Source organism: Mycobacterium asiaticum (assembly GCF_001673315.1).
GTDB lineage: Bacteria > Actinomycetota > Actinomycetes > Mycobacteriales > Mycobacteriaceae > Mycobacterium > Mycobacterium asiaticum_B.
In genome coordinates, this window is record NZ_LZLQ01000015.1 from 230,687 (window position 1) to 288,357 (window position 57,671).

47 protein-coding genes (2 of these 47 running past the window's edge) are annotated in these 57,671 nt (G+C 65.1%); 25 read left to right on the forward strand and 22 right to left on the reverse strand.

The window, feature by feature from the left end:
- Together A5636_RS02365 and A5636_RS02370 are read right to left on the reverse strand one after the other, a co-directional pair.
- Positions 1–1,263: the start of a non-ribosomal peptide synthetase gene (locus A5636_RS02365; protein WP_065157071.1), read on the reverse strand. Its footprint begins 3,711 nt before the window's first position; only the first 1,263 of its 4,974 coding nucleotides appear in the window; its start codon is at positions 1,261–1,263; the stop codon falls past the left edge of the window.
- Between the two features lie 20 nt (positions 1,264–1,283).
- Complete coding sequence (locus A5636_RS02370) at positions 1,284–2,243, reverse strand: methionyl-tRNA formyltransferase (protein ID WP_065157072.1); 960 nt, start codon at positions 2,241–2,243, stop codon at positions 1,284–1,286.
- 310 nt (positions 2,244–2,553) lie between these two features.
- On the opposite strand from A5636_RS02370, the gene A5636_RS02375 reads away from it, so the two are divergent.
- From A5636_RS02375 to nbtC, 4 genes are all read left to right on the forward strand, one after another.
- Positions 2,554–3,084 (forward strand): GNAT family N-acetyltransferase, encoded by a 531-nt coding sequence (locus tag A5636_RS02375; RefSeq protein WP_253900460.1) that lies wholly within the window; start codon positions 2,554–2,556, stop codon positions 3,082–3,084.
- Between the two features lie 122 nt (positions 3,085–3,206).
- On the forward strand, positions 3,207–3,962 hold the full coding sequence (locus tag A5636_RS02380) for a thioesterase II family protein (protein WP_065157074.1): 756 nt from the start codon (positions 3,207–3,209) through the stop codon (positions 3,960–3,962).
- Positions 3,959–5,245 (forward strand): polyketide synthase, encoded by a 1,287-nt coding sequence (locus tag A5636_RS02385; protein WP_301336665.1) that lies wholly within the window; start codon positions 3,959–3,961, stop codon positions 5,243–5,245. Before A5636_RS02380 ends, A5636_RS02385 begins: the two co-directional genes overlap by 4 nt.
- Positions 5,246–5,263: 18 nt before the next feature.
- Entirely contained in the window at positions 5,264–8,314 is a 3,051-nt protein-coding gene (gene nbtC, locus A5636_RS02390) for a nocobactin polyketide synthase NbtC (protein WP_065157076.1), read from the forward strand.
- A gap of 12 nt (positions 8,315–8,326) precedes the next feature.
- On the opposite strand, the gene A5636_RS02395 is transcribed toward nbtC, so the two are convergent.
- A complete protein-coding gene (locus tag A5636_RS02395) occupies positions 8,327–8,542 on the reverse strand; it encodes an MbtH family protein (RefSeq protein ID WP_065157077.1) in 216 nt (71 codons plus the stop codon).
- Positions 8,523–9,809 carry an NADPH-dependent L-lysine N(6)-monooxygenase MbtG gene (gene mbtG / locus A5636_RS02400; RefSeq protein WP_065157186.1) on the reverse strand — a complete coding sequence of 429 codons (1,287 nt, stop codon included), beginning with the start codon at positions 9,807–9,809 and terminating at the stop codon, positions 8,523–8,525. The genes A5636_RS02395 and mbtG overlap by 20 nt, the downstream gene beginning before the upstream one ends.
- 188 nt (positions 9,810–9,997) lie before the next feature.
- On the opposite strand from mbtG, the gene A5636_RS02405 reads away from it, so the two are divergent.
- From A5636_RS02405 to A5636_RS02420, 4 genes are all read left to right on the forward strand, one after another.
- Positions 9,998–11,626 (forward strand): (2,3-dihydroxybenzoyl)adenylate synthase, encoded by a 1,629-nt coding sequence (locus tag A5636_RS02405; RefSeq protein ID WP_065157078.1) that lies wholly within the window; start codon positions 9,998–10,000, stop codon positions 11,624–11,626.
- A 133-nt stretch (positions 11,627–11,759) separates the two neighbouring features.
- Positions 11,760–12,191, forward strand: coding sequence for a hypothetical protein (locus A5636_RS02410; protein ID WP_081287545.1), 432 nt, complete (start codon positions 11,760–11,762; stop codon positions 12,189–12,191).
- Between the two features lie 4 nt (positions 12,192–12,195).
- Positions 12,196–12,639 (forward strand): MmpS family transport accessory protein, encoded by a 444-nt coding sequence (locus tag A5636_RS02415; protein ID WP_155763505.1) that lies wholly within the window; start codon positions 12,196–12,198, stop codon positions 12,637–12,639.
- Positions 12,636–15,467, forward strand: a complete 2,832-nt coding sequence (locus tag A5636_RS02420) for an RND family transporter (protein ID WP_065157079.1) — start codon at positions 12,636–12,638, stop codon at positions 15,465–15,467. Before A5636_RS02415 ends, A5636_RS02420 begins: the two co-directional genes overlap by 4 nt.
- A gap of 10 nt (positions 15,468–15,477) precedes the next feature.
- Here the strand turns inward: A5636_RS02420 and A5636_RS02425 are convergent, their stop codons facing one another.
- The gene (locus A5636_RS02425; protein WP_437339790.1) at positions 15,478–16,836 is read right to left on the reverse strand and encodes a salicylate synthase; all 1,359 of its coding nucleotides are present in this window, start codon (positions 16,834–16,836) and stop codon (positions 15,478–15,480) included.
- 280 nt (positions 16,837–17,116) lie between these two features.
- Between A5636_RS02425 and A5636_RS02430 the strand changes: the two genes are divergently transcribed.
- Together A5636_RS02430 and A5636_RS02435 are read left to right on the forward strand one after the other, a co-directional pair.
- Entirely contained in the window at positions 17,117–17,326 is a 210-nt protein-coding gene (locus tag A5636_RS02430; protein ID WP_065157081.1) for a hypothetical protein, read from the forward strand.
- A 295-nt stretch (positions 17,327–17,621) separates the two neighbouring features.
- Complete coding sequence (locus tag A5636_RS02435; protein ID WP_065157082.1) at positions 17,622–18,854, forward strand: sodium-dependent bicarbonate transport family permease; 1,233 nt, start codon at positions 17,622–17,624, stop codon at positions 18,852–18,854.
- Positions 18,855–18,862: 8 nt separating this feature from the next.
- On the opposite strand, the gene hemW is transcribed toward A5636_RS02435, so the two are convergent.
- Positions 18,863–20,035, reverse strand: a complete 1,173-nt coding sequence (hemW, locus tag A5636_RS02440; RefSeq protein WP_065157083.1) for a radical SAM family heme chaperone HemW — start codon at positions 20,033–20,035, stop codon at positions 18,863–18,865.
- 151 nt (positions 20,036–20,186) lie between these two features.
- On the opposite strand from hemW, the gene A5636_RS27695 reads away from it, so the two are divergent.
- From A5636_RS27695 to A5636_RS02460, 5 genes are all read left to right on the forward strand, one after another.
- Complete coding sequence (locus tag A5636_RS27695) at positions 20,187–20,288, forward strand: Ms4527A family Cys-rich leader peptide (protein WP_367592375.1); 102 nt, start codon at positions 20,187–20,189, stop codon at positions 20,286–20,288.
- A 112-nt stretch (positions 20,289–20,400) separates the two neighbouring features.
- Positions 20,401–22,071 (forward strand): nitrite/sulfite reductase, encoded by a 1,671-nt coding sequence (locus tag A5636_RS02445; RefSeq protein ID WP_065157084.1) that lies wholly within the window; start codon positions 20,401–20,403, stop codon positions 22,069–22,071.
- Positions 22,068–22,808, forward strand: coding sequence for a phosphoadenylyl-sulfate reductase (locus tag A5636_RS02450; RefSeq protein WP_065157085.1), 741 nt, complete (start codon positions 22,068–22,070; stop codon positions 22,806–22,808). The genes A5636_RS02445 and A5636_RS02450 overlap by 4 nt, the downstream gene beginning before the upstream one ends.
- Before the next feature lie 13 nt (positions 22,809–22,821).
- Entirely contained in the window at positions 22,822–23,571 is a 750-nt protein-coding gene (locus A5636_RS02455; protein ID WP_065157086.1) for a sirohydrochlorin chelatase, read from the forward strand.
- Between the two features lie 60 nt (positions 23,572–23,631).
- On the forward strand, positions 23,632–23,865 hold the full coding sequence (locus A5636_RS02460) for a DUF6480 family protein (protein WP_065157087.1): 234 nt from the start codon (positions 23,632–23,634) through the stop codon (positions 23,863–23,865).
- A 3-nt stretch (positions 23,866–23,868) separates the two neighbouring features.
- Here A5636_RS02460 and A5636_RS02465 read toward each other — a convergent pair whose 3' ends face one another.
- The 5 genes from A5636_RS02465 to A5636_RS02485 all read right to left on the reverse strand — a co-directional run bounded on the left by A5636_RS02465 (position 23,869) and on the right by A5636_RS02485 (position 28,236).
- Positions 23,869–24,951, reverse strand: coding sequence for a sulfate/molybdate ABC transporter ATP-binding protein (locus tag A5636_RS02465; protein ID WP_065157088.1), 1,083 nt, complete (start codon positions 24,949–24,951; stop codon positions 23,869–23,871).
- A gap of 19 nt (positions 24,952–24,970) precedes the next feature.
- Positions 24,971–25,783, reverse strand: a complete 813-nt coding sequence (gene cysW / locus A5636_RS02470; RefSeq protein WP_065157089.1) for a sulfate ABC transporter permease subunit CysW — start codon at positions 25,781–25,783, stop codon at positions 24,971–24,973.
- Positions 25,780–26,625: a sulfate ABC transporter permease subunit CysT gene (gene cysT / locus A5636_RS02475; protein ID WP_065157090.1), complete on the reverse strand. Its 846-nt coding sequence runs from the start codon at positions 26,623–26,625 to the stop codon at positions 25,780–25,782. The genes cysW and cysT overlap by 4 nt, the downstream gene beginning before the upstream one ends.
- Positions 26,622–27,677: a sulfate ABC transporter substrate-binding protein gene (locus tag A5636_RS02480; RefSeq protein ID WP_155763508.1), complete on the reverse strand. Its 1,056-nt coding sequence runs from the start codon at positions 27,675–27,677 to the stop codon at positions 26,622–26,624. Before A5636_RS02480 ends, cysT begins: the two co-directional genes overlap by 4 nt.
- Positions 27,678–28,044: 367 nt before the next feature.
- The gene (locus A5636_RS02485; RefSeq protein WP_065157190.1) at positions 28,045–28,236 is read right to left on the reverse strand and encodes a hypothetical protein; all 192 of its coding nucleotides are present in this window, start codon (positions 28,234–28,236) and stop codon (positions 28,045–28,047) included.
- Between the two features lie 132 nt (positions 28,237–28,368).
- On the opposite strand from A5636_RS02485, the gene A5636_RS02490 reads away from it, so the two are divergent.
- Positions 28,369–30,426 carry a glycoside hydrolase family 15 protein gene (locus A5636_RS02490; RefSeq protein WP_065157091.1) on the forward strand — a complete coding sequence of 686 codons (2,058 nt, stop codon included), beginning with the start codon at positions 28,369–28,371 and terminating at the stop codon, positions 30,424–30,426.
- A 2-nt stretch (positions 30,427–30,428) separates the two neighbouring features.
- Here A5636_RS02490 and A5636_RS02495 read toward each other — a convergent pair whose 3' ends face one another.
- Together A5636_RS02495 and lepA are read right to left on the reverse strand one after the other, a co-directional pair.
- Positions 30,429–31,193: a sensor domain-containing protein gene (locus A5636_RS02495; protein WP_065157092.1), complete on the reverse strand. Its 765-nt coding sequence runs from the start codon at positions 31,191–31,193 to the stop codon at positions 30,429–30,431.
- A 2-nt stretch (positions 31,194–31,195) separates the two neighbouring features.
- Positions 31,196–33,106 carry a translation elongation factor 4 gene (gene lepA, locus A5636_RS02500; protein WP_065157093.1) on the reverse strand — a complete coding sequence of 637 codons (1,911 nt, stop codon included), beginning with the start codon at positions 33,104–33,106 and terminating at the stop codon, positions 31,196–31,198.
- Between the two features lie 57 nt (positions 33,107–33,163).
- Here lepA and A5636_RS02505 point away from each other — a divergent pair, with 57 nt between their 5' ends.
- The gene (locus tag A5636_RS02505; protein ID WP_065157094.1) at positions 33,164–33,775 is read left to right on the forward strand and encodes a type II toxin-antitoxin system PemK/MazF family toxin; all 612 of its coding nucleotides are present in this window, start codon (positions 33,164–33,166) and stop codon (positions 33,773–33,775) included.
- Positions 33,776–33,880: 105 nt separating this feature from the next.
- Here the strand turns inward: A5636_RS02505 and A5636_RS02510 are convergent, their stop codons facing one another.
- On the reverse strand, positions 33,881–34,309 hold the full coding sequence (locus tag A5636_RS02510; protein WP_065157095.1) for a CBS domain-containing protein: 429 nt from the start codon (positions 34,307–34,309) through the stop codon (positions 33,881–33,883).
- A 120-nt stretch (positions 34,310–34,429) separates the two neighbouring features.
- Here A5636_RS02510 and A5636_RS02515 point away from each other — a divergent pair, with 120 nt between their 5' ends.
- Both A5636_RS02515 and A5636_RS02520 read left to right on the forward strand, forming a co-directional pair.
- Positions 34,430–35,272, forward strand: coding sequence for a ribonuclease Z (locus tag A5636_RS02515; RefSeq protein WP_065157096.1), 843 nt, complete (start codon positions 34,430–34,432; stop codon positions 35,270–35,272).
- A gap of 176 nt (positions 35,273–35,448) precedes the next feature.
- The gene (locus A5636_RS02520) at positions 35,449–35,820 is read left to right on the forward strand and encodes a PE family protein (protein WP_065157097.1); all 372 of its coding nucleotides are present in this window, start codon (positions 35,449–35,451) and stop codon (positions 35,818–35,820) included.
- 80 nt (positions 35,821–35,900) lie between these two features.
- Here the strand turns inward: A5636_RS02520 and A5636_RS02525 are convergent, their stop codons facing one another.
- From A5636_RS02525 to A5636_RS02540, 4 genes are all read right to left on the reverse strand, one after another.
- Positions 35,901–36,251: a hypothetical protein gene (locus A5636_RS02525; RefSeq protein ID WP_065157098.1), complete on the reverse strand. Its 351-nt coding sequence runs from the start codon at positions 36,249–36,251 to the stop codon at positions 35,901–35,903.
- Positions 36,252–36,498: 247 nt separating this feature from the next.
- Complete coding sequence (locus A5636_RS02530) at positions 36,499–37,338, reverse strand: transglutaminase family protein (RefSeq protein ID WP_065157099.1); 840 nt, start codon at positions 37,336–37,338, stop codon at positions 36,499–36,501.
- The gene (locus tag A5636_RS02535) at positions 37,338–38,324 is read right to left on the reverse strand and encodes an alpha-E domain-containing protein (RefSeq protein ID WP_065157100.1); all 987 of its coding nucleotides are present in this window, start codon (positions 38,322–38,324) and stop codon (positions 37,338–37,340) included. Before A5636_RS02535 ends, A5636_RS02530 begins: the two co-directional genes overlap by 1 nt.
- Complete coding sequence (locus tag A5636_RS02540) at positions 38,324–40,024, reverse strand: circularly permuted type 2 ATP-grasp protein (protein WP_065157101.1); 1,701 nt, start codon at positions 40,022–40,024, stop codon at positions 38,324–38,326. The genes A5636_RS02535 and A5636_RS02540 overlap by 1 nt, the downstream gene beginning before the upstream one ends.
- Positions 40,025–40,168: 144 nt before the next feature.
- Between A5636_RS02540 and rpsT the strand changes: the two genes are divergently transcribed.
- Positions 40,169–40,429 carry a 30S ribosomal protein S20 gene (gene rpsT, locus A5636_RS02545; RefSeq protein WP_065157102.1) on the forward strand — a complete coding sequence of 87 codons (261 nt, stop codon included), beginning with the start codon at positions 40,169–40,171 and terminating at the stop codon, positions 40,427–40,429.
- A 1-nt stretch (position 40,430) separates the two neighbouring features.
- Here rpsT and holA read toward each other — a convergent pair whose 3' ends face one another.
- Genes holA through A5636_RS02560 form a run of 3 tightly spaced genes read right to left on the reverse strand, consistent with a single transcriptional unit; the run spans position 40,431 to position 43,900 of the window.
- Positions 40,431–41,396: a DNA polymerase III subunit delta gene (gene holA / locus A5636_RS02550; RefSeq protein ID WP_155763532.1), complete on the reverse strand. Its 966-nt coding sequence runs from the start codon at positions 41,394–41,396 to the stop codon at positions 40,431–40,433.
- Between the two features lie 30 nt (positions 41,397–41,426).
- Positions 41,427–42,968 (reverse strand): ComEC/Rec2 family competence protein, encoded by a 1,542-nt coding sequence (locus A5636_RS02555; protein ID WP_065157191.1) that lies wholly within the window; start codon positions 42,966–42,968, stop codon positions 41,427–41,429.
- A gap of 23 nt (positions 42,969–42,991) precedes the next feature.
- Positions 42,992–43,900 carry a ComEA family DNA-binding protein gene (locus tag A5636_RS02560; RefSeq protein WP_065157104.1) on the reverse strand — a complete coding sequence of 303 codons (909 nt, stop codon included), beginning with the start codon at positions 43,898–43,900 and terminating at the stop codon, positions 42,992–42,994.
- 141 nt (positions 43,901–44,041) lie between these two features.
- Between A5636_RS02560 and A5636_RS02565 the strand changes: the two genes are divergently transcribed.
- From A5636_RS02565 to A5636_RS02585, 5 genes are all read left to right on the forward strand, one after another.
- Entirely contained in the window at positions 44,042–44,821 is a 780-nt protein-coding gene (locus A5636_RS02565; RefSeq protein WP_065157105.1) for an SDR family NAD(P)-dependent oxidoreductase, read from the forward strand.
- Between the two features lie 38 nt (positions 44,822–44,859).
- On the forward strand, positions 44,860–45,270 hold the full coding sequence (locus A5636_RS02570; RefSeq protein WP_065157106.1) for a phage holin family protein: 411 nt from the start codon (positions 44,860–44,862) through the stop codon (positions 45,268–45,270).
- On the forward strand, positions 45,257–45,526 hold the full coding sequence (locus A5636_RS02575) for a DUF3618 domain-containing protein (protein WP_065157107.1): 270 nt from the start codon (positions 45,257–45,259) through the stop codon (positions 45,524–45,526). The genes A5636_RS02570 and A5636_RS02575 overlap by 14 nt, the downstream gene beginning before the upstream one ends.
- 109 nt (positions 45,527–45,635) lie before the next feature.
- Positions 45,636–46,793 (forward strand): acyl-CoA dehydrogenase family protein, encoded by a 1,158-nt coding sequence (locus A5636_RS02580; RefSeq protein WP_065157108.1) that lies wholly within the window; start codon positions 45,636–45,638, stop codon positions 46,791–46,793.
- A gap of 7 nt (positions 46,794–46,800) precedes the next feature.
- The gene (locus A5636_RS02585; RefSeq protein ID WP_065157109.1) at positions 46,801–47,916 is read left to right on the forward strand and encodes an acyl-CoA dehydrogenase family protein; all 1,116 of its coding nucleotides are present in this window, start codon (positions 46,801–46,803) and stop codon (positions 47,914–47,916) included.
- Positions 47,917–47,985: 69 nt separating this feature from the next.
- Here A5636_RS02585 and A5636_RS02590 read toward each other — a convergent pair whose 3' ends face one another.
- Positions 47,986–57,671 carry the 3' portion of a type I polyketide synthase gene (locus A5636_RS02590; protein WP_065157110.1) on the reverse strand. Its footprint extends 1,393 nt past the window's final position, so 9,686 of the gene's 11,079 nt are visible here — the last part of the coding sequence; its start codon lies beyond the right edge, outside the window; the stop codon is at positions 47,986–47,988.

Sequence of the window (57,671 nt, forward strand, 5' to 3'; positions counted from 1 at the left end):
AGCCAGGGCCAGCGGTACCGGCGCGGTGACAGCACCGAGGTCGAGTTGACGCGTGGTCACACCGTTCAATCGCAGTCCCGTCGCGGTCTTGCGCATGCTGAAGCCCAGCCGGACCAGATGATCCATTCCATCGCGTCCCGAACTCCGCTCCGGATTCACTTCGCGCACCACGCGATCGAGGCCGACGGACTGCCGAGCGAAGGCCTGCAGGCATGTCTCGCGCACGCTGTCGACCAGCGAAGTGAATGTGTCCTCCGAGCGCACGCGGATGCGCAACAACAGTGTGTTGCCGAAATAACCGATGGCTCGTACGGCGACGCCGCGACGTTCGGTTACCGGAATCGAGACCAGAAAGTCGGCTGCGCCGGCGTAGCGACGGATCAGCGCGCCGTAAGCCGCCAGCAGCACCATGAAAGGGGTGGCTGATCGGTTACGGGCAAAGGTTTCGAGCCGGGCGGAAATCTCGGCGGGCACCGCGCTGGCGCGGCGTTGCGCATTCTTGGACGGGTTTGCGACCGACGACCCCGGCAGCTCCAGCGGATCCGGCAGCGGCGACAAACTTTCGCGCCAGTAGTCGATGTCCGCGCTTTGAGCGTCGCGGCCCTCGGTGGCTGCCCGGCCCAGTACCTCGACCGCAACATATTGCGGGGCCGCGGGATTCATTGTGCCGCCGTTATAGGCAGTCTCCAGCTCTTCGAAGAACACCGCCCACGAATCGTCATCCCAGCAGATGTGGTGCACCACCAACAGCAACACGAATTCGGCGGCACCGGTTCGCAACAGCCTGACCCGCATCGGCAACTCGCTGGTCAGATCGAACGGCCGACCGAACTCTTGGTGAGCCGTCGTCTCGACCTGCTGATTGAGTTCACCCGGCCCGAGTTTGGTCAGATCATCGACCTGCCAAGGAATTTCGACACTTTCTTGGAACGTCTGATACGGCTCGCCTTCGGCGTCTAGCCCGTAGGTGGAGCGCAGCACAGTATGGCGCGCGATGACGTCGCTTAGGGCGTTGCGCAATCGCTCCGGATCCAAAGCACCGGTCAGTCGGTATGCCACAGAGATATTCAATGTCGTGTCGGCGGTGTCCATCGCCTGCACGAACCACATCCGACGCTGACCGCTGGACAGGCCGTAGCGCTCACCCGCTTTCAGGACGGGCTCATCAGCCGCAGGAACCTTTACAGCGGCGCCGCTCTCGGCGATGCGTCTGCGCAGCAGCTCACGCCGCCGTTCCTGCACGGTCTTGGCATCGGATGCCATCGTCGGTTTCACTGTCTCCCTCACACCGCCTGCGGTCCGGAACCGCTGTGTGCGGTGATATAGCCACCGCGCGCAAAAAACTTCTCCCCGCTGTGCTCGACACCATCACGGGTTCGCACCAAAGTGATTATCAGCGCGTGGTTTCGGCCGCGGAACGCTTCAGGCCCGGACACCACCGCGCCGCCACCTTCCTGCACGATCACCCGGCCCGGCGTGCCACCGTATCGGGCTTGGGAGAGCCGGGCCTCGAGTACTTCTATCCGTTCACCGCGGTAATAGGCGAAGGGGCGGGGGTACGGATCGGACAACGCACGCACGAACCGCTCGAGATCGGCCGCCGGCCAACTCCAGTCGATCAGACTGTCCCGCTCCGAACGCTTGTGGTAGTACGTCCGTTCGTTCTTGTTCTGCGGACGCCAGACCGCAGTACCGGATTCGAGTGCCTCCAGCGCTTCTGCGAGCGCTCCGGGAATCAGATCCATGCCGCGGACCACCAACTCGGTCCCGGTGTCGGTGGGGCCGATGGGCAGCGCGTGCTGAACCAGGATGTCACCGGTGTCCAGCCCGTCGTCCATGCGGTGCACGGTCAGGCCGAATTCGTTCTCGCCGCTGATCAGCGCCCACAGCACCGGAGAGAACCCGGTGAACTTGGGCAGCAACGAATCGTGCAGGTTCAGGGTGCCGTGCGGCGGCAGGTCGTACAGTTCGGCGGGCATCCAGGTGTACCAACTGTTGACCACGATGACATCGGGTTCGGCGCGCCGGACCAGGTCTATGGTCTCGGCGTCGACCCGGTCGGTGAGATGCACCGGGATCCCGTGTCGTCGCGCAAGTTCTTCCACCGACGCCGAGAAGATCGCTTTGTAAGCGTGCTCACTGGCTGGGTGTGTGACGGCGAGTACGACGTCGTGATCGAGGTTGATCAGGGCCTGCAGGGTCTTGTGCCCCCAGGTCTGAAATCCGAACGATACGACCCGCATCACACATCCCCCTCCATCGGTTCCTCGCTCTCCGCACGCAATGCACGACGGTTTCCTAGCCAGCCCAACCGCGCCAGCAGATTATGTTAGCCTTCGCTAAGTTGCCGACTTCGTTCGGCCGCCGCCATCGCTGGCCCCGTCAATGCACTAGGGAGCACTAGAGCGCACTGAGGCGCACTAGGGCCCGCATATTTGAGTCTGCGATGTGCGCCACCAAACCAATGCGCGGTCGCGTCGATGGCGGAACGATACGCCCGTGCGCGAAGCAATGCAGGTGGACAGACCCGACCTCGCCGGGAGGTGCGTCGTATTGGAACACCCAGAATTCAGCGGGCTCTTCTCGTTGCGTTCATTGGACATCGACCGCGACCTCGATCTGCTGCACCTCTGGATGAACGACTCCGAGGTCGCCAAGTACTGGCAGAAACCGTGGTCCCCGCGCCGGATTGAGTGCTACCTGCGCGAACAGCAGCTCAGCAGCCACTCGTGTCCATACCTGGGCGAGCTGAACGGAGAACCCATGAGCTACTGGGAGCTCTACCGCGCCGACCTCGACCCACTTTCGCAGTACTACGAGGCGCGCGCGCACGACGCCGGGATCCACATGCTGCTCGGTCCATCGAAATACCGCGGGCAGCGGATAGCGGCGGACTTGTTGCGAGTTATCTCCGCCTGGCAGCTGGAGGCCGACCCGCTCGCCACCCGGGTGATCGGAGAACCGGACGCCTCCAACGTTCGCCTGATTCGGGTAGCCGAACTCGCGGGTTTCCGCCGAGTCACGGACCTGGACCTGCCGCATAAACGGGCGGCCTTGCTGGTGCGTGAGCGGGACCACGGGTAAAGCCACAGCACCGATCATCGGTAGCCCGGCGTTATGTTAGCCTTCGCTAAGTTCATGCGCCTGCGGCCTTCGCGGCGAATCATGCGGGCCGGCACAACGGGGTTCACGAGAGGTGGGATCGCATGCCGCGCACACTTGGCTGGATCAGGCAGTTCCACCAACCGGATTCGTCCGAGCGCCCCACCTTGCTGGTCTTTCCCCACGCCGGCGCCGGTGCGTCGGCCTACCGCACCTTCTCCAAGGTCCTGACTAACGATTTCAATGTCGTGATCTTCCAATACCCGGGCCGTCAGGACCGTGCGGCCGAACCCCCACTGCCCACGCTCGCCGAGATCGCAGCGGGGGCCTTCGAAGAATTCTCGGCATCTGAACACAACCGCGGCCCCGTCCTCGCGTTCGGACACAGCATGGGCGGCTGGGCTGCTTTCGAGTTCGTTCGGATCGCCGAAGCTCACGGGATCGAGGTGCGCCAGCTGGTCGTCTCTGCGGCGGTAGCTCCGGCCAACGCGATCACCAAACCCTCACATCCCACCGAGGACGAGGAGATCCTCAACCACTTGACCGCCCTGGAAGGCACCAACTCCGCCGTCTTCGGCAACCGCGACCTGATGAGACTGGCACTCCCCGTGATCAAAGCCGACTATGGCGCATGCGATGCGTATTCGTGCACCGACGACGTGAAAGTCTCCGCTCCGATCCACGCACTCGGCGGTGACCAGGACCCGATCGTCACGCTCGCAGACCTCTACGGATGGGGCAAGCACACCGACAGTGTCGAAGTCACCCTGTTCGAGGGCGGCCACTTCTTCCTCAACGATCACCTCGATGACGTGGCCGAGCTGCTGGCCTCTTGTCTACAACGCGAGCAGACCCGGTGACCGACCCCGTCGTTATCTCTGGGATGGCAGTCGAAGCGCCGGGCGGCCTCGACACCCCTGCCGCCTTGTGGGAAGCGTTGTGTGATTCCCGCGAACTGATCTCCCCGTTTCCGCGGGATCGGGGATGGCCCGTCGAGGACCTCTTGGCGGTGTCCGAGACAGACGGTTGGGGAAAGATCTGCGACGCAGGCGGTTTCATGGAAAGCGCCATGACCTTCGACCCGCCGTTCTTCGGCATCACCCATCGCGAAGCTCTGGTGATGCATCCCCAGCAACGGGTCGCGATGCGGGTGGCCTGGAAGGCGCTGGAGAACGCCGGCATCAACCCGGCCACCCTCGAAGGGGAATTCGGCGGGTGCTTCGTCGGAATGTCGATGACCGAGTACGGCACCCGCACCGCGGTGGCTGATGGTTACACCGGTCACCGCACCGTCGGCATGGGCCAGCTGGGCGGTGCCGGCCGAATCTCGCACTGCCTCGGCCTGACCGGCCCGTCGATGTGCATCGACTCGGCTTGCGGTTCGTCTCTGACCGCCCTGCAATTGGCGGCGAACTCGGTGGCGATGGACGAATGCGAGTGGGCACTCGCTGGTGCCGTGTGTGTACTGGGCTCACCGGCAGCATTTTTCGAGTTCGGCAAGCTTCACGCGTTATCCGACGACGGCCACTGCCGGGCATACTCCGACGACGTCAGCGGCACCGTCTGGGGAGAAGGCGCGGGAATGGTTGTGCTGGAACGGGAATCGCGGGCACGTCAACTGGGACACCGCATTTACGGCCGCATCCTGGCCGTCCGCACCAATCACAACGGCAAAGGAAAACCGATCCTGGTGCCCCGGGTGCGCGCGCAGGAACAGGTGGTGCAGAAGACGCTTGACGCAGCCGGAATCGACCCAGCCGACGTCGGCATGATCGAAGGGCACGGCACCGCGACCCTAGCCGGCGACCCGGTGGAACTGCTCGCGCTGTTCAAGACATACGGTGCGGCAGGATCCCAGGCGCTGCTGGGATCGATCAAGTCGAACGCCGGGCATGCACAGGCCGCGGCGGGGATTTTGGGATTGATCAAGGTGCTGCTCGCCGGGCAGCACGGTTACATTCCGCCAACCTTGTTCGCAGACAACCCCACTACCAAGCTCGACTGGGATCTAGTGGGCATCCGGTTGGCCAGCGAGGTACATGAATGGCAGCCCAAAGACGGTGTCCGGTACGGCGCCGCGTCATCCTTCGGCGCCGGTGGCGCCAACGCGCACGCGATCGTCGCGATGCCCGCGAGTGCTTGAGTCCCCGAGAGTGAGAACGTGACGCCTCTTACGTACCGACTCCCGAACGGGTCGATTCCGGTCCTGCTCACGGCCGAGGCCGCCGACCTGCTGCCACGGGAAGCCTCAGCTGTGCTTGCCTACGCCACAGCGCATTCCGACGTATCACCGCAGGCGATCGCCGACATGCTGTTCCGTACCCGGATAGCCCGCAAGTACCGGGCCGTGGCCACCGTTTCGGATCGGGATGAGCTGCTGAGCGCGCTGCAGGCGGTTGCCGAAGATCGCGGCCACCCCCAGGTTGTTCGCTGTGGGACCGCCGCCACCAGTCGCAGCGTCGGATTCGTGTTTCCGGGGCAGGGCAGTCAACGTCCTGGCATGGGTCGGTTGTTCTATGAGTCGGTGCCGGCGTTTCGCGCCGAGGCCGATCGCTGCGCGGCGGCGTTCGCGGCCTACGCGGGACAGTCACCGCTGGATTACCTTCTCGACGAGACCCTTCCGGTCGACGACGACGCCGCCACCGTACAGCCGGCCTTGTTCACCCAGATGGCGGGTCTGGCCGCAATGTGGCAATCCTTCGGCGTGGCACCGCAGACCACAATCGGGCACAGCCAAGGCGAAATCGCCGCCGCCTACTTGTCCGGATTGACCACCCTGGACGACGCGGTCCGAATCGTCGCCATCCGCTCCCGCGCTGCCGACGAGTTCGCCTCGCACACCTATGCGATGGCGGTGATTGCCGCAGACCGGGAGACGTGTGAGGACCTGCTCGCCCGCAGCTCCGGCTGGGTGCAGCTTTCGGTAGTCAATTCGCCTAACCTGCACGGGATTTCGGGCGACCGGGATGCAGTGCAGTGCATCGTGGACACCTGCGCCGAGCGGGACGTGTTCGCACGAATGATCGGCGTCCGTTACCCCGCACACACCAGCTTGATCAACGAGCTCAACGACAAGCTACGCAGCGCCGCCCAGCGCGAACTGGAGAATCCGAAGTTTCTCGACTCCGAGATCGACTGCGTCGGCACCACTCTCGGCGGCGCCATCACGCCGGATGTGGCGGTAGACCAGTACTGGTTCTGGAACCTGCGCAACACCGTTCGTTTCGACAAAGCGATCGCGGCGGCGTCGGCCTTGGGCGTCGATGCCTTTGTCGAACTGGCCGAACATCCCACCTTGCAGCTGGCCATCCAAGAAAACCTCGCCGACGTCGACCTTGAGCATCCTGCCTTGGTGCTCGGCACTTCCCTGCGCGCGGCCGGTGATCTCGACGACTTCACCGGCAATCTGCTGCAACTGGCGTTGCATGATCTGGATTTCGCATGGGAGGCGCTGGGTACCGAATTCGACGGCCCAGCGCCGTTGCCGCTGCTCGACTTTCCGAACACGGTCTGGAACGAGGTCAAGCTGTGGATGCCTTACGAGCACGGCGCTGTCGCTGTCGCAGCGCCGAAGCCAGCCCCTGCCCCTACCCCTGCAGCAACCACCACACGCCCGCGTCTGCTCGCCGAGGAATGGGTTCGGTTGTCCCGACGCTCGCTGGTGCCGCCGCGAACTATCGGCATCATCGACCACACCGGTGAGTGCAGTGATCTCGCCGATGCGCTCTGCGCGGCCGCCGGCGACGTCGGCGCCACCGCGCGCCGGGTCAACGCCGAGACCGCCACGACGGTAGGCGGCTTAGACACTCTCGTCTTGCTTCTCCCGCAATCGCCGCTACGCGATGCCGCCACGGCGGCGGCACAGGTCGCGACATTCTTCGCCAATCGCGCGTGGTGGCCGGGTGTCGATGCCGCAATCACCGATTTCTGGCTGGTCACGGTGGCTGGCGAGACGGTAATCGCCGACGATCCCCCGCCGGACCTGGTACCTGCCGCGGTCAGCGCCGGCTTTCGCAGTGTCGGAGCCAAGTACCCGGGGACGAGGTTCCGTCACCTTGATTTGCCGGCCGGAACTGCGGAGTCCGCACCTGCCGCGACAGCGCTGGTGGCGGCTTTGCATACGGCCCACGAGTCGGAACTCGCGCTGCGTGGCGGTGCCCTCTACGCCAAGCGCGTGAGCGAAAAGCAGCCTCCCACAACAGACTCCAACGCCGCACCGGCCGAACATGTCCTGATCATCGGCGGCACAGGCAAGCTCGGACTCGAAATCTGCGAGCATTATGCCCGTCGCGGCGCGGGGCGAATCAGTTTGGTCAACAGGTCGGGCGAGACCGCCGCAACCGCCGACTGCCTGCAGCGCATCCGGGCGGTCACGCCCACCGATATTCGCGTCATCGCCTGCGATGTGACTGACCCGGGCGCCGTGGCGCAACTCGCGCAGGAGGGCACAGCCGCGGACTTGGTTATTCATGCCGCCGTGGAGTACTCGGGTATCGAACTGGAAGACATCACGGTTGACAAGGTTGACCAGGCGTTGCAAGCCAAGGTGGTCGGTATCACCCGGGTGTTGGACAGCTTTCCCCTGGCCGACAACTGCCGGGTCGTGTTCTGCTCCTCGGTGTCGGCCACCGTCGGGGGCCGCGGGTTGGCTCTCTACGCAGCAGGCAACCGCATGCTCGACGCGCTGGCACACCAGCTCAGATCCACCGGTGTGGACTGTATTTCGGTGCAGTGGGGCCATTGGGCAGTCCATCTGGATCAGTCCGGGTTGACAATGCTGTCAGGCCTCGGGGTAGTGCCGATGCATCCTGCCGACGCCCTTGAGGTGGGCATGGGACGGTTCAGCGAGAACGTGATCGTTACGGCGTTCGACCTCGACCGCGCCCGCTCTGTGCTGGAGACCTGCGGTCGTCATTCCTTGTTGTCGCAACTGGATTCGACTTCCCCGTACGCCGGCAAGCCAGCACCCCAGCCGCCCAACGTGGAAAATGATCTCGCGAGCCGGTTCGTAACATTGTTGGCTCAAGCCATCGGAGTCGAGAGCGCCGAGGCGATCGATACCGGCGTGCCGATGGTCGCGATGGGTCTTGACTCGTTGCAGGCGTTGGAGTTTCGCCGTCGGGTCAAGCTTGAGTTCGACCACGAGCTGGACGTTGCTGATCTGCTGGGCGGGGCATCCGTCGATGACGTGCTGGCCAAGCTGGCGAGCTAGTCGAGCGCGAAGCTAGCCGACGTTCATCGCCTCCCGCAGACTTTTCGGCCGCAGATCGGTCCAGTTCTGCTCGATATACCCGAGGCAGTTCGCGCGGGTGTCCTCGCCGAAGACAACTTGCCAGCCCGCCGGCACCGCGGTCAATGCCGGCCAGAGGCTGTGCTGCGCTTCGTCATTGACCAGAACGATGAACGTGCCATCTTCGCGGTCAAACGGATTGATACTCACCGCTTCTCCCCCGCGGACTGCCGTGAACGGCGGGCTCGGCACCGAGAACCCGATCAGACATCAAACCCAGACAGCTCAGGTTCGGGAATCCCGGGCCTTCATTGAGGCCGGACAGGTTGGGCAACACCAGTTTCGGGGTGACCCCGTCAACCGCCAGGTCGTGACCGATCGACTCCTCGAGCCGCTCACTGGTCAGCGGCCCGCCCAACCCCAACTCGAGTGAGTCCAAGGCATCCTGGCTCAGCAATGGTAGGAACCACAGCGGGTCTGCCCCGGATCCGTCGATCACCAGGTCGAAATCGTGCACGCTTTCCAGGAGCTCACCGCACTGATCTCTGTGCAGGGTGATCCAGATTCGTTCATGGCTGTCAACAACATTCGCGACGCGCCCGCGCAGATGCTTGATTCTCTCGTCAGCAAGGAGCAGATCCTGCACCCGCGAGGAGAACACGCCGCGGTCGGTACGGGCAATGCAATCGCGCCGTTCGGCCAGCGTCAGGGTTCGCCAGTGCGTGGGGTCGGAGAACAGTGAATTCTCGAAGTATCCCTCACCCCGGGTAAATAACGTTGCCTGCGGCGAGATCGCCGTGATGGTCGAAACACGATGATGAAACAGCTCGTTGAGCATCGATGCTGCGGTCTCGCCCCCACCGATCACCGCGACCTTCTCGGCGACGATCCGGTCGTGCGATGACGTGCGCTCCCAGAACTGCGAGATCGACAACATCCGCGGGTCGCCGGAAAGGATCGACCGCTGGGGCTGACCCGGCCCGGTGATCATCACCGTGTCCGCGGACAACTGCGAGTCGCGGGTGTGCAACTTCCAGTACGGACCGGTCACCGACATCTGAATCAGTTCGCCACGAACAACTTTCAAGCTGACCATGTCGGCAACCCAGCGCAGGTACCGAGCCCAGGTGTCGTGCGTCGGCGCTGGCCTCCCCCGGTCGACCCAGCCGACGAATTGGTCCGTCGCGACCAGGTATGACTGCCAGCTCCAGCGCATCATCCGCTCGTCGAGTTCGGCGTTGCGCCCCGGCACCAGTGCCGACCGATAAGGGAAGCCGACGTCTTTTTCAGGACTGGTACCCAGCCGCTGCCGACCGTCGGTCCAGCCACCGCCGGCTATCCAGTTGGCCGCGACGGAAGATCGCTCGATAGCGAAGACGTCCGGGGTTTCCTCGCCCATCTCGCGCAGCACCGCCGCCTTCGCGGCCACTGCCACCGCCTTTGCGCCTGCGCCAACGATCGCGAGGGTCTCACTCATCGCGCGGCACCTGCCGACCGCCACACGACCGGTTCGCAACACGGACGCAACCACTCCGCCAGCAAGCCGGCGAACGATGCGTCGCGCACGACCCCCACCTCCGTCTGCTTAGCTCAGGCTGTCCTAACTTTTCTGTACGCTACCCTATATTCGCGGGGCACACACGCTCGCCCCGAGGGAGCTATCGAGTGCCTGTTACCTCTGGCCCGTCGGGGGCGTCGCCGACTGGGTTCGTGCCTTTTCCCGCAGACCGGGCAACCGCATACCGTGCGGCCGGCTATTGGTCGGGCCGCCCCCTGGACTCGATCCTGCGGACGGCCGCCGCGCGCTGGCCCGATCGCATCGCCGTGGTGGATGCCGGCAACACCCTCAGCTACGCCGAACTGGATCGGCTGGCAGACCTCGCGGCCGGCGGGTTCGCCGCCCTGCCAATCTCGCCCGGTGACCGCGTGCTGCTGCAATTGCCGAACTCCTGCCGGTTCGCCGTCGCGCTGTTCGGCCTGCTGCGCGCCGGTGCCATCCCGGTCATGTGCCTACCGGGGCACCGGCTGGCGGAACTTACCCATTTCGCGCAGGTCAGCGCCGCGGTGGGGCTGATCGTCGCCGATACGGCCGCCGGCTTCGACTACCGCCCGATGGCTGAGCACCTCGCTGCGGCGCAACCGAACCTGCGGCACGTCATCGTCGACGGCGCCCCCGGTCCGTTCCTGGCATGGACGGACCTGCCCAGCAACACTCCCCCGCAACTCGAGGTCGACACCGCCGGCCCCGCACTGCTGCTGGTCTCCGGCGGCACCACGGGTCTGCCGAAGTTGATTCCGCGCACCCACGACGACTACGTCTACAACGCCACCGCCAGCGCGCAACTGTGCCGGCTCACCGACGCCGACGTGTACCTGGTGGCGCTACCGGCAGCGCACAACTTTCCCCTGGCGTGCCCAGGCATCCTGGGCGCACTGAGTGTCGGCGCCACCGTCGTGTTCAGCGATGACCCGAGCCCGGAGGCGGCGTTCGCCACCATTGAGCGGCACGGCGTTACCGTCACCGCATTGGTGCCGGCGTTGGCCAAGCTGTGGGCCCAAGCCTGCGACTGGGAACCGGTGACGCCAAAGTCATTACGGCTGTTACAGGTTGGCGGTTCCAAGCTGGAGCCCGGGGATGCGCGCAACGTCCGTGAAGCGCTGACGCCGGGTCTGCAACAGGTGTTCGGTATGGCCGAGGGGTTGCTGAACTTCACCCGACTCGACGATCCGCCGGACCTGCTCGATCATACCCAGGGCCGCCCGTTGAGCCCGGCGGACGAAGTGCGGATCGTCGACACCGAGGGGGTGCCGGTCGGGCCGGGCGGTGAAGGCGAACTTCTGGCGCGCGGGCCCTACACCCTCAACGGCTACTTTCACGCCGCCCGCGAGAACGAGCGCAGCTTCGATCCCGACGGTTTTTACCGCAGCGGGGACCTGGTACACCTGCGCGCCGACGGGTATCTGGTGGTCACCGGGCGGGTCAAGGACGTCATCTGCCGGTGCGGTGAAACCATCAGTGCCCAGGACATCGAAGAGCAGTTGTTGACCCATCCGTCGATCTGGTCAGTGGCGGCCGTGCCGCTCCCCGACCCCGATTTGGGCGAACGCGTCTGTGCAGCAGTTGTTTTCAGTGGACCGCCGGTCACTCTTGCGGAGCTGAACGCCTATCTGGACGAGCAGGGCGTGGCCACCCACGCCCGGCTCGACCAGTTGGTCACACTACCGAAACTGCCCGTGACGCCGATCGGCAAGATCGACAAGAAGGCTATCGCCGCACAGCTTGCCGCGCAGTAATCTCCCGCGCGCCGGGTGTCCACCACAACTACGTCAAACTCTGCTCGATGTGACTTGAGATACCTTATTGAGATCTCGCAATAGCAGACGGTAGTGTTCTCTAAATTCAACGACCGAGCGGAAGAACTGGGCGGTGACAGATTTAGGTTTGTACGGCGGTTTGACGCTGTTGTCCCTGGCCCTGGTGTTGGTGCTGGCTTTCTGTGCTGCGGTCTACGTCCGACGGCTCAGCACGCGTCCGACCACCGCGGTGGGTGAACAACTGGGCAGCGCGAACGCGGTATTGCGTAAATTGCGCCACCGCGAACCGATGTCGGAGCAGGAGTGGGACTACGCGAAACAGGTCGTCGCCGATCGCGGATCGGTGCTGGCACTGTCGATACCAGGCACCCTCTTCATGCTGGGCTGCTTCTTCGTGTTCGGCAGCCTTGAACACCTGCACGGCGCGACGCCCTCGGAGCGGACATTCCTCGGTGTCATTCCCATGCTGACCTCCACCAGCCTGGCCCTTCGCCTGCTCGGCGGCGTACGGCTGAAACGACGCCTCAAGAAAGTAAAGAGGTGATCCCATGAGCCCTCGTTTCACTGTGCGAACCGTCCTGGCGCGGGTCTGGATGCCGTTGGTCGCCGTCATTGCGGTGGGAGTCGGTGTGCTGGGCATGTGGAAGGTGCATCAGATGTCGGCGCCCGCCCCGGTCATCACGGTCAACGGACCGCAGGCCCCTGAGCAGTCCACCACCAAACAGCTCACCTACGAGGTGTTCGGCTCGACCGGGGACGGCGGAAAATTGGTGTACGTAGACATCGACGGGCATCCGCATCAGTTCGATTTTTCGACATTGCCGTGGTCGCACACCGAAACGACCACGCTCACCGTGGTTTCGGGCAGTGTCTCGGCGCACACTCGCGGCGGCCAGGTCGGCTGCCGAATACTGGTCAACGGCGTAGTACGCGATGAGCAGTCCACCATCCACGAGAATGCGGATGTCATCTGCCGGGTGAAATCGGCATGAGTGAGCATCGGGCGAAGCGGCCCTTCATTCCGAGAGCTGTTCGCGCACTGGCGATACCGATCATTGTCTTCTGGGCTTTGGTCGCCATCACAACGAACACGTTCATGCCCCAAGTCGAAAAAGTCGCCGAGGAACTCGCGGGACCGATGGTCCCGCACTACGCGCCTTCCCAGCGGTCGATGCTGCGAATCGGGGAGAAGTTCCGCGAGTCAACCTCGACCAGCCTGACGATGGTCGTGTTCGAAGCCAACCGGCCACTGGGTGACCAGGACCACCGTTACTACGACGATTTGATGCGCCGGCTCAAACGGGACACCAAGCACGTCCAGTACGTGATGGACCTGTGGGGAAAGCCGATCACGTCGGCCGGGGCCCAAAGCGTCGACGGCAAGGCCACTTACGTACTGCTGCGCCTCGCCGGGGACATCGGCCAGATACAGGCGAACGAGTCCGTCGACGCAGTCCGGGACATCGTCAAGAAGGACGAGCCCCCGCCTGGGCTCAAGGTTTACGTCAGCGGCGCCGCGCCGCTCGCATCCGACACCCTGACCATCGCCAACGCGAGCCTGAACAACGTCACCATAGTGACCATCTTCCTGATCATTGCGATGCTGCTATTGGTCTACCGGTCCCTCGGCACGCTGCTGGTGCCACTGGCCGGGGTGTTGATCGAAATGCTTGTCGCGAAGGGAATCGTTGCGACCCTTGGACATTTGGGATACATCGAGCTGTCGTCATTCGCCGTCAACATCGTGATCGCCCTGACCCTGGGCGCGGGGACGGATTACGGCATCTTCCTGATGGGCCGCTATCACGAGGCTCGACTGGCCGGTGAAAGCAGAGAGGACGCGTTCTACACCGCGTATCGCGGTGTAGCGCCGATCATTATCGGCTCCGGCCTCACCATCGCGGGAGCATGCTACTGCTTGACGCTGGCCCGGCTCAACTACTTCCACACCATGGGGCCCGCCGTGGCCATCACCATGCTCTTCACCATCGCGGCCGCGCTGACCCTCGGCCCGGCGCTGTTGACGGTAGGCAGCCTGTTCGGGATGTTCGACCCGAAGAAAAAGGTCAAGGCACGTCTGTATCGCCGGATCGGCGCAAGCGTGGTGCGGTGGCCGGTGCCGATCCTGGCGGCGAGTGCTGCCGTGGTCATGATCGGGGCGGTCTTCGTGCCGACCTATCAGATGAATTACGACGACCGCGCCTACCAGCCGGCCGACGCGCCCGCCAACCAGGGCTTCGCCGCGGCGGACCGGCACTTCTCCAAGAGCAAGCTGTTCTCGGAGATGCTGATGGTCGAAACCGACCACGACATGCGGAATTCCGCAGATTTCATCTCGCTGGACCGAGTGGCGAAGGCGCTCATTCGACTGCACGGCGTCGCGATGGTGCAGAGCATCACCAGACCCTTGGGCAGGGCATTGGAGCATGCCACCCTGCCCTATCTGTTCACCACGCAAGGAAGCGGGAACGGCCAGCAACTTCCGTTCAACAGGGAGCAGAACGCCAACACCGACCAGCAGGCAAAGATTCAGGCGAACACCGTCGAGGTGCTCGATCGGTTGATCAACCTTTTCCAGCACATGTCCGACGAGATGCACCAGACCGTGCTCACGATGGAGGACATGCAACGGGTCACCATGGAGTTGGACGAGGAACTCTCCAATCTCGACGATTTCTTCCGGCCGCTCCGCAGCTACTTCTATTGGGAGCGACACTGTTTCGACATCCCGGTGTGCTGGGCATTCAGGTCGTTGTTCGACGCGCTCGACGGCATCGACAAAATGGCCGCCGATATCAAGGACGCGGTCGGCTCTCTCGAAGTCATCGACCGGCTGCTCCCGCAGATGATCACGCAGATGAAGATCATGCGGGACGACACCATGGCGTTACAGGCACTGCTGGTCAACACCTACGGTTCAGCCGATCTGCAGTCCATCCAGACCGACCAGACCTTTGACGACATGATCAACGTCGGCCTCGACTTCGATCGGTCCCGCAGCGACGACTTCTTCTACATCCCCAGAGAGGGTTTCGAGAACGAGGACGTCAAAGTCGGTATGACGCTGATGATGTCACCGGACGGCAAGGCGGCACGGTTCATCGTCACTCATGAAGGTGACGCCATGGGGCCCGAAGGCGTGGAACATGTCGAAGCATTCCCCGAAGCGATCACCACGGCGTTGAAGGAAACATCGCTGGCGGGCGCGCGGGTCTATATCGGCGGCTCGGGGTCCAATGACAAGGACATCAAGGAATACGCGGCATCGGATCTGCTCATCGCAGCCATAGCCGCCTTCGTGCTCATCTTCTTGATCATGATGTTCCTCACACGAAGTCTGGTGGCCGCCTTGGTAATTCCGGGTACGGTGGCGTTCTCCTACGCTGGGGCGTTCGGGCTGTCCATACTCGTGTGGCAACACCTCATCGGCCTGCACCTGCACTGGTTGGTGCTGCCGCTGACATTCATCATCCTGGTCGCGGTGGGATCGGACTACAACCTGTTGTTGATCGCCCGGGTGAAGGAGGAGATCCACGCCGGCTTGAATACCGGCCTGATCCGCGCGCTCGGCAGTACCGGCGGCGTGGTGACGTCTGCGGGTCTGGTATTCGCGTTCACCATGCTGGCCATGCTGACCAGCGATCTCCGCACGATCGGCCAGGTGGGTTCGACGGTATGTATCGGCCTGCTACTCGACACGTTGATCGTGCGTTCGTTCGTGGTGCCGTGCGTCATGCGGATACTTGGTCCGTGGTTCTGGTGGCCGACGTTCGTACGGGCACGTCCGCTTCGGCCACGGTCGCCGGCGCCGGTACCTTGAGCCGTCCCGCCTAGGCGTCCGGTCGCCGCTCGATCAGATAGGGCGCCAGGGTCGACAGCTTCTCGCAGGTTTCCTCGAATTCCCGCTCAGGATCGGAGGCTTCGATGATTCCGGCACCCGCCCGCAGCCAGGTTCGCCCGTCACGTTCGTAGGCTGCGCGCAGGGTCAGCGCCGCGTCCAGCCCACCGTCGGCGGAGAACATCACCACGGCGCCGGAATAAAGTCCGCGCGGACCCTCGTCGAGGCGCAGGATCGCGTCTACCCCGTCTGCTTTCGGGATTCCCGACGCAGTGACCGCCGGGAAGAGTGCCTCCAACGCGTCCATCCGATCACTGGCCGGATCCAACCGGCCGGTGATGGTCGAACCGAGATGTTGCACACTGCCACGCTCACGCACCGCCATGAAGTCGGTGACGGCCGCCGTCCCGGGTTCGGCGATCTCGGCGATCTCCTGCAGCGAGGTACGGACCGAAATAGCGTGCTCGACAATCTCTTTGGAGTTCGACTCCAGATCGTCTCGCGCTTGGCGGTCATGCAACGGGCCACGGCCCAGCGCGCGGGTGCCGGCTAGCGGTTCGGTGACCACCAAGCCGTCCGGCTGTACAGCGGTGACCAGTTCCGGACTGTAACCCAGTGCCCGAATACCGCCGAGCCGCAAGAGGAATGACCGCACCGGCGTGTTGTGGCGACGGCCCAGTCGGTAGGTGGACGGAAAGTCCAGCGCGAAGGGCACTTCGACAGAGCGGGACAGGATCACCTTGTGGTAGTCGCCGTTGACGATCTCGCCGACGGCGACGGCGACCCGACGGCGGTACTCGGACGGGTCGACGGACAAGTCCAGCAGACGCGACGGCGGCACCTCGCGCACTCCAGCACTGAGCAGCCGCTCGAGTGCCTGTCGCTCGCGCGTCCCCGCTCCGGAAAGGCAGACCCCGTCCTGGGTGATCACGATGCAGGTGCGCGGCCAGAAGACGCGCGCCAGCGGGGTATGCGGCGCCAACTTCTGCTGCAGTCCATACCGGTACACGCCGAATTCGAATGCCACCCAGCCGAACGCCCGGTCGGTCTCCAGTAGCAAGCGGTCAACGGCCTCGCCCAGGACGGCCGCGGGCCGCCCCGACCACTGCTGGCGCAGGGTGACTCCATCGCGGATGACCCGCAGTTCGTCGCTGTCCAGTTCGACCATTGCCTGCACGCCCAGGGCCAGCAGCCATTCCCCGTCGTGCTCGTAGAGCAGATATTCCTCGCCTGTCGGCTCGACCAGCACAGCTGCCAGTTCGGCGGCCAGATCACTCGGGTCGGCCCCGGCGGGCAGAGGCACGTTCAGCGACGCAGTGCTGACAGAACTCGTCCCGACGCCGGCCTCCATCACAGAAGTAAATGTAGCCTAACCTACTCCCGAGCGCTCGCCCCCCTCGCCGTTCCCGCGCCCGCGACGACACCGCAGGTGGATCTCACACCGGCCGCCTGAGCAGACCCACTGGGTGAACAGTCGGACGCCAGGACTCTCGGTCCACCGCTAGTTCCAAACGTTTCCAAAGCTTTCACCCGCCGGCCTCCTACCCGACGAGCCCGGATCCCCGCCCACTTTTACGATCCGAGCTACCAAGCACGCAACACGAGACAGCAGAGCAATGGGGGGGTCAGCCATGTTCGTCATCCGGACGACCGACGGTGAGGAAATCAAGGGTGAGTCTGAGAACCTGATGATCAACCATGAGACCGGTGTGCTCACCGTCCGCACAGTCGACGGCTTCGAAGAAATCACCACGCACTACTCGCCGGCCGGGTGGCGCTCTGTTACGCACCGGAAAAAGGACATCGGTGCCCAGACATCTCGCCTCTCCTCAGTTCGCTGACGCGATGCTTTTGTCCCAGCGAACTAACAGCTAATTGGTACTTAATACATACTGTTCGCGGCCAAAACGCTATAGCCAGCGCCGTTATGGATCTCACCCGTTACGTCGGCGTTTCGTTGCCCGAACGAGCCCGAAAACCAACCCGAAATTGCGCCTTCCGCAGCATTTCTGAGTGGCAGCTCGACAAAACCTCAAGTTAGATTCTCAGCGTTATCTGGGATGTTCGTGCTCGCCTGGAATGCCTTGGCGGTCAGGACTTCCTGCAAGTCGCCGCATGACGCTCGGGAGGTACTAGATGCTGCACGAGTTCTGGGAAAATTTCACGCACAACCTGTTCAAGCCGCTGCTGCTGTTCTTCTACTTCGGATTCCTGATCCCAATCTTGAAGGTGCGCTTCGAATTTCCGTATGTGATCTACCAGGGTTTGACCATGTACCTGCTGCTGGCGATCGGTTGGCACGGGGGTGAGGAACTCGCCAAAATCGAACCGTCGAGCGTCGGCGTCATCGTCGGCTTCATGGTGATGGGATTCGTGTTGAACTTCCTCATCGGAGCCGTCGCGTACTACCTCCTTCGCTATACGACCAGGATGCGACGAGTCGACAGGGCCACGGTCGCCGGGTATTACGGGTCGGATTCAGCTGGAACATTTGCCACCTGCGTAGCCGTACTCACCAGCATCGGCATCGCCTTCAACGCCTACATGCCGGTCATGCTGGCCGTCATGGAGGTTCCGGGCTGCCTGGTGGCGCTCTACCTGGTGGCGCGGCTACGACACCGCGGCATGGACGAAGCCGGGAACATGCCCGACGAGCCCGGTTACCGCGTCCGGGTCGGTATCGGACCCGGCACGGTCGCGAGGCCCCCGGATGGCCGCAGCGTCGAAAGTCGACACCGCGAGATCGAGCAGGAACTCGAATTATCGCTGGAGAAGCGGGAACACGACGACCGGGATTGCGACGACGGGGGCCGGGATGCGGCCAAGAAGTCGAGGCTGTTCTCGCGGGAACTGCTACAGGAGGTCTTCCTCAACCCCGGGCTGTGCCTGCTCGTAGGTGGGATCATCATCGGCCTCGTCAGTGGACTGCAGGGCGAGAAGGTGGTCCATGACGACGACGCCTTCTTCGTCACGGCCTTCCAGGGTGTTCTGGCGCTGTTCCTGCTCGAAATGGGCATGACGGCATCCCGCAAGCTGCGGGACCTGCGATCGGCGGGGCGCGGATTCATCTTCTTCGGTCTGTTGGCGCCTAATCTGTTTGCGACATTGGGAATTTTCGTGGCGCACGGCTATGCGGCCCTCACCCACGCCGACTTCAAACCAGGAACCTATGTGCTGTTCGCGGTGCTCTGCGGCGCAGCGTCTTACATCGCCGTGCCAGCCGTGCATCGACTTGCCATCCCCGAAGCCAGCCCGACGTTGCCGTTGGCAGCATCACTGGGGCTGACGTTCTCCTACAACGTGACCATCGGCATTCCGCTCTACATTGAAATTGCGCGCGTCATCGGGCAATGGTTTCAGGCGAACTGAAACCCCTTCTAGTCCAACAGCATCCGCACGACCGCATCGGCGAGCAATCTACCGCGGTCGGTCAGGATCAGCACGTCGTCCTGCGCAATCAGCAAACCGTCCGCCACGGCCACGTCCGCGCGCTCGCGCTCGGCGGGGTGCAGCCGGCTCATCGGTAGCCCGTGGCGCAGCCGGATCTGCAGCATCACCTCTTCGGTGTGCAGTGCTTCGGCGCCGAGTTGCTCGAAGCCGGATACCGGTAGGGCCGCGCCAGCCAACAGTTCCGCATACGCGTTGGGGTGCTTGACATTCCACCAGCGAGTCGCGCCGATGTAGCCGTGCGCTCCGGGTCCGGCGCCCCACCATTGGCCACCCGCCCAGTAGCCGAGATTGTGGCGGCATTCACCGCCGGGCCGCGCCCAGTTGGACACCTCGTACCAGGTCAGGCCGGCCGCCTGCAGGCGCTCGTCGACCAGCTCGTAGCGGCGGGCCAGCACATCGTTGTCGGGTGCGGCCAGCTCACCGCGACGGACCCGCCCGGCCAATGCGGTGCCCTCCTCGACCACCAGCGCGTACGCAGACACATGGTCGACGCCCGTCTCGATCGCCGTATCCACCGACCGCAGCAGATCGTCATCGGACTCGCCGGGGGTGCCATAGATGAGATCCAGGCTGACGTGCTCGAAACCCAACTCGAGTGCCTCGCGAGCCGCCGACGCCGACCGGTTCGGGGTGTGCACCCGGTCCAGCACCCCGAGCAGCTGCGGCACCACCGACTGCATGCCGAGCGACACACGCGTATAGCCGGCCGACCGGATCTCCTCGAAAAATTCCGGCCAGGTGGACTCCGGGTTGGCTTCGGTCGTGATCTCGGCGTCAGGCGCCAACGGGAAATGCTCCCGCACCATGTCGAGCAACGTGGTCAGCCGCGCCCCACCCAGCAGTGACGGCGTTCCGCCGCCGACGAACACGGTGTCCAAGGACGGTCCATCCAGCCGGGCGCTGGCCAGCTCGAGTTCGGTGCGCAGTGCCTGCAGCCAGCCGTCCGGATTGACCCCGCCCAGCTCCGCGGGGGTGTATGTGTTGAAGTCGCAGTAGCCGCAGCGTGTGATGCAGAACGGCACGTGCACGTAGAGCCCGAGCGGTTGACCGGGCGTTGGCCGCATCGCCGGCAGATCTACTGCGGCCTGAACAGGAACCATGGCCAAATCTTGGCACGACAGCCCCGCGAGAGCAGTTTTGCCAGGTTATTCCCGGTTTTGTTTGCCCGAGTACCCAGCTTGCCTGGGTACTTTTAATCAGCGTGAGACGAAATTTTACCTGGTAGCGTCGTTGCGCCCGATCCATGGCAGAATGGCACCCGTGACCGCCGCCAATTCGAACCTGCGCGTAGCGCTGGTGGCGCGGCGGCATATCGACCTCAAGCGCGTTTGCAGCTGTTGCTGTCTGCCTTGATGTCGTAGACCCAGCCCACCCGTTCCACCTGCTGGCTGCCGGATCTGCGCCGCCGGAATCAACGGTGTGCTGCGCGCGTTCCAGTCGGCATGTTCGCGAAGGAGATCCCCGAATGACCACAGCACGTCCCGCCAAGGCACCTCGCAATGAGGGTCAGTGGGCGCTGGGCAATCGCGAGCCGCTCAACGGCAACGAAGAGATGAAGCAGGCCGGAGCGCCGCTCGAGGTGCGGGAACGCATCGAGAACATCTACGCCAAGAACGGTTTCGACAGCATCGAGAAGGGCGACCTGCGCGGGCGCTTCCGCTGGTGGGGTCTGTACACCCAGCGCGAGCAGGGTTACGACGGCTCATTCACCGGTGACGACAACATGGACATGCTCGAAGCCCGGTACTTCATGATGCGGGTGCGCTGCGACGGTGGCGCCATCACGACCGCCGCGCTGCGCACCCTGGGCGAGATCTCCACCGAATTCGCCCGCGACACGGCCGACATCTCTGACCGCGAGAACGTCCAGTACCACTGGATCGAGGTGGAGAACGTTCCCGAGATATGGCGGCGCCTGGAGGCGGTCGGCCTTCAGACCGCTGAGGCCTGCGGTGACTGCCCCCGCGTGATCCTGGGCTCCCCGCTGGCCGGCGAGTCGCTCGACGAGGTGCTCGACCCGACCTGGGCGATCGACGAGATCGCGCGCCGCTACATCGGCAAGCCGGATTTCGCCGACCTGCCGCGCAAGTACAAGACCGCCATCTCGGGCCTGCAGGACGTCGCACACGAGATCAACGACATCGCGTTCATCGGCGTCAACCATCCTGAGCACGGACCGGGCCTGGACCTGTGGGTCGGCGGCGGCCTGTCCACCAACCCGATGCTGGCTCAGCGCCTCGGCGCCTGGGTGCCGCTGAACGAGGTGCCCGAGGTGTGGGCAGCGGTGACCTCGATTTTCCGTGACTACGGCTATCGCCGGCTGCGAGCCAAGGCGCGGCTGAAGTTCCTGGTCAAGGACTGGGGTGTCGAGAAATTCCGGGAAGTTCTCGAAACGGAGTACCTCAAGCGCAAATTGATCGACGGCCCCGCGCCGACACCGACCACCCATCCGGTCGATCACGTCGGTGTACAACGAACCAAGAACGGGCTCAACGCCATTGGGGCATCCCCCATCGCCGGGCGGGTCTCCGGCAGCATTCTGACCGCCGTTGCCGTGCTGGCGGAGCGGGCCGGGTCGGACCGGATCCGGTTCACCCCGTACCAGAAACTGGTCATTCTCGACGTTCCGGACGAGAAGCTGGACGAGACGATCGCCGGCTTGGATGCACTCGGCCTGCAGACGCGGCCTTCGCACTGGCGCCGAAACCTGATGGCGTGCACTGGAATCGAATTCTGCAAATTGTCGTTTGCCGACACCCGGGTCCGGTCACAGTCGCTGGTGCCCGAGTTGGAAAGCCGGCTCGAGGACATCAACGCCGACCTCGATGTGCCGATCACGATCAACATCAACGGCTGCCCCAACTCGTGTGCGCGAATTCAAGTCGCCGACATCGGATTCAAAGGTCAGATGGTTGACGACGGTGATGGCAACTCGGTCGAGGGCTTCCAAGTCCACTTGGGCGGCAGCCTCGGGCTGGATAGCGGATTCGGGCGAAAACTGCGTCAGCACAAGGTCACCAGCGATGAGCTGGGCGATTACATCGAGCGGGTGGCGCGCAACTTCGTCAAGCATCGCAACGAGGGTGAACGCTTCGCGCAGTGGGCAATCCGGGCCGAGGAGGACGACCTGAGATGACTGAGGCGACCACGTTGACCGAGGACCAGTTGCGGGAGTTGGCCGCGCGCGGTGCCGCCGAGCTTCAGGGCGCCAACGCCACCGAGTTGCTGCAGTGGACGGAAGAGCATTTCGGCAACGTCAACGGACCCCGCGGGTGGGCGACGTGCAATTACGTCGTGGCCTCGAACATGCAGGACGCCGTCCTGGTGGATCTCGCCGCCAAGGTGCGCCCGGGTGTGCCAGTGATGTTCCTGGATACCGGCTACCACTTCGTGGAAACCATCGGTACTCGCGATGCGATCGAATCCGTCTACGACATCAGGGTTGTCAACGTCACCCCCGAACAGACGGTGGCCGAACAGGACAAGCTGCTGGGCAAGGACTTGTTCGCTCGAAACCCCGGTGAATGCTGCCGGCTACGCAAAGTGGTTCCGCTGGGCAAGGCGCTGCGCGGGTATTCGGCGTGGGTCACCGGCCTGCGCCGGGTGGATGCACCCACCCGCGCCAACGCCCCGCTGATCGGATTCGACGAGGCGTTCAAACTGGTGAAGATCAACCCGCTGGCGGCATGGTCCGACCAGGACATGGACGACTACATCGCCGAGCACGATGTTCTGGTCAATCCGCTGGTCAGCGAAGGCTATCCGTCGATCGGGTGCGCGCCCTGCACGGTTAAGCCGGTCGAGGGCGCCGATCCACGCAGCGGACGCTGGCAGGGCATGGCCAAGACGGAATGCGGGTTGCACGCGTCGTGACGCGCTGGCGACGATGCAGAGCGCAGCGATGAGAAGGAGCAGCGCCATCGAGACGCGCCTTATTTTGACCGCGCACGGCAGTGTGGATCCACGGTCGGCGGCCAACGCTCGGGCTGTCGGCCGTCGGCTGATGCTGATGCGACCACAACTCGATGTGCGAGTTGCGTTCTGCGAGCATAACTCTCCGAGTCTGGTCGACGTGCTCGACCGCTACCCGGGTGAGGCGGTCGTCGCTCCGCTGCTTTTGGCAAACGCCTACCATGCGCGCGTCGACATTCCCACTCAGCTCGCAAGTTGTGGCGCCACCGAACGGGTTTTGCAGGCCGATGTGCTCGGCGAGGATGATCGCCTGGTATCGGTGCTGCGCCAGCGGGTAACGGAATTGCAGGTCTCGCGGCTCGATCACCGGGTGGGTGTGCTCGTGGTGGCGATCGGTTCTTCTGACCCTGTCGCGAATGCGCACACCGCCGAAATCGCTCCGAGGCTGTTGGCTGGCACCCGATGGGCTACGGCCACAACGGCATTCGCCACCCATCCGGAACCTGCGCTGGTGGAATCAGTGCGGCGGTTGCGGCGGTCCGGTGCTCGCCGCGTAGTGATCGCCCCGTGGTTCCTCGCGCCCGGGCGTATCCCGGACCGGGTGGAGCGGTTCGCGCGCGACGCCGGCCTGGCCATGGCAGCGCCATTGGGCGCACACCAGCTGGTGGCCGAGACGGTGCTGGAACGGTTCGATCAGGCCACGGCCGCGCGCGTAGCGGCCTAGCCGTCGCGGCTCGGCGCCCAACCTGTGTAAGCCGGACATGACGGGGTATTCCCTTCCCTCATGACCGCACTACCGCCGGATCCCGAGCCGTCGAAGACTCCTGGCCTGGAGCCGGGGGGCGGGGTCACACCGGGTTCCACTCCCCCGGACTCCGCGCAAACATCCGGCCTCTCCGAATCTCAGCCGATACCGACGCGACGACTGACACCGCTCGCAATCGTGAGCATCATCGCGGTTGTCGTTTTCGTCGCGTTGTTTGTCGCGGTCGCGATGGGACTGATCTCGCGTTGGTAAGCGCTAGGCGGGCGCCAGCGTGGATTGGTTTTCGTCGGCGCCGTCGTCCCCGACCAGGAGGTTCGCGGCAATCGGCGGTACCCGGGTGGCGCGCACATAGACGGTGTCACCGTCCTTCAAGGCCAGCGCCTCGGCATCCCCGCGGGTGATCTGCGCGGTGAACGGACTGCCGGAGGGCGCCGCCGTCAATTCGACCCGCACCTCGAAGCCCAGCGCCACCACCCGGTCCACCGTGGCCTTCACCACACCGATCGACTCGGCCGTGCCGTCGCCGCCGGCCACCGCCATATCCGGCTTGCGACCCACCCGAATGTCATGCGGCCGAACCAGCGCGCCGTTCAGCGCGGACACCGCGCCCAGGAACGACATCACGAACGCATTCGTCGGAGCGTCGTACACGTCGGTCGGGGAACCGACCTGCTCGATGCGGCCTTTGTTGAGCACGGCGATCCGGTCGGCCACGTCGAGCGCCTCGGCCTGATCGTGGGTGACCAGCACGGTGGTGACGTGCACCTCGTCGTGCAGGCGCCGTAACCATGCGCGCAGATCTTCACGAACCTTGGCGTCCAGTGCGCCGAACGGTTCGTCGAGCAACAGCACCTGCGGATCCACCGCGAGCGCCCTGGCCAGCGCCATGCGTTGCCGCTGACCGCCCGAGAGCTGGTTGGGATAGCGGTTCTGAAAGCCGCTGAGGCCCACCACTTCCAACAAGTGGTCAACTTTTTCGTTGATCTCAGCCTTGGGACGCTTACGGATCTTCAACCCATAAGCGACGTTGTTGCGCACCGTCAGGTGCTTGAACGCCGCATAGTGCTGGAAGACGAACCCGATGCCGCGCCGCTGCGGGGGCACCCGGGTGACGTCGCGACCGTTGATCGTGACTGTGCCGGAATCTGGTTGGTCCAGGCCGGCGATCGTGCGCAGCAAGGTGGACTTGCCCGAGCCACTGGGGCCCAGCAGGGCCGTCAGCGAACCGCTGGGCACGACGAAGTCCACATGGTCCAGTGCGACGAAATCCCCGTAATGCTTGTATGCGTCTCGCACGACGATTGCGTGATTGTCTTGGTCGGTCCCGGCGTTTGCCATCGAGTCTCCTTAGTCCCGCCTACCTGCTTGCTCGTGCCCGACGGGCATCCAGCACGACCTGAACGATCAACACGAGTACCGCCACCGCCATCAGCAGAGTTGAAAGGGCGTAGGCACCGTATTCCGCACCGCGGTTGTAGCGGTCCGACACCAGCAGCGTCAGAGTCTGCGACTGGCCGGGAAGGTTGGACGACACCATGATCACCGCGCCGTACTCGCCGAGCGTGCGCGCAATGGTCAGCACGATGCCGTACGTCAGCCCCCACCGGATGGACGGCAGTGTGATTCGCCAAAACGTCTGCCACCAGCCGGATCCCAGGGTCGCGGCGGCCTGTTCCTGATCCGTGCCCAGTTCGTGCAGCACCGGTTCGACCTCGCGCACCACGAACGGCAGGGTGACGAAGATGCTGGCCAACACGATGCCGGGCAGGCCGAAAATGATCTTCAGCCCAAGATCGCGCTCGACGAACCCCAGCGCACCCCCGGCCCCCCACAGCACGATCAGCGCCACACCTACGACGACCGGCGACACCGCGAACGGCAGATCGATGATTGCCTGCAGGAAACCTTTGCCGCGAAACCTGTTACGGGCCAACACCAAAGCGGTCGGGATACCGAAGACCACGTTTAGGGGGACCACGATGGCCACCACGAGCAGCGAGAGGTTCAGCGCGGATACCGCGGCGGGTGTACTGACCCAGTCATAGAACTGGCCCAACCCCGGCTGGAACGTGCGCCACAGGATCAGCATCACCGGGATGATCAGCAACACCAGGATGTATCCCAGGGCGGTGTAACGGAGCAGGTAGCGGACCGTGCGGGAAGACGTCATACCGACATCTCCTCTCGCTTGGCCGCGCGTGCACCGATGAACCGCAGGAGCAACAGCACGACGAAGGAGATCGACAGCAGCACAATGGAAATCGCGGCGGCACCTACGCGGTCGTCGTTCTCGATCAGAGTCCGAATCCACTGCGAGGACACTTCGGTCTTGCCCGGCACCGCGCCGCCGATCAACACGACCGAACCGAACTCACCGATAGCTCGCGAAAACGCCAGTCCGGCACCGGACAACAACGCGGGGAGCAACGACGGCAACACCACAGAGGTGAAGATCTTCGGGCCGTTCGCGCCCAGCGACGCCGCCGCCTCCTCGGTTTCCCGGTCGATTTCGAGCAGCACCGGTTGCACCGCGCGAACCACGAATGGCAACGTGACGAATGCCAGCGCAATCCCGACGCCCCATTCGGTGTGCTGCAAGTGCAGTCCCACGGGGCTTTGGTTGCCGTACAAGGCAAGCATCACCAGGCTGGCGACGATCGTGGGCAGCGCGAATGGTAGATCGATGACCGCATCGACGAGTCGCTTGCCCAGAAAGTCGTCGCGCACCAGCACCCAGGCGATCAGCAGGCCGAACACCGTGTTGAGCAGCGTCACGCCGACCGAGATGGTCAGCGTCACCCGCAGCGACTCCATCGCCGCGTGCGAGGTGGCGGCCAACCGGAACGCATCCCAGCCGCCGCTGATCGCCTGCCACAGGATCGCGGCCAGCGGCAGCAGCACGATCACCGACAACCACAGCGTCGCCACCCCGACGCGCAACGAGGTGGTGCCTGCGCGGCCGGCGCCACGCACGGCGGGCGCCTCGTGTTCCGGGTTCACAATCACGGTCATCCGGTGGCCTGCGTGTAGATCTTGGTGATGCTGCCGGCGCTCTTGTCGAACAGTTGCGGGTCCACGGTGGCCCAACCACCGAGGTCGGTGATGGTCCATAGCTTCGCCGGCACCGGGAACTGGTCCCGGAACGCGGCCGCAACCGCTGGGTCGACGGGCCGAAACCCGGCCCGCGCCCACACCTGCTGGGCCTGGGCGGTGTACTGGAAGTTCTTGAACGCCGTGGCCGCCGCGAGGTGGGTACCGGTACGAATCACCGCCATCGGGTTCTCGATCCTGAACGTCTGCGGCGGGGTGACGTGTTCGACCGGCTTACCAGCGCGTTCGGCCGCGATGGCTTCGTTTTCATAGCTGATCAGAACGTCGCCGGTGCCCTGGACGAAAACGTCGCTGGCTTCCCGCCCCGAACTTGGACGCATCTTCACATGTTCCCTTACCAATCGGGTTACGAAGTCGATGCCCGCCTGACCGTTGCGACCGCCTTCGCTCTTCACAGCGTAGGGAGCCAGCAGATTCCACTTGGCCGAACCGGAACTCAGCGGGCTGGGGGTGATCACGGCGATGCCTGGGCGGAGCAGGTCATCCCAATTCCTGATGTTCTTCGGGTTGCCTTTGCGCACCACCAGAGTCACCACCGAGCCGAACGGAATCCCCTTGGTGGCGTCGGTATTCCAGTCCTTGGCGACTTTGCCGGACTTGATCAGACGGGTGATGTCCGGCTCGACCGAGAAATTCACCAGATCGGCGGGCTTGCCTTCGGCGACCCCACGCGACTGGTCGCCGGAGGCGCCGTAGGAGGTGATCACTTGGATGCCTTTGCCTTCTTCGGAAGCATTGAACGCCGGAATCACCTTGCTCCAGCCGGGTTCAGCGACCGAATACGCAACCAATGTGACGCTGGACTTCGCGTCGGCGAGGCCTCCGCCGCCGACTACATCGCTGGGCCCCCCGCGGCATGCCGCCAGGACACCGATCATGCCGACAACGAGCGCCAGCACAACGGGTAGTCGCCGATGCGCCACGGACCCGTTGTCGGCGAACAGCTGCGACATTGGTGACCTTCCGATGCGGGACATATGGAATCAGGGCCCCGTAGCTACGGATTGGCGATCAATCAGGTTCGAGGAAGTCACGAACTCCAGACCAAGCCGCGCACGGGTTTGGGAGTTAGCGACAACAGTGTGCGTCGGCCATGGCGCAGACCACCGCGACGCAAGAAGCACAGCCGGACGCCACGACGGGGCGCTCCAAAACACGGGCTGCGTGCATGTCGCGAAGCCTAACAGAGTTTGCGTAACCGGCAATTTGAAAGGGAATTGGTCCCTGAGAGTCGATTCAGTGCGTCAGCAGCCAGGTGAGGATGACGAGCGCGACGAGCGCGACGAGAATCAGCGTGACGTGCGAACGTGGCATCGCCGGCTATCCGGACGCCTCGTCGGTGTGGCGGCGGCCAACCAGCTGGATCCCCTTGCCCAGCGCCGCGTCCAGGACGGTCGCCAGGCAATATGCCACGAACAGCACGATCGGCATCACCGTCAGGGCCTGGAGCACGAAGGGTACGCCGGAGAGCCACAGCTCGACGCCGTCCCACCAACTCAAGAACCCGTTCACCGCGTCCACCCTATTGGTCGGGTCACTCGAAGCCAACGTGGCCCGATCGTCGGAGCGCTCGAGTTGTCGCACCCGGTAACACCTAGGTTGCGGTGGTGGACGCGAACCGGGTCGACGTTCGATGATGTCGGGATGGTCCTGCACGCCGATTCCGCCGACTCAGTCAACGACCGACTTGCATCTTCGATCGACGACCTGCCCGCGATCCCTGCGACCAGTGAACTTCAGCCAATCGACGCCGCCGCCGAACTTGATTCGCTGGCGCCCTACGTGTCGAGTTCGCCGTCGCGGAATCCGTTCCCGCCGATTGCCGACTACGCGTTTCTGTCCGACTGGGAAACCACCTGCCTGATCTCCCCGGCGGGCTCGGTGGAGTGGCTGTGCGTGCCGCGACCGGATTCTCCCAGCGTGTTCGGTGCGATTCTGGACCGCAGTGCCGGCCACTTCCGGATCGGCCCGTACGGCGTCTCGGTGCCCTCGGCACGGCGCTACCTGCCCGGCAGCCTGATCATGGAAACCACCTGGCAAACCCATACTGGATGGTTGATCGTGCGCGACGCGCTGGTGATGGGTCGATGGCACGACATCGAACGGCGGTCACGCACGCACCGGCGGACGCCGATGGACTGGGACGCCGAGCACATCCTGTTGCGCACCGTGCGGTGCGTCAGCGGCACGGTCGAGCTGATGATGAGCTGCGAGCCGGCCTTCGACTACCACCGCGTCGGCACCACCTGGGAGTACTCGGCGAACGCCTACGGCGAGGCAATCGCACGCGCCAGCAAGCAACCGGACGCCCACCCGACACTGCGGCTGACCACCAATCTCAATATCGGACTCGAGGGTCGGGAAGCGCGCGCCCGCACCCGGATGAAGGAAGGCGACGACATCTTCGTCGCGCTGAGCTGGACAAAGCACCCGGCGCCACAAACCTACGAAGAAGCCGCCGACAAGATGTGGCAGACCACCGAGTGCTGGCGCCAATGGATCAACATCGGAAACTTCCCAGACCACCCGTGGCGCGCCTACCTGCAGCGCAGCGCGCTGACCCTGAAGGGATTGACGTACTCGCCCACCGGCGCGCTGCTGGCAGCCAGCACCACATCGCTGCCGGAGACACCGCGCGGCGAACGCAACTGGGACTACCGCTACTCCTGGATCCGTGACTCGACCTTCGCGCTGTGGGGCCTCTACACGATCGGCCTGGACCGGGAAGCCGACGACTTCTTCGCGTTCATCGCCGACGTTTCCGGCGCCAACAGCGACGAGCGCCATCCACTGCAGGTGATGTACGGAGTGGGAGGCGAACGCAGTCTGGTCGAAGAGGAACTGCACCACCTGTCCGGCTATGACCACGCCCGCCCGGTGCGAATCGGCAACGGCGCCTACAACCAGATGCAGCACGACATCTGGGGCTCGATCCTCGACTCGTTCTACCTGCACGCAAGGTCCCGGGAGCAAGTACCGGAGAACCTGTGGCCGGTGCTGAAGAAGCAGGTGGAAGAAGCGATCGAGCACTGGCGCGAACCCGACCGCGGCATCTGGGAGGTACGCGGGGAACCGCAGCACTTCACCTCCTCGAAGGTGATGTGCTGGGTCGCGCTGGACCGCGGCGCCAAGCTGGCCGAACGACAGGGCGAGAAGAGCTACGCCCAGCAGTGGCGCAAGATCGCCGAGGAGATCAAGCAGGACATCCTGCAGCACGGTGTGGACGATCGCGGCGTGTTCACCCAGCGGTACGGCAGCGACGCGTTGGACGCATCACTACTGCTGGTGGTGCTGACCCGGTTCCTGCCCCCGGACGACCCGCGAGTGCGCAACACGGTGCTGGCCATCGCCGACGAACTCACCGAGGAAGGCCTGGTGCTGCGATACCGGGTAGAGGAGACCGACGACGGTTTGTCCGGCGAGGAAGGCACGTTCACCATCTGCTCGTTCTGGCTGGTGTCGGCGCTGGTGGAGATCGGTGAGGTGGCCCGGGCCAAGCGGCTGTGCGAACGGTTGCTCGCCTACGCCAGCCCGTTGCACCTCTACGCCGAGGAGATCGAGCCGCGCACCGGCCGGCACCTGGGCAACTTCCCGCAGGCGTTCACCCACCTGGCTCTGATCAACGCGGTAGTGCATGTGATCCGGGCCGAGGAGGAGGCCGACGGGTCGGGAGCGTTTCAGCCCGCCAACGCGCCGGTGTGACGTCAGCTGCGCGCGCTGATCTTGTCCATCACCGCGCGGGCGATCGTGATGGCGCTGGTGTGCGGATCCCCCGTCCCCGGGTCAGACGAGCGTTGAAGGCTGAAGAAAGCGACCTCCACCTCCACCAAACAATTCACTCGTAACCCGATGGCCCGCGCTTGCGGCCTGCGCCCGGCGGTTGCGCCGGTGGCCTGCACGTAGACCGTTGCAGCGAGCACGGAGTTGTCCACCCGGACATCGGTGACCTCGTCGGTGAAGTTGAGCGCGCCCCCCGAGATCGTCACAGTTTTGCCGTTGCAGCCGTTCCACTGCCGGCTGAACTCGGCGAACAGTGCGCTGGCGTCGGCAGCGTTGGGCAGTGCCACCACCGCTTCGGCGACACTGATGACTTTGCCGGATTCACCCGCGCTCCACCATGTTTCACGAGCGACATGCTTGACTTCGGCGGATTCGTAGGCGTTCCGGATCGTCATCGTCGTGACGCCCGCGCACTCGGCGGGCGCGATGTCGCCCAACCCGGGCTGCAACTTCTCCGGACCGCCGAAACGCGGCGGCAGGCGCGGATCTCCCTTGAACGGCTGATTGAGCATGTTGGCCAGCACCACGTCGTCGAGCAGCACCCCCTTGATGACGTCGCCGATCAGCGGGTTCGGCTTCAACCCGGCGGCGGGGCGCGCGGAGCCGGCTACCGCGTGCGTGCACCCGGTCACCAGCGACGCCACCAGCAGTGCGGCAGGCCAGCAGCGCCTGCCCCGCACGAAAGCCATCGCTACTTTTTGCCCTTGTCCCCCGCGGTCTCGGTGGACAACGCGGCGACAAACGCTTCCTGCGGCACATCCACCCGCCCAATGGTTTTCATTCGCTTCTTGCCCTCCTTCTGCTTCTCCAGCAGTTTGCGCTTGCGGGTGATATCCCCGCCGTAGCACTTGGACAGCACATCCTTGCGGATGGCGCGAATGTTTTCTCGGGCAATGATCTTCGACCCGATCGCGGCCTGCACCGGCACTTCGAACTGCTGGCGCGGAATCAGCTCCTTGAGCTTGGTGGTCATCTTGTTTCCGTAAGCGAACGCCGAATCCTTATGCACGATGGCGCTGAACGCGTCGACCGCTTCGCCCTGCAACAGGATGTCGACCTTCACCAGTTGCGCCTCCTGCTCACCGGCCTCCTCATAGTCGAGGCTGGCGTAGCCGCGGGTGCGTGACTTCAGCGAGTCGAAGAAGTCGAAGATGATCTCCCCCAACGGCATTGTGTAGCGCAGTTCCACTCGTTCGGGCGACAGATAATCCATGCCGCCCAGCTCGCCGCGGCGCGATTGGCTGAGTTCCATGATGGTGCCGATGAATTCGCTGGGCGAGATGATGGTGGTCTTCACGATCGGCTCGTAGACGGTGCGGATCTTGCCCTCCGGCCAGTCCGACGGGTTGGTGACCACGATCTCGGTGTTGTCTTCTTTTTCGACGCGGTACACGACGTTGGGCGAGGTGGAAATCAGGTCCAGGTCGAACTCGCGCTCCAGCCGTTCTCGGGTGATCTCCATGTGCAGCAAACCCAGAAAGCCACAACGGAATCCGAAGCCCAGCGCCACGGAGGTCTCCGGCTCGTAGGTCAGGGCGGCGTCGTTGAGTTGCAGCTTGTCCAGCGCGTCGCGCAGGTTCGGGTAGTCCGATCCGTCGACGGGATACAGGCCCGAGTAGACCATCGGCCTGGGTTCGCGATAGCCGGTCAACGCCTCCTTGGCGCCGTTGCGCGCCGTCGTCACCGTGTCGCCGACCTTGGACTGGCGAACGTCTTTCACCCCAGTGATCAGGTAACCCACCTCACCGACGCCCAACCCCGCGCTGGCCTTCGGTTCGGGTGAGACGATGCCGACCTCGAGCAGTTCGTGAGTGGCACCGGTGGACATCATCGCGATGCGTTCGCGCGGGGTGATCTTGCCGTCGACAACACGCACGTAGGTCACCACGCCGCGGTAGATGTCGTAGACGGAATCGAAGATCATTGCGCGGGTAGGCGCGTCGGCATCGCCCTGCGGGGGCGGCACCTCACGCACCACGTGATCGAGCAGATCGGCGACGCCTTCGCCGGTTTTGCCGGATACCCGCAGCACGTCGCTGGGCTCGCAGCCGATGATGTGGGCGATCTCGCCCGCGTAGCGGTCCGGGTCGGCGGCCGGCAGGTCGATCTTGTTCAGCACCGGAATGATGTGCAGGTCGCGGTCCAGCGCCAGATACAGGTTGGCCAGCGTCTGGGCTTCGATGCCCTGGGCGGCATCGACCAGCAGCACCGCGCCCTCGCACGCCTCCAGCGCCCGCGATACCTCGTAGGTGAAGTCGACGTGGCCGGGGGTGTCGATGAGGTGCAGGACAAACTCTTTCCCGGCCTCGGCACCGGAGGACAACGTCCAGGGCAGCCGTACGTTCTGGGCCTTGATGGTGATACCGCGTTCGCGCTCGATGTCCATCCGGTCCAGGTACTGGGCCCGCATCGAGCGCTCGTCAACCACTCCGGTCAACTGCAGCATGCGGTCGGCCAGCGTCGATTTGCCGTGGTCGATATGAGCGATGATGCAGAAGTTCCGAATCTGTGCCGGCGCAGTGAAGGTCTTGTCGGCGAAACTGCTGATGGGAATCTCCTGGTTGAGCGGATTATCAGTAAGCCCAGCGTATCGGTGCCCCACAGCCTGGACACAATTCTGCTTTCGAAGCCGCTCTCGCTACGCGTCTATGCTGCAAACATGGCACCGGACAGGAAGTCGCCCGGCAAGTCACAGTGGAAGACGTTTCAGCGTTTCGCGGAGAACCTGGTCAACGAGGCTCCGAAAGTTGTCCAGCGACTGCAGAACACGCAAGAGACGCTGCGGACCATCCAGCAAGCGGTAAAGATCACCGCGAACATCATGGCGATGGGTCTACCGGCCGCGCCCGCTGAGATCACTGCCGGCCGGCCCGTGACGAAAACCAGCTTTCCCACCGCACAACGTGCCCGCAAGGTCACCTACGCGCCGGACCTCGACGGCCGGGCGGATCCGGGTGAAATCGTCTGGACGTGGGTGGCCTACGAGGATGACCCCACGCGTGGCAAGGACCGACCGGTGCTGGTGGTCGGGCGGGAGCGCACCGTGCTGCTGGGACTGATGTTGTCCAGCCAGGAACGCCACCAGGACGACCGGGACTGGGTGAAGATCGGGGCCGGCGACTGGGACTACGAGGGCAGACAGAGCTGGGTGCGGCTGGATCGGGTGCTGGACGTGCCTGAAGAGGGCATCCGCCGCGAAGGCGCCATCCTGGATCGGGAGATTTTCGACGTGGTGGCTGCCCGGTTGCGCGCGCAGTACTCCTGGCGCTAGTTCACCTTCTCCGGGCGCTGGTTCACCTTCTCCGGGCGCCGAACCCGGCCGTCATCTTCCGCTGCGGATCTCGCAGCCACTTGGGCTCGCGCAGCAGGCCCGCCTTCAGCCCTGGGTGATGTAGGACTGCAGCTGCTGCTGCTCCGCTTCGAGTTCGCCCATCCGTGTCTTCACCACGTCGCCGATGCTGACAATGCCGATCAGCTTGCGACCGTCGAGCACCGGCACGTGACGCACCCGGTTCTGTGTCATCAGCACGCTGACGCTGTCGACCGTGTCGCCCTTGGTGCAGGTGGTGATGGCGTTGGTCATGATTTTGGAGACTGGACGGGACAGCACACTGGCGCCGTGAACGTGTAGCTGCCGCACGACGTCGCGCTCTGACACGATGCCCACCACGCCTTCGTCGCCGACCACCACCATGGCGCCGATATTCTGTTCGGCCAAACCGGCAAGCAGTTCCCGGACTGTCGCGTCGGGGTTGATCGTCGTCACCGCCGCACCCTTATTCCGCAAGACGTCCGCGATCCGCATCTAGGCCTCCCGTTCCTGGGCTTGATAGTGATCAGATTCACACCAGGCTACGGCTAAGCCGCTCGCCGGGAAAGCGACCGTTTGAATCCGTGACCCGAACGGGTTGGTAAAGATAAGGCCATGATCGAGGTCACCCTGCTTGGTACCGGAAGTCCCATCCCTGACCCAAACCGCGCCGGACCCGCGACCCTGGTCCGGGCCGGCGGCCAGCAGTTTCTGGTGGATTGCGGGCGCGGAGTGTTGCAACGTGCCGCGGCGGTCGGCGTGGGTGCCGCCAACTTGTCGGCGCTGCTGCTCACCCACCTGCATAGCGACCACATCGCCGAACTGGGCGACGTGCTCATCACCGGCTGGGTGACCAACTTCACGCCTCACCCGCCCCCGATGCAGATCATCGGCCCGCCGGGCACGGCGGAGGTGGTGGAGGCGACGCTCAGGGCGTTCGGCCACGACATCGACTACCGCATCGCTCACCACGCGGACCTGAACGCACCGCCGCCTGTCGAAGTACACGAGCACACCGAGGGTCTGGTGTGGGACCGCGATGGCGTGAAGATCCGGGTGGCCCCCACCGACCACCGTCCGGTCGCGCCGACGATCGGGTTCCGGATCGAATTCGACGGCACCGCAGTGGTGCTCGCCGGCGACACGGTGCCGTGCGCCAGTCTGGACGAATTATCTTCGGGTGCAGACGCTTTGGTGCATACGGTAATCCGAAAAGATGTTCTCACCCAGGTTCCGCAGCAGCGCGTCAAGGATGTGTGCGACTACCACTCGTCGGTCCAGGAGGCGGCCGCCACCGCGACCCGGGCCGGCGTGGCGACCTTGATCATGACCCACTACGTGCCTGCTATCGCTCCCGGGCAAGAAGAGCAGTGGCGGGAATTGGCAGCCGCTGAGTTCCGCGGGCAGATCGAGCTGGGTGACGACCTGCACCGGGTTGAGGTGCACCCGCGGGCGTAGTTCGCCGGCCCCGTCAACCCGGTTGGGATCGGGGCGCCGAAGATTCGTGTACAGGGGCGCACCGGATTGCCGTTAGACTCGTACTCACGCATGGCAGGCAATTGCGCGCGAAACGCATGTCTTCGGGAATGAATCGCGATACGATCCGCTCCTGCCGTTCTGATATGAGGTGCGGGATGTCGTGGTTCGTCGCAGGCCCAGAGGCGATGGCCGCTGCTGCGAGAGACCTCGCTGGTATCGGGTCCGCGATCGCCGAGTCCAACGGGAACGCTGCCGCCCCTACCACTGCCATACCGGCGTCTGCCGCTGACGCGGTTTCCGGCCTCGTCGCACAGCTCTACAGCGCCCACGCACAGACGTATCAGGACATCAGCGCCCAGATGGCGTCGTTTCACGACCAGTTCGTGCGGGCGCTGAATTCTGACGGCGCCGCGTACGCCAACGCCGAGTCGGCCGCCGCAGCACAACTGCGGGACGGACTGAACGCGATAAATGCCCCGGCACGCCAACTACTGGGCCAGCTGCCGAATCCAAGCGCAAACGGCTGAACCGCGAAACAGCCGCCGCCATGTCGGCGGCGGCTGTTCCTGCCTTAACTCGCGGAGTGCGCCTTAACTCGCGGAGCGCCTTAGGTCGCGTAGGCGACGAATTCACCGCCCGGCAAGAAGACGCCCCACTCATTAGCGGCCGGGTTGAAAACCACCGGGTATGAGATCGGCGAGCCGGGTGGCATCCATACGGCTGGCAGCCCGTAACCGATCGGGTCGTTGTAGTGCCCTGGGGGCGGGGCGCCACGCTGCCCCGGCGGAAGCGGGGTGCCCGGGCCATTGCAGTTCACGCCCGGACCACCGACGCAGCCGGGGACCGGAGGATTGGGCCCGTTGGGGTCGGCTTGGGCCATCCCGGACCCGACTCCGAGAGCGGCGGATCCAAGAGCACCTGCCATTGCCGCGGTGGCGGCGAGTCTGTTCAGCTTCATGATGAGCTCCCTGATGAGCGGTCGGCTGCACGCGGCAGCATGGATTTACTGGTGTTCAGTTAGCCCACCGCCCGTTCCGGGCTGTAGGAGCGACCCCCTCGTGATCATGGGTTGCCCGGTACGGCCGAATGAAAACGCATCATCCAGTTTTTTCACAGCGACTTCCCAGTGAGGGTTGTACGTGATCGCCGGGCCGGTCGAACTGCGCCGTTGTCACGGCAAGGAGGTTGTCACGGTGAGAAGGAACTCACGCCAGCCTGGTGATCTCCACGTCGACGTCGAGGTCAGTGGCTCCCAGCCCGGAATAGATGCCTTTCAGCGGCGACACGTCAGCGTAGTCACGACCGACGCCGACACTGACGTACTGCTCGGTGATTTCAGTGTCGTTAGTGGGGTCGTAGTTCACCCAACCACCGGCCCACGCCTGGATCCACGCGTGGCTGCGGCCCTCGGCGGCTTTACCGATCTCGGCCTCCCGGCCCGGGTGCAGATAACCTGAGACGTAGCGACCCGGAATCCCCATGCTGCGCAACAGGATCAGCGTCAGGTGCGCGAAATCCTGGCATACGCCCTTACCCTTTTCCAAGGCGTCGAGGCCGGACGAATGCACACCGGTGGTACCCGGCAGATAGTCCAACTCGCTACGCGCCCAGTGGGCCGCCGCAACGACGGCCTCCCCCGGCTCGTGGTTGGTCATGATCCGTTTCCCCACGGCTGCAACACGTTTGCTGACCGGGGTGTAGTTGGTGGGCCGCAGCACCTCGTCGAAGCGATCAATCACGGCAGTGGATCGCAGCTCTTCCCAGCTGGTTTTCGCTGCCGGTAACTCCGGGCGTTCCGTCTCGACCACCGAAGAGGACGTGACCGTGAGTTGAGTATGGGGCGCGTGCAGGTCGAATGCGGTGACAGCCGTCCCCCAGTAATCGATGTAGCGATAGGAGCGGGTGGCCGGGATGGTTTCGACACGGTTCAGGATGACGTTCTGCCGGGTGTTGGACCGTGGCGTCAGCCGCGCTTCGTTGTACGAAGCGGTCACCGGCGACCCGTACGCGTACCCGGTGGTGTGCACCACCCGCATCCGCCACATCAGGATTCTCCTTGACTGTCGACGCTGTCTGCCAGTACTCCGCGCTGTCGGGCATCCGTCCATGCCACCCACGGAGCAGCGTGAAAGTACTGCAGCGCCAACGCATCTCCGACGTCGTGGCAAGTCGTCTGCAAGCCGGCCAGCCGGCTGTCCAACGACTCGAGCAACACGCCGGGCTGGACGAATTCCAGTTCGCTGCGTGCCTGTCCGAGTAGCCGCTGCGCTTCGGTGGTAGCGCCGATGCGGCTGTGCGGGTTGTGCAACAACTCTTCCAGGTTGTGTTCGGCCAACCGAAGTGAGTAGAAGACGGAGCGCGGGAAAAGCCGGTCCAGCAACATGAATTCGACGACGCGACCGGCGTCGAGCACACCCCGGTAGGTGCGCAGATAGGTGTCGTGGGCGCCGGCAGAGCGCAGCAGGGTCACCCAGGCCGGGGACGACGCACTGTCCCCCACTCGGGACAGCAGCAGACGCACCGTCATATCGACCCGCTCGATAGCGCGGCCCAACACCATGAAGCGGTAGCCGTCGTCGCGGGACAGCGTCGAGTCGGCAAGTCCGGCGAACATCGCCGCACGTCCTTCGATGAATGCCAGAAACTCATGCGGCCCAAGACGTTTCGCGGCCCGCTCCCGTTCCGGCAGGGCGTGGTAGGTGGTGTTGATGCACTCCCACGTCTCGCTGGAAGTGACTTCCCGAGCCGACCGTGCGTTTTCCCGCGCCGCGGAAATCGCGTCGACGATCGAGGAGCCGCCGTCGGTGTTCGGGGTGAACGCGACCAGGTCTGTCAGCGACCATACGTCCAGTTGATGCTTGGGGGGCTCAATGCCCAGCACCCGTAGCAGCAGGCGGGAGGCTTGATCGGGGTCGACGCTGGAATCCTCCAGCAATTGGTGCACGACGACGTCGAGGATGCGCGCCGTGTCATCGGCTCGCTCGACGTAGCGGCCGATCCAGTACAAAGCTTCGGCGTTGCGCGCCAGCATCAGTCGTTCACCTTCTGCTGTTGCTGTTGCTCTTCCTGCTCCTGCTGCGGTTGCTCGGGTCTGGGCTGCCGGGCTTGTGCAGGGGCAAGGGGCGTCGTGGGCGTCGGGCGGGCGTCGTCGGAATTCTGCTCGGGCACCGTGCGCGGCAATGACCGCACCACCTCGGCACGCCCCAATTCCCGGTCGAGCACCGAAGCGCGCGGGGCCAGCACCCAGGTGTCCTTCGAACCGCCACCCTGGCTGGAGTTGACCACGCGGGAGCCTTCGACCAGGGCCACCCGGGTCAGCCCGCCGGGTAGCACCCATATGTCGTTGCCGTCGTTGACGGCGAACGGCCGCAGGTCGACATAGCGCTGGGAAAGTGAGTCACCGATGCGGGTCGGCACGGTCGACAGCTCCATCATCGGCTGAGCGATCCAGGCGCGTGGGTCGTCGCGGATCTTCTTGCTGATCGTGGCCAGCTCCTGCTCGGAGGCTTCCGGGCCGAACACGATGCCGTAGCCACCGGATCCCTCCACCGGCTTGATGACCAGCTCGCTGATGCGGTCCAGCACCTCTTCGCGCTCATCCTCCAGCCAGCAGCGATAGGTGTCGACGTTGGCCAACAGCGGCTTCTCGCCCAGGTAATACTCGATGATGGTGGGCACGTAGGTGTAGACGAGTTTGTCGTCGCCGACACCGTTGCCGATCGCGCTCGAGATGACGACGTTGCCGGCGCGGGCGGCGTTGACCAGGCCGGCGACGCCCAGCACCGAATCGGCGCGGAACTGCAGTGGATCCAGGAATGCGTCGTCGATTCGCCGATAGATCACGTCGACCTGACGCTCCCCTGCGGTGGTCCGCATATAGACCTGGTTGTCCCGGCAGAACAGATCACGGCCCTCCACCAACTCGACGCCCATCTGCCGGGCAAGCAGCGAGTGTTCGAAATAAGCCGAGTTGTAGACACCCGGAGTCAGCACCACCACCGTCGGGTCGGCCTCGTTGGTGGCCGCGGAGTTTCGCAGTGCGCGCAGCAGGTGCGACGGGTAATCGTCGACCGTGCGCACCCGGTGGGTGGCGAAGAGGTTGGGGAAGACCCGCGCCATGGTGCGGCGGTTCTCCATGACGTACGACACACCGGACGGTGAGCGCAGGTTGTCCTCCAGCACGCGGAAGTCGCCGCGGTCGTCGCGGATCAGGTCGATCCCGGCCACGTGGATGCGCACGCCGTTGGGCGGGACGATGCCGACGGCTTCGCGGTGGAAATGCTCACACGAGGTGATCAGCCGCCTCGGGATCACGCCGTCGCGCAGGATCTCCTGGTCGCCGTAAATGTCGTCGAGGTACAACTCGAGGGCCTTGACGCGCTGGACGATGCCTCGCTCGAGCCGGGTCCACTCCGCGGCCGAAATGACCCGCGGGACCAAGTCAAGCGGAAAGGGGCGCTCCTGGCCGGACAGCGAGAACGTGATGCCCTGGTCGATGAAGGCGCGGCCCAACGCCTCAGCCCTGGCCTTGAGTTCGGAGGCGTCGGTCGGCGCCAGTTCAGCGTGAATGCCTTTGTAGGGGCCGCGCACGTTGCCCTGCGCGTCGAACATCTCGTCGAAGGCCTCGGAATAGGCATCGGACATGTTGTAACCCTCGAAGATGCGCTCGGTTCGGACGCTAGACCGCCGCTTGGATGCTTCGATCTCGTTCGACAGGCTCACCTGTGTCATGCTGCCTCAACTCCCCCGTTCGGGCAGACCCAGAGTTGCTCTTTTGGGCGAAAACGTAACCGACTGATAACCTGAGCAGTCGCCATTGGGTTGCAGGGGTACCCAGGGCAAAGCCAAATCGAAACGGATTAAGGAACTACACGCGTGGCCAACATCAAGTCGCAGCAGAAGCGCAACCGCACTAACGAGCGCGCCCGCCTGCGCAACAAGTCGGTGAAGTCTTCGCTCCGCACGGCTATTCGCGCGTTCCGGGAAGCCACCCACGCCGGCGAGAAGGACAAGGCCGCCGAGTTGCTGGTGTCGACCAGTCGCCAGTTGGACAAGGCGGCGAGCAAAGGCGTGATCCACAAGAACCAGGCCGCCAACAAGAAGTCTGCGCTGGCGCGCTCGCTGAACAAGCTCTGATTCAGTCCCGGGCCAACTCTGCGACCTGCCGCACCGCGGATTCCAGGGCATAGTCGGCGTCGGCGACAGCCCCCTTCACGTTCGCGTTCAGGGTAGCCGCCAGTCGCATGGCGATCGCCAATCGATCTCGCGACCACCGGCGAGCCTGTTTCTGCGCTTTCTGCACTCGCCACGGCGGCATTTTCAACTGCCCGGCCATCCGGTAGGGATCGCCGGACAGCGGCATCACCAACCCGATCGTGTGGATCGCCTCGGCCAGGGCATCGGCCAGCACCACGAGGGGTTCGCCGCGCATCATTGCCCAACGCAGCGCCTCCGCCGCGCCGGCGACGTCTCCCGTGACAGCCTTGTCGGCGATGTCGAAGCCCTTAACCTCCGCTTTGCCGCTGTGATAACGCCGCACCGCGGCGGCATCGACATCACCGCCGGTGTCGGCGACCAACTGCGAGCAGGCCGACGCGAGTTCACGGATATCGGAGCCCACGGCGTCCAGCAGGGCTGTCACAGTGTCTTCGTCGGCCTTGACCTTCAGCGAACGAAACTCTTTGCGGACGAAGTCGATGCGTTCGCTCACCTTGGTGATGCGGGCACACGGGTGTACCTGAGCGCCCATTGACCGCAGTTCGGCGGCCAGCGCTTTGGCCCGCCCGCCCCCGGAATGGACCACCACCAGCACGGTGCCTGCCGGCAGGTCAGCCGCCGCTGCAGCGACCAACGCGGCCGCGTCTTTGCCCGCCTCGCCCGCGGCTTCAAGCACCACGATCCGCTCCTCGGCGAATAGCGACGGACTCAGCAGTTCGCTGAGCTCGTAGGTGCTGACGTCACCGGCTCGCATCCGATTGACCGGAACGTCGGCTATTCCGGCTCCGGTCCCGGGGCCGGCGCCCGCCCGCTGCCGGGCCGACCGCAGGATCTGTGCAACAGCCCGCTCGATCAGCAGTTCTTCTTCTCCCAGCACCAAATGCAACGGCGAATCCTCGCTCACCCCACGATGGTGTCACGGCGGTACGACGGGGCTCGACCCCATGGTGGCGACCGACGCGGCCAGCAGGCAGCAGGCAAGACCTGCGCCGCCCCAGACCAGCGCGACCCGAAACCATCGCCACCGCCACATGGCGACGGCCAGCACGGTGCTGCCGCCGACAGCAACCAACCCGGCGACTCCCGACGGCACCGGCACGCTGGCCCCCGGCACGGCGGCTGCCCAGTGCGCGACGCGCAGCACCCACCAGACCTCCGGCCCGGTGAACCGGATGAGCAGTTGCGCGCCGCCCGGCCATCCCACAGCCAGCACAGCCGCTGCGCTGCCCAGCACGGTGATCGCGGCGATCACGGGTGCCACCACCAGATTGGCAACCACGGCCACCAGGCTGAAGCGACCGGAGATCGCCGCGACCAGCGGCGCGGTCACCACCTGCGCTGCGCCGGCAACCGCGAATGCGTCGGCAAACGGCTTGGGCCAGCCTCGACTGACCAGCCCGCGGGACCAACCGGGGGCAACGACGACCAGGGCCGTCGTCGCGACCACCGAGAGGGCAAACCCCAAGTCGACGGCAAGGTGCGGGGCCACCGCCAACAGGACCAGCACCGTCGTCGACAAGGCCGGAATCGCCTGCCGTCGCCGCGAGGAGAGCATGGCCGTCAGTGCGATAGCGCCCATCACCGCCGCTCGTAGCACACTGGCCGTCGGCTGCACTACGACGACGAACGCGACAAGTGCCAATCCGGCCAGCCCCACAGCGGCTCGCGGGCCCACCACGGGGGCCGAGAGCAGCACTGCCGCACACACAATCGTTACGTTGGCACCCGAGACCGCAGTGAGGTGCGTCATTCCCGCGGTTCGGAATTCAGCCCTGGTGCCCGTGCTCACTTGTGCGGTGTCCCCGAGCACCAGCGCAGGCAGCATTGCGGCCTGCTCGGCGGGCAGCACCACGCGCACCGCCGCAGCGAATCGACTCCGGACGGTGTGGGCGGCGCGTTGTACCCGGCCGGCACGGCCCAGCTCCGGCCGGCCGGTCGCGGTCAGCACCGCAACCGTCAGGTCATTTCGGATGGGCCGGGCGATGCGCGCGTTGAAGCGCACCGGCTGTCCGACCATCAGCTCGTCGAGGTCGTCGCTGAAATCTGAGTCCCGCGCGAAAACCACGACGCGGCCTGATGTTTCGTCGTCGTGCAGGCAGAGCAAATTCGCGCGGAACATCAGCCGGCCGCGCCCCAGCGGCAGCGGGCTTTCAGTGAGTAGGACCGTGACCGGCGCCCGGGTGCCGAAACTCGCCGCGATGGGGTGGCTAGCGACGGCATCGGCGCGCATCGCGATCGCCAGTCCGTAGCCCGCTCCCACTACACCAACCGCCAGCACGCCGGCACTGATCGCTGCCAAGCGCGCGTCAGCTGCGCGCCCGCTGGACGAGCGCCACCAGAACGCTCCCGACGCGACGGCCAGCACGATGCAGCATCCGGCGGCTGCCCTGCCGATCGGCCAGACCGTTCCGGCGGCCGTCACGGCCCAGCTCGTCACGGCAGCGGGAACCAACCGCACGTCCACGGTCTGATCCACCTGGATCAGACACGGACCAGGGCACGCAGTTTTCCCAGCCGCGCCGGGCCGATGCCGTCGACCTCGGCCAGCTGGTCGACCGTAGCGAAGCGGCCGTGGGCCTGGCGCCACGCCACGATCGCGGCGGCGGTCACCGGCCCGACTCCCGGCAACGCGTCCAGTTGCTCCCGCGTCGCCGAGTTGAGGTCGACTACCTCCGCCGGTGGAGCGCTCCTCGGCTTGCCCGATGTGGTCGGGGCGGGCGTCGAACCGGAGGGGCTGCCGGTGCTGATTGAGCTACCGAGAACCGTGGGCTTGCCCGACGGTGGGGCCAACCCAACCACGATCTGTTCACCGTCGCCCAGCGGGCGGGCCATGTTGAGCCCGATCGTGTCGGCGCCGTCGACCGCGCCCCCGGCGGCCTGCAGCGCGTCGGCGATACGGGCCCCCGGCGTCAACGTCACCAGGCCGGGTTTGTGCACCAACCCGACAACGCTGACCACGACGGGCCGATCTGAGCCCGCCGAAGGGACCGGACTCGTCGACGACCTCACACCTGCTGCCGAAACCCGTTCCACCGGAGGCAGTTTCGCGGAGGTCACCGGCGCAGGGCGATCGTTGATCAAGGTGAAGATCGTGATGAGCACCGCGAGCGCGGCGACCGCCGCGAGCGCGACGGCACCGGTACGACCTGGGTCGGCGCGCAGTCTGGCCAGCAATCCCTGCTGCGCCGACTGGTCGGGAAGCCAGCGCGGCAGCAGCGAATTCGGGTCGTCCTGGCCGTCTTGTTCGCAATCAGGACCGTCCGAATCTGGATCGGGATCGGGATCCAAATCGGGATCGGGATCGGGATCGGGATCGGTGGAATCAAATGCCGGATCCGGGTCGGCTTTCAATCGCCGGTGCAATCGCGCTGCGGGCAGTTCGGTTCGCATGACGGTGACGGTATGCGCGGAAACTGCCAAGACCGCCCGCGGCAAGGCCGCGCACGGCCCTATCTGTGGATAGACCCGGGTCTGTGTAAATGGCGGTTGCCGAGCAGGTTTGGCGGCGAAGCCCGGGGGTAGCCGGACGCCATGAGTCTGGCTTTGATCACGGGCGCATCGAGCGGGATCGGCTTGGAGCTTGCCAAGCGGTTCGCGCAGGACGGTTACGACTTGGTCGTTTCCGCCGAAGATCCCGGCATCGACAGCGCAGCCGAGGAACTGAGGCGTTCGGGTGTCCACGTCCAGCCGGTTCGCGCGGATTTACGCACCGGCAAAGGTGTGGAACAGCTGTACAAGCAAGTCGTCGCCGTAGGCCAGCCCCTGGAGGCGGCGGCCCTGAACGCCGGTGTCGGCCTCGGGGGCACCTTTCTCGACAGCACCCTGCAAGACACGTTGGCCCTGGTCGACCTGAACGTGCGATCGACCGTGCATCTGGCCAAGCTGATCCTGTCCGACATGGTTGACCGCAACCACGGCAGAGTGCTGTTCACCTCGTCGATCGCAGCGACGATGCCGGGGTCTTACCAGGCGGTGTACAACGCGTCCAAGTCGTTCATCCAGTCGCTGTCCGAGGCGTTGCACGACGAGTTGCGCGATACCGGTGTCACCGTCACCGCACTGATGCCGGGTCCGACGGACACGAACTTCTTCCACCGCGCGGGTCTGGCGACCTCCTTGATGGGACGGATGAGCCGCAAGGACGATCCGGCCGAAGTCGCCAGGCAGGGATTCGACGCGCTGATGCAAGGCGATCGCAAAGTCGTCGCGGAGTCCCTGATGACCAAGGCCATGGGGATCGGGAACCGGTTGCTGCCGGACTCAGTGAAAACCGCGGCCAATCGAGTGATGTCCGCACCAGCCGACAACTGATGAGACGTGATGACACGTGATGACATGGAGGTGAAACGATGAGCCTGGACACAAACCCGAATGCCGACGCCTCGATCGGCGAGTTGATGGCCCAGCTCTCCGCTCAGACGTCGCGACTCGTGCGCGACGAAATGCGCTTGGCGCAAAAGGAACTTGCCGAGTCGGCCAAGCACGCCGGCGCCGGGGCGGGTCTGTTCGGCGCCGCGGGACTGCTGGCCTTCTTCGGCATGGCCAGCATGATCGCGGCCGCCGTGGCCGCGTTGGCGCTGGCGTTGCCGACGTGGGCGGCGGCCCTGATCGTCGGTGCCGCGCTCTTTGCGTCAGCGGGCCTGGCGGTGCTGTTCAGCAGACGCCAAGCCAAAGACGCGACCCCAGCGGCCCCCGAGACCGTCGCCAGTGTCAAGAAAGACATCCAGGAAGTGAAAGACGCCCGCCATGACCGGAGCTGAGCACACCCCACCGCAGCCAGGTTCGGCTGTCCCTGAGCCGAAGCCGGACGCCGGCATCGAAGAGATCAAGGCCGACATCGAGCAGACCAGGGCCCAACTGGGCTCGACGGTCGAAGCTCTCGCCGCCAAGGCTGATGTGCCGGCACAGGCCAGAGCAAAGGCGCAGGCCGCCAGACCGCAACTGGTGAGGGCCGCGTCGGTGGCCGCTGTGGCGATGGTAGCCCTGCTCTGGTGGCGACGACGTCGCCGTCGCTGAGGCGCTGTCGCACTACCCGGTTGACGATTGCTGCTGCTGGACGCCTAACGTGCAGTGCAGGACTGCCGCAGTGTTATCCGGTGGTCACCCAGGACTAAGGAGGCTGCCGATGAAGCTGGCACTCACACCCGACGAAGCGGCTTTTCGTGACGAGCTTCGTGCCTTTTTCACCACGGAGATTCCCGCCGAAATACGTGACCGGGTGCGCCAGGGACAGTCCCTGACCCGGGATCAGATCGTGGCCAACCACAAAATGCTGCACGAGAACGGCCTCGCGGTGCCGAACTGGCCCGTCGAGTGGGGCGGGAAGGACTGGACGCCCACACAGTTCCAGATCTGGAACGACGAAATGCAGTTGGCCAGTGTGCCGGAGCCGTTGAACTTCAACACCAAGATGGTCGGGCCGGTCATCGCCGAGTTCGGGTCCCAGGAAATCAAACAGCGCTTCCTGCCGCCGACCGCCAGCATGGACATCTGGTGGTGTCAGGGTTTCTCTGAGCCGGAAGCTGGTTCGGACCTGGCCTCGCTGCGCACCACCGCGGCCCGCGACGGTGACAGCTACGTCGTCAACGGTCAGAAGACGTGGACGACGCTCGGTCAGTACGCGGACTGGATCTTCTGCCTGGTGCGCACCGATCCGCAGGCCCCCAAGAAACAGGCCGGCATCTCGTTTCTGTTGATGGAGATGGACACACCCGGCATCACCTGGCGGCCGATCAAGACAATCGACGGTGGCGTCGAAGTGAACGAGGTGTTCTTTTCCGATGTCCGGGTGCCGGCCGATCAGCTTGTCGGAGAAGAGAATCAGGGTTGGACCTACGCGAAGTTCCTGTTGGGCAACGAACGCACCGGCATCGCGCAGGTGGGTCGAACCAAAGTGCGCCTGGCCGAGGTCAAGCGCCACGCCGCCGAGTCCGGACTACTCGAGGATCCACTGTTCGCGGCCCGGCTCGCCGAAGCCGAAAACGAAGTGCTGGCCCTAGAGCTCACCCAGGCCCGGGTGGTCTCGAGTTCGGTTGGCGGCAAACCGAATCCGGCGTCGTCGGTGCTCAAACTGCGCGGCAGTCAGCTGCAGCAGCTCGCCACCGAACTGCTTGTCGAGGTAGCCGGTGCCGACGCGCTGCCGGTGGGCGGCGACGGGATTGCTTCACCGGATTGGGCACAATCCAGTGCTCCGCACTACCTCAACTACCGCAAGACATCAATCTACGGCGGTAGCAACGAAGTTCAACGCAACATCATCGCGTCCACCATTCTCGGATTGTGAGGCAGTCATGGACTTTCAGCTGAGCGAAGAACAGGCCTTGCTCCGCGACACGACCCGGGAACTGCTTTCGCGGACCTACGACGCGGCGAGTCGCAACAAGGTGATCGGCACCGAACTCGGGTGGAGCCGCGACGTCTGGGGCCAGTTGGCCGACATCGGAATACTCGGTCTCGGGTTCGACCCCGAGGAAGCCGGGCAGCTCGAAATCATGGCGGTGCTCACCGAAGTCGGACGCAGGCTGGCACCCGAGCCGATCATGCAGGCCGCGTTGGCGCCCGGCTCGCTGATCGCTGAGCTGGGCACCGACGCGCAGCGGCAATTGCTGGACGAGGTCGCCGCAGGCCAGCGGTTGCTCGCGTTCGCCCACCCGGAGACCGGGCACCGCACCGCCTCGGAGCAAGTCAGCACCAAGGCTGTGCAGCAAGGGGATTCCTGGACGGTCAGCGGGCGAAAGAACCCGGTGCTGGCCGGCGACTGCGCCGACACCTTGGTGGTCACCGCCGCATTGCCGGACGGTGGTGCCGGGGTTTTCCTGGTCGATGCCGCCCAGGACGGCGTCAGCCGCAAGCCCTTCGCCACCTTTGACGGGCAGCGCGGCGCCCAGATCGACCTGGACGACGCGGCTGCAGAGCCGTTGGGCGAGAGCGGGGTTGACGCCTCCGAAGCCATTCGCCACACCCTCATTCGAATCCAGTCCGCGCTGTGCTCCGAAGCGCTCGGCGCGATGGAGGAAGCACTTCGGCTGACCACCGATTATCTGAAGACCCGCAAGCAATTCGGGGTGACGCTAAACAAGTTTCAGGCGCTGACGCAGCGCGCCGCCGACATGTATGTGTCGCTGGAACTGGCGCGCAGCATGAGCCTCTACGCCGCCATGTCGATCGCTGACGGGAACTACGATCCGGTGATCGCCGCGCGGGCCAAGTTGCAGATCGGCCGGTCTGGCCGGCACATCGGGCAAGAGGCGATACAACTGCACGGCGGTATCGGCATGACCGCGGAATATCCGGTGGGCCACTACATGGCTCGGCTTACCGCGATCGATCACACGCTGGGCTCGACCGGCGATCAGCTGCGTGTGCTCATCGAGCACATCTCCGACTACGACCTGGCCAGGCTCTAGCCGCTAGCCGAGCTGCCCGACCGGGTGGTCGCGGTTGACGCCGGGCGTGGACGAGCCACCCCCGCCGTACTATTGCGCGACCGGGTCCGCCTCGCCCGGTTGTGCTTCCGACTCGGACGGCAACTCCGGCTGTCCGTCCGGCTGTGCTTCCGACTCCGACGGCAACTCCGGCTGTCCGTCCGACTCGCCCGGCAACTCCGGTAGCTGCTCGGCCAGGTATTCGGCCAGCGACCTGATGGTCGGATAGTCGAATACCGCGGTCGCGCTGATCGTGAACGCGCCACCGAACTGGCCGTACAACCGGTTGCGCAATTCCACCGCCATCAGCGAATCCGTCCCCAGGTCCAGGAAGCGACTGGTGGCGGCCGGCGGCTGGGCGAGCCGCAGGAAATTCTGTACTTCCTGTTGCAGGAATTCGGTCAGGAAATCCGCTCGCTGTTCCTCGGGTACCTCGTGCAGCTTCCGGAGCAGTTCGCTGTCGCCACTGGTCACAGTGGCGGCGCTGGGCAACAAGTGGTCCAGGATCGGCGGACGCACTCCGCCCAGCATCTTTGCGGCCCGCTGCCAGTTGGCCTTGATGACGGTCACCTGTCCGGTTCCATGCGCGACGATCTCGCCGAGCGCGTTGAGCGCGGCCGTCGGTTCCAACGGAACCATGCCCTGCGCACCGAGATTGGCCTGCGCGGCGTGCGAAGTCGCCATTCCGCCCTTGCCCCAGGGACCGAAGTTAGCGCTCGTCGCCGGCAACCCCCGCGCCTTGCGGTGCGCGATGAGGCCGTCAAGCAGCGCGTTGGCGGCAGCGTAGTTGGCCTGACCGGGCGAGCCGAGCACGCTGGATGCCGACGAGTACGCGATGAAGAACTCGAGATCGGCGTCCTTGGTCAGCCGGTGCAAGTGCCACGCGCCCAACGCTTTTGGCAGCAGTGTTGTGCGAATGCGTTCGACGGTCTGCTGCGGCAGCAACGCATCGTCGAGCACGCCGGCCAGGTGCGCCACCCCGCCCAACGGCGGCAACTCCGCCTTGATCCGGTCCAGCACCCGTTGCACCTCGGACTCTTGGCCGATATCGGCCGCGATGGTGTGGATGCGGCACCGGTAGCGTTCGCAGATGTCGTCGATCGCGTGTTGCACCGCGGCATCGGGTTCGCGCCGGCTGGTCAACACGATGTCACCGGCGCCGAGTTGAGCCAGATGCGCGGCCGTGTGCAGCCCGAGGGCGCCCAGCCCACCGGTGATCAGATAGCTCCTATCACCGCGCGGCTGTAGCGGCTTGGGCATCTGCAGCACAATCTTGCCGATGTGCCGAGCCTGCTGCATGCGGCGGAACGCGGTCTTGGCCTCCGTCAGCGGGTAGATCTCCGACGACAGCGGGATCCACTCGCCGCTGGCCAACCCGTCCGAAACCTCGCCGAGCAGAACCCGAATTCGTTCCGGGTCTTCCATGATCGTTCCGTCCAGCGCAACGATCTCGTAGTCGATGTCGGGGCGAGCCTCGGCCATCTGCTCGGACGTCCAGATGTCTCGCTTGGCGATCTCGGCGAAGCGGCCGTTCTGTGCCGTGGCCCGCACCGTCGCCGCGACGAAACCTTCGTTGGTGAGGCTGTTGAGCACCACGTCTACCCCGGCGCCCTCAGTGTCGGCGAGAATCTGGTCCGCGAAATCGGTACTGCGCGAGTCGTATACGTACTTGACACCCATCTTGCGCAACGTCGCGCGTTTGTAGGTGCTTGCTGTCGCGAAAACGGTGGCTCCGCACTGCAGGGCCAATTGAATCGCCGCCAGCCCGACACCGCCGCTGGCAGCGTGCACCAGGACGCGGTCACCAGGTCGCAGTTTCGCCCAGTCGAAGGCGAGTCGGGCGGTGAGGGCGGCCGCGGGAATACTCGCGGCCTCGACTGCGCTGACCCCGTCGGGGACCACCGCAAGCAACTGCGCCGGCACATTGATCCGGGTTGCGAACGCCCCCTGCATGAAGCCCAGGACGCGTTGACCGACCTCGAATCCGCTTACCTCCGAACCCACTTCGGTCACGATGCCGGAGAAGTCACCGCCGATGAGGCCGGGATCGCCGGGGTAGAGGCCCAACACGTTGAGCACGTCGCGGAAGTTGAGACCCGCGGCCTCGACCCGGATCTGCACCTGCCCCGGGTCCGGTGGCGTCACTTCGGTTTCAGTCAGCCGCAGGTTGTCGATCGCGCCGCGCTCGGTCGGCGCCAGCACGTAGTCGGTCGCCCGAGGCACCGCGAGCAGGCCGCTGCGCGACCACGGCATCAGCCGGGCCACCAGGAATTTCCCTTGGCGCAGCGCGAATTCGGCCTCTACGCCATCGGATGCGCTGAGCAGAGCCGCCAGCGAGTGCACGGCCTCTTCGGAACCGTCGTGGTCGACCAACCGGCAGCGCAGTGTCGGCTGTTCGGCAATGATGGTGCGGCCGAGCCCCCACAGCGCCGCCTCCACCGGGTCGACCTGCTCGCCGGATTCGGTTGCCACACCTCGCTCGGTGACGACCCAGAATCCTCCGGAGAGGCGCACTTCGTCGGCCAACAGGGTGCGCGCGACGTCGGCCAGGTTGGCCAGCTCGGTCTCGAGCCGCGCGCCGAATTCGGCGCTGGACTCGTCGGCACCGGGCTGTGCGCTGCTGCGCCAGACGATGCCGGTGATCGGAGTCCCGCCTTCCTGCGCTTGCGCGATCAGTTGCCGCCAGCGGCCGGGATTTTCGACCGCCTCAGCCGTGACACTGTTCGGCAACTCGGCCGCCAGTTCGTCGAATCCAGCGATCAGCCAGTTGTCGCTGGTTGTCGCGGCGTCTTCAGCGCACGGCGCCGGCACCTCGTGCCAGCCCAGGGTGTACAACAGCCGGGTGGTGTCACCGCCCAGCCCACGCAACAGTGCCTCGCGGGGGGCGCGTTTCACTGTGAACTCGTGGATTCCACCGAGGTGATTGCCATCGCGGTCGACGAAATCGAGATCGAAGACCTGGGTTTCGCTTTCGGTACCGCCCGTGCGCCACGTTGCGCGGCAATAGAACCGGCGCGGCATCTTCTTTTGCAGCGTCACCCGTCCATACCGCAGCGGCAGGAACAGGTCCGGCACCGTGCCCTGTTCGGTCGCGGCCAGCAGCGCAGGGAAGGCAGGGAAGGCGACGCCGGTGCACAGGTCCAATAGGACGGGGTGGATCGGCTCGGTGCCGAGTTGTTCTGCGAGTTCGTCGCCCACGACGACATCGCCGATGGCCTCACCCTCGCCTACCCACAGCGATTTCAGGCAGTTGGCCCAGGTGGGTCCCCACGCCAACTCCATGTCGGCAAACGTCTCGAACAACTGCTGCGGACGCGTGCGGTTCAACCGCTCGGTCGCCGCGTCGACGGGATCGGACGCATCGGATTCCGGCTCCTCGCCGACACCGGTCACTACGGTGCCGTCGGCGTTCAACGACCATTCGGCATCGCGGGCACCATATGGCCGGCTGTGCACCCGGAAGGTCCACCCGCTTCCGTCGTCGAAGGGGTGCAGTGTCAGCTGCACCTCACGGGATGCCTTGTCCGGCAGGATGATCGGCTCGTAGAAGAAGACATCCTGCACCCGGGCGGGCGGACCGACCGCGGCCAGTGCCATCGCCGCGTACGTGGCACCGGGCACCACGACGGTGCCGTAGATGACGTGGTGGGCCAGCCATGGCTGTGTCTTGACGGACAGCCGGCTGGTGTACACGGAGTCACCAGACGCAAGATCCTTGACGCTGCCCAGTATTCCGGCCACGCCCACGGTGTCGCCACCGATGCCGGCAACTCCAGACGTCTTGGGCCAGAAGTGCCGGCGCTGGAACGGATAGGTCGGCAGTTCGAGCCGGCTACGGGAAACCTGGTGCAACGCAGCAAAATCGGGCCGATGACCGGAGACATAGGCTGCGGCCAGTGCTTCGGCGATCTGCCGGCGACTGTCCACACCCTTACGCAGGGAGACGATCGCGCGTGGCGTCGCCGAATGCTCCGGCCAGACCTGGATCGCCGCGGCGGTCAGGATGGGCTGCGGACCGATCTCCATCAGAACCGAGCATCCCAGGGCGGCCACGGTCCGCACGCTTTCGCTGAATTGCACCGGCTGCCGGGAATGCCGACGCCAGTACGGAGCGTCGAGCGGGGTTTCTGCGGTAAGCACCGCCCCGGTCCGGTTGCAGACGAGCGGGCGGGTAGGCACGGCATAGGTGAATCTCGCCGCGTACGACTCGAACTCGTCGAGCACCGGATCGAGTAGCTCGGAATGGAACGCGTGGCTGGTGTCCAGCCAGGTGCAGCGGACGGCTTCTGCGCTGAACGCCGCGACGATCTCCTCCAGGTCTTCGCCCGGCCCAGACAACACGGTGTTACGACCGTTGTAAGCAGCGACCGACACCCGGGGCGCTGCCTTGGCGGCTTCCTCGACCTTTTCCGGGTCGGCGAAAACCGCCACCATCCGGCCGCCTTCGGGCAGGCTGCCGAACAACCGGCCCCGCTCTGCCATCAGACGTGCTCCGTCTTCCAGGCTGAACACTTCCGCCACGCACGCCGCGGCATACTGACCGACGCTGTGCCCCAGCACCACATCGGGTTCGATGCCCCACGATTGCCACAACCGGGCCAGACCCATCTCGATGGCGAACAGGGCCGGCTGGGCGAAGGACGTGTGGCGCAGCGTTTCTCCGCCGTCGCGGTCCATGGCAAAAATCACGTCCAGCAACGGGCGGTTCAGCGTCGAATCGATCGCTTCCGCGCACCGCCGCACTGTGTCGGCGAAAACCGGCTCTGCGTCGAATAATTCGCGCGCCATGCCCGGGTACTGGCTGCCCTGGCCAGTGAACAGCCAGGCCGTCTTCGGCGGGTCGGTGCACTCACCCCGGGCCACACCCGGGCGCACCCGGTTCTCGGCCAACTCGGCCAGCAACTCGCGGGCGCTCTGCACCGAATCGACGACCAGCGCGGCACGGTGCTCGAAGTGCGACCGTCCCACCCCTGCGGTGAAGCAGACGTCGTTGATGTCGACCTTTGGATGGGCATCCAGCCACGACTCGTAGCGCTGCGCCAACGCCACCAGTGCCGGCGCCGAGCGCGCCGAAAGTGGCAATATGCCAACAGGTGCCACCGGGGCTGCCGACTCGGTCGCTGCGTCGTCGACGGAATAGGCGTCCGCGGTCGCCGAAGCCGGCGCCTCCTCGAGCAGCACGTGGGCATTGGTGCCGGTGAAGCCGAACGAACTGACCCCGGCCCGGCGCGGCCTGCCATTGGCCTGCCACGGAATCGGCTTGTCCACCACCCGAACCGGAAGCGAATCCCACGGAATGTGCGGCGACGGGTTCTCGAAATGCAGGTTCTGCGGCAATATCTCGTGCTCGAGGGACAACACGACCTTGATCAGACCGGCGACACCCGCGGCCGACTCCAAGTGACCGATGTTCGTCTTGACCGATCCCATCAGCAGCGGACGATTCGAGTCGCGGTCACCGCCGTAGACCGCCGCGGCGGCCTGCACCTCGATCGGATCGCCCAGCGAGGTCCCCGTTCCGTGCGCCTCGAGGTAGTCCACGTCGCGGCCGCCGATTCCGGCACGCGCCAGTGCCGCCGAGATAAGGCGTTGCTGCGCACCACCATTGGGCACAGTCAACCCGCTGGACGCACCGTCCTGGTTGACCGCGCTGCCCCGGATCACCGCACAGATCCGGTCACCGTTGCGCTCGGCATCACTGAGCCTCTTGAGGACCAGGATGCCGCAACCTTCGCTTCGGACATAACCGTCGGCGGCGGCGTCGAACGTCTTGCAGCGCCCGTCCGGGGACAACATCCTGGCGCGGGAGGCGGCGACGATGGAAGCCGGGCTCAACAGAACATTCACCCCGCCGGCCAGGGCCAGGTCGCAGTCACCGGAGTGCAGTGCCTGGCACGCCTGGTGGACCGCCACCAGCGAGGAGCTGCAGGCGGTGTCGACCGCCACGGCCGGCCCCTCCAGACCCAGCGCGAAGGCCACCCGGCCGGCGATGGCGTTCAGCGCGTTACCGGTGATGAAGTGGGCTTCGATGTTCTCGACGGAGTCGCTGGACAACAGATGCGAGTATTCGTTGGCGGCGACGCCCACGAAGATGCCGCTTCGGCTGCCCCGCAACGACGCCGGGGAATAGCCCGCACGCTCCAGGCCTTCCCAGGCGATCTCCAGCATCAACCGCTGCTGGGGATCCATCCACACGGCCTCGCGGGGCGAAATACCGAAGAACTCCGGGTCGAACCCGTCGATTCCCTCCAGGTATCCCCCGTTGCGGCTGTAGATCTTGCCGGGCGTCTCCGGGTCCGGGTCGTAGAACTCGTCGATGTCGAAGCGGTCCTCCGGGATCTCGCGGATGGCATCGACCGCCCCGGACAACACTTCCCAGTAGGCGTCAGGATCGGGTGAGCCGGGAAACCGGCAGGCGACCGCGACGATGGCGATCGGCTCGTCCGCGGCGCCGAGTCCCGCCGCGGGGCGCGGCGGTGCCTGCTGCCCGCTCGCCCGGACGGGCTGCGCGCTTAGGCCCAGGATGTCGTCGAGAAGGTAGTCGGCCACGTCCACCAGTCGCGGATAGTCCATCGCCAGGGTCGCGGGCAGCTGCTTGCCTACGGCCTGCTCGACACGGCGGCGCAGTTCCACCGCCATCAACGAATCCATGCCGAGGTCGAAAAAGCCTGCCTCGTCCCGGATCTCGGCGGCGTCGATGCGTGTCACCTCGGCGACGATGTCGCGTAGATAGTCGACGACGAGTTTCTTGCGCTGCTGCGCCGGGGCGCGGGTGAGTTGCTCGACCAGTTTGGTGGTGCCCGAACTGGCCGGGACCGTCACCGACTCTGGCAGCTCACGTTCCACGTCCGCCAACAACGCTCGTCTGCCCGCCTGCTGGTACAGCGGCAGGAAGCGAGCCCAGTCGATGCGAGCCACCACACCTTGCACCGGCCCCTGCGACGAGGCGCCCGAGAGCAACTCGGCCATCCCGGCCAGGGCGTCAGCGGGTGGCAACGTCCGCACGCCGCGCCGCTCGAGGTGGGCACGCGCTTCTGCGTCGGCCATGCCCGCCGACCACGGGCCGAAGTTGACGCTGACGGCCGGGACGCCCTGTCCGCGCAGCCGCCAGGCGAGCCCGTCGAGGAATGCGTTGGCCGCGCTGTAGGCCGTTTGGCCGAAGCTGCCCCACACCGCGGCGATCGAGGATGTGCTGAGGAAGAAATCCAACGGCATGTCCGCGGTTGCTTCGCTCAGATGCCAAGCACCCCAGACCTTCCCGGCGAATACCCGGTCCACCTCCGCATCGTCGAGGGTGCGCAGCGGCGTGGTGCCCATCTCCCCCGCCGCGTGCACGATTCCGGCCAGCGGCGGTAGCTCGGCCTGCACGGTGGTCAGCAGACGAGCGACGTCGTGGGGGTTGGCGACATCTGCCGCGACGACCCTGAGGTCACAGCCGTACTGTTCGCCGATTGCATCGATGCGCTGCTGCGCTGCGTCGCTGGGTGAGCGCCGGCTGGTCAGCACCAGATGACGGGCGCCTTGCGCGGCGAGATATTGGGCGATCTCCAGCCCGACCCCACCGAGTCCGCCGGTCACCAGATACGTTGCGTCCTCCCGAATCGCCGGTGGCGTCGCACTCGGCAACCCCTCGCGTCGGCTCAGCCGCGCCACGTGTACGGCTCGATCGCGCAGGGCGACTTGGTCCTCCGCAGCGGGAGCGGTCACCACGTGATCGATCAGCGCCGACCATTCATCCACACCGCCGCCGGACAGGTCGGCCAGCCCGCCCCACAGTTGCGGGTGTTCCAGCGCGGCGGCACGACCGAAGCCCCACAGGCAGGACTGCACCGGCGACACACTGTCCGACGTTGTGACCCGTTGCGCGCCACGGGTGGTCAACCAGATGGGTGCCCGCAGCTCGGCGGCAGCCGCCGACCGGAACAGCCGGCGGAGCCCACCCAGCACGCGGTGCTGCATGCGCAGCAGTGACCGCATCGACGGTGCCGGGTCGGACTCGAGGGCTGCGAGAACAAGAATGCGAAGCGTCGTGTCCTCCGCGGCAGCCTCGCGCAAGGCCGCTTCCACCTGCTGCTCGTCCGCATCGTTGACCGGCAGCCCGAGAACCCGGTGGCGGTCACCGCGCGCGGTAAGCGCCTCGGCCAGTGGCTCGATCGCCTCGGCGTCGTCACCGATGACCAACCAGGCGCCAGGTTCCGGCGACTGCGTCGCGGCGGTCCGGGCGAATTTCTCCCAGCGGATGTCGTAGCGAATGTCCGCGATGGACTGGGTTTCCCGCTGTTGGTTATGTTGCGCCGCAAGCTTTTTCAGCACTTCAGCAGTCTGCTGGTGGCTGCCGTCGCCGTCGAGCAGCGCGGCAAGTTCCTCGATCCGGCCTTCCTCTAGCAACCGGACGGCGTCCGTGCGGACGCCGTCGTGCTGACCGGGAGCTTGTTTGCCGTTGCGGCTAGGCGGAACTCGCTTGTCGCGATACCAATACTCACGATGCTGGAACGGATAGGTGGGCAGATCGAGCTTGCGATGCGGCGATTGCGAAAGGGCCGCGAAGTCGGGCAAGTGCCCGCCTACGTAGGCACCGGCCAGGGCTTCGGTGATCTGGCGACGGTCGCCGCTGTTTCGCCGCAGCGACGCGATCGCCCTCGGTGTGGCTGCCGCGTCAGGCCACGCCCGCAAGGCCGCCGCGCTGAGCACGGGTTGCGGACCGACCTCCAGCAGCACGGCACAGCCCAGATCAGCCAGGGTGGCCACACTCTTGGCGAATTCGATGGGCTGGCGAGCGTGACGACGCCAGTAAGGACCATCCAGTTTCGCATTCCTGCCCAGCGCTTTCCCGGTGCGATTGCACACCAAAGTCCTACGGGGAGCACTGAATTGGAATCGATTGGCGAAAGACTCGAAATCGTCGAGGGCCGGATCCAGCAAGGCAGAATGAAAGGCGTGGCTGGTGTCCAGCCAGTCGCAGCGGACACTTTCGGCCGCCAACTTCGCGACCACCCGTTCCAAGTCCTCCGCGGGACCTGCCAACACCGTGTTGGCGCCGTTGTAGGCGGCCACCGAAAGCCGCGGGAACTCGTCGGTAAAGCTCTCGACCCGCTCGGCGGCGGCGAATGTCGCGACCATCCGGCCACCCGGCGGCAGGTTGCCGAAAAGCCTGCCCCGTTCGGCGAGCAATCGCGCCCCGTCTTCCAGGCTGAACACTCCGGCGACGCAGGCGGCCGAGTACTGGCCGACACTGTGCCCCAGCACCACGTCGGGCTCGAAGCCCCACGACTGCCACAGGCGCGCCAGGCCCATCTCCACCGCGAACAGCGCGGGTTGGGCGTACTCGGTCTGCCGCAACGTGTCCGGGTCATCCGCGTCGAAAATCACGTCCAGCAATGGCTTTTCGAGCACCTCGTCGACCACTGCCGCGCACCGGTTCACGGTCTCGGCGAATACCGGCTCGGTCTCGAACAATTCGCGGGCCATACCCGGGAACTGGCTGCCCTGGCCGGGGAACAACCATGCGGTCTTCGGCGTGTCGTCGCACACCCCCCGCACCAAACCCGGCGCCGGGCGATCGTCTGCAAGGGCACCGAGCAACTCTGCGGCCGACTCCACCGAATTGACCACCAGCGCGGCACGGTGCTCGAAGTGGGCCCGTCCCGCCCCGGCGGTGAAGCACACATCCGACAACGCCGCGTCGGGATGTGCACCCAACCAATTGCGGTACTGCTGGGCAACCTGTACCAACGCCG

Coding starts and splice junctions, on each gene's coding strand:
- A5636_RS02370 (WP_065157072.1), bottom strand. CDS start 2,243: ATGCGGGTCGTATCGTTCGGATTTCAGACCTGGGGGCACAAGACCCTG.
- A5636_RS02380 (WP_065157074.1), top strand. CDS start 3,207: ATGCCGCGCACACTTGGCTGGATCAGGCAGTTCCACCAACCGGATTCG.
- mbtG (WP_065157186.1), bottom strand. CDS start 9,809: ATGAGTGAGACCCTCGCGATCGTTGGCGCAGGCGCAAAGGCGGTGGCA.
- A5636_RS02415 (WP_155763505.1), top strand. CDS start 12,196: ATGAGCCCTCGTTTCACTGTGCGAACCGTCCTGGCGCGGGTCTGGATG.
- A5636_RS02420 (WP_065157079.1), top strand. CDS start 12,636: ATGAGTGAGCATCGGGCGAAGCGGCCCTTCATTCCGAGAGCTGTTCGC.
- A5636_RS02425 (WP_437339790.1), bottom strand. CDS start 16,836: ATGGAGGCCGGCGTCGGGACGAGTTCTGTCAGCACTGCGTCGCTGAAC.
- A5636_RS02430 (WP_065157081.1), top strand. CDS start 17,117: ATGTTCGTCATCCGGACGACCGACGGTGAGGAAATCAAGGGTGAGTCT.
- A5636_RS02435 (WP_065157082.1), top strand. CDS start 17,622: ATGCTGCACGAGTTCTGGGAAAATTTCACGCACAACCTGTTCAAGCCG.
- hemW (WP_065157083.1), bottom strand. CDS start 20,035: ATGGTTCCTGTTCAGGCCGCAGTAGATCTGCCGGCGATGCGGCCAACG.
- A5636_RS27695 (WP_367592375.1), top strand. CDS start 20,187: ATGGCACCCGTGACCGCCGCCAATTCGAACCTGCGCGTAGCGCTGGTG.
- A5636_RS02445 (WP_065157084.1), top strand. CDS start 20,401: ATGACCACAGCACGTCCCGCCAAGGCACCTCGCAATGAGGGTCAGTGG.
- A5636_RS02450 (WP_065157085.1), top strand. CDS start 22,068: ATGACTGAGGCGACCACGTTGACCGAGGACCAGTTGCGGGAGTTGGCC.
- A5636_RS02455 (WP_065157086.1), top strand. CDS start 22,822: ATGCAGAGCGCAGCGATGAGAAGGAGCAGCGCCATCGAGACGCGCCTT.
- A5636_RS02460 (WP_065157087.1), top strand. CDS start 23,632: ATGACCGCACTACCGCCGGATCCCGAGCCGTCGAAGACTCCTGGCCTG.
- A5636_RS02465 (WP_065157088.1), bottom strand. CDS start 24,951: ATGGCAAACGCCGGGACCGACCAAGACAATCACGCAATCGTCGTGCGA.
- cysW (WP_065157089.1), bottom strand. CDS start 25,783: ATGACGTCTTCCCGCACGGTCCGCTACCTGCTCCGTTACACCGCCCTG.
- cysT (WP_065157090.1), bottom strand. CDS start 26,625: ATGACCGTGATTGTGAACCCGGAACACGAGGCGCCCGCCGTGCGTGGC.
- A5636_RS02480 (WP_155763508.1), bottom strand. CDS start 27,677: ATGTCGCAGCTGTTCGCCGACAACGGGTCCGTGGCGCATCGGCGACTA.
- A5636_RS02490 (WP_065157091.1), top strand. CDS start 28,369: ATGGTCCTGCACGCCGATTCCGCCGACTCAGTCAACGACCGACTTGCA.
- A5636_RS02495 (WP_065157092.1), bottom strand. CDS start 31,193: ATGGCTTTCGTGCGGGGCAGGCGCTGCTGGCCTGCCGCACTGCTGGTG.
- A5636_RS02505 (WP_065157094.1), top strand. CDS start 33,164: ATGGCACCGGACAGGAAGTCGCCCGGCAAGTCACAGTGGAAGACGTTT.
- A5636_RS02510 (WP_065157095.1), bottom strand. CDS start 34,309: ATGCGGATCGCGGACGTCTTGCGGAATAAGGGTGCGGCGGTGACGACG.
- A5636_RS02515 (WP_065157096.1), top strand. CDS start 34,430: ATGATCGAGGTCACCCTGCTTGGTACCGGAAGTCCCATCCCTGACCCA.
- A5636_RS02520 (WP_065157097.1), top strand. CDS start 35,449: ATGTCGTGGTTCGTCGCAGGCCCAGAGGCGATGGCCGCTGCTGCGAGA.
- A5636_RS02525 (WP_065157098.1), bottom strand. CDS start 36,251: ATGAAGCTGAACAGACTCGCCGCCACCGCGGCAATGGCAGGTGCTCTT.
- A5636_RS02530 (WP_065157099.1), bottom strand. CDS start 37,338: ATGTGGCGGATGCGGGTGGTGCACACCACCGGGTACGCGTACGGGTCG.
- A5636_RS02535 (WP_065157100.1), bottom strand. CDS start 38,324: ATGCTGGCGCGCAACGCCGAAGCTTTGTACTGGATCGGCCGCTACGTC.
- A5636_RS02540 (WP_065157101.1), bottom strand. CDS start 40,024: ATGACACAGGTGAGCCTGTCGAACGAGATCGAAGCATCCAAGCGGCGG.
- A5636_RS02560 (WP_065157104.1), bottom strand. CDS start 43,900: ATGCGAACCGAACTGCCCGCAGCGCGATTGCACCGGCGATTGAAAGCC.
- A5636_RS02565 (WP_065157105.1), top strand. CDS start 44,042: ATGAGTCTGGCTTTGATCACGGGCGCATCGAGCGGGATCGGCTTGGAG.
- A5636_RS02570 (WP_065157106.1), top strand. CDS start 44,860: ATGAGCCTGGACACAAACCCGAATGCCGACGCCTCGATCGGCGAGTTG.
- A5636_RS02575 (WP_065157107.1), top strand. CDS start 45,257: ATGACCGGAGCTGAGCACACCCCACCGCAGCCAGGTTCGGCTGTCCCT.
- A5636_RS02580 (WP_065157108.1), top strand. CDS start 45,636: ATGAAGCTGGCACTCACACCCGACGAAGCGGCTTTTCGTGACGAGCTT.
- A5636_RS02585 (WP_065157109.1), top strand. CDS start 46,801: ATGGACTTTCAGCTGAGCGAAGAACAGGCCTTGCTCCGCGACACGACC.